This is a genomic window from Nostoc sp. JL33 (genome assembly GCF_017114985.1).
Lineage (GTDB): Bacteria > Cyanobacteriota > Cyanobacteriia > Cyanobacteriales > Nostocaceae > Nostoc.
Genome location: NZ_JABXKP010000070.1, coordinates 1 through 57,671 on the forward strand (window position 1 = coordinate 1; position 57,671 = coordinate 57,671).

A 57,671-nucleotide genomic window follows, 5' to 3' on the forward strand; every position below is an offset into this window, starting at 1 on the left:
GTATCCTTATTTTTTGGAAATTTAGTTTCGCACCGGGAACTAGTCTAAACTCCAGTAAAATTAATACTGATTCTAGAGGATTATCGAGCCGCGATCGCGCATGATGACTAGAATGAATTACTTGAACTTTTTGTATCAGTTGACGATAGTTGCTGACACTAGCTTCTTGACTACCTTTTAAACGTTGATTATCAGGAATATCATACAAATTTGCTAGTTGTTCTCCTTCCCAACTAGCGTAAGGTAAATCTTCAGTAGCATCTTCAACAATACCGTAGTTCATAAGACTACTGACTGAGGGACGGTTGTGACAAAATTCTAAAATTTGGCAGCTAGGAACGTAACGAATCAAAAATTTATCTCCAAGATATTGACTTTCTGCTATTGGTAAAGCACCAAAAGGAATTAGATGTAATGCTAGATGAGGAATAAGAATCAATTCATCAATATTTTTCAGATGTTGTGCAATTAAACCATTTAACTTTAAGACTTCAGCTAGTTCTGCTATTAAAAAAATAAATTGCTCTTTCCAAGTATCTTTGTGATGAACATATTGCCCTAACCAGTGAGTTAAAATCGATGATTGTAAAGTTTCAAATCCCAATTCCGTACAAGTGTGCAAAGTAATTTGATTCTGCCGGATGATAAAGATATGGGTGTCATTCGAGGTAGTATAAAAGCTCAGAATAGCTGTTGTAGGTACTTTAATTAGCTGCTGTATCGATGACAAATTCATGGGACTTACTTGAATTTGACCAGCCAGAACAGGATCTAGACGGCGCATTTGTTCCCAAATTTGCTGTTTTTCAGCTTCCAAATCTGCAATAGTTTCGTTATAAGCTTCGAGAGCAGCGCGATTCTGTGGGCTTTTACCGAGGTTATTATCATCCAATTTACTACTATTATAAGCGTGTCTTGGTTCATTATCAATTTGCCGTTGTATAGCTTCAAAATCATGTAAATACTGTTGAATTTCAGCAGGAATTTCACCATCTGAGTAAAGGTCATTACTTGCCATTAAATCTACGAGTCGTTTTGAGCGAGAACGTTCGACATATTCAACAGCTTTATTCAGTTGTTTATTATCTCATTTAGCCGGATGCTTACACCCATGACGATATCTAAAAGTTGTCGAGGGATCTTTTGACAAAATTCAACTAAATGCTATTAGTAAGTTTTATTTATAAACTCAAAAGTATTTTTGAGGTGTGGAGGAAACAGACTGTTCCCACGGGAATTATTGCAAGTAAAACAAGCCAAACGTAAGTTCGAGAGACTATTACATCCACCCAGGCTCTTAGGAACTAAGTGTTCAATGGTTCTTTCCGAATTGGTCATTTGCTTGCTACACCAGCAACAGCAGTTACCATACATTTGTAATAATTGGTGTCTCTTGCTACGCCTAGAGGCTGGAGACATATTAGCCATAATTTAACTGCCTGAGTATCAAGGTTTGAAGGTGTTCACTTGTTTAACAGGCCAGTACTAAAAAATGACGCAGAGTTTTTGATTGCGTTGCAAAAATGCAAAAAGCAGATGCGGAGAATTAGCGATGTCCAAAGATAATCCGCTACGTGTCTACGCATTGATAGAGTATATTCTACTTCGTTGGAGGAATCTGTTCAAAAGTTTCTGGAGTCATTGCAATACGGTTCGGTAAAGCCCGTGAAACCCAACGTTTTAAGCGCTAACAGCACTGTTTTGGTAAATCCAGCAGTAAAATATTAAGTTTTGTGACAGTAGCCGAAATTCTTTTTAGCCAAACTGAATCAACAATTGTACACATCCAGTAGGAAATGGAAACAGTCATGAACCCTGAAACATTACAACAGTTACAAGACGAGATTCAACAGAAACTGCTTGAAAGCGTTAATAACGCTGGCTTATACACAGTACTTGAGAAGTACGGAGTATTAGAAGATAGAGCTTTGATAGTTCAGTGGCAGTGCAATCTTAACCTAAATAAAATCAAATCTGGTGATGCAGTTGATCAACAGCAACCTAATGAATTATTGCAAGCAAACTCAGAAGGCACAGGAGAGGGAATTGTGCTAATGCAAAATTCATGGTGTGTCCCTTGCCCTTCAAATGGCAACCCTCTTGGCTGTAACTGCTAAATAATTTAGTCTTCGGACTGTATTTATAAACAAGAGGGGTAAAGTGTATCCCTTGCCCTTCAACTGGCAACCCTTTCGGCTGTAACTGCTAAATAATTTAGTCTTCGGACTGTAAAAGACCATTTATTAAAGTAAATCTAAGGAAACTAACTTGGGTGCGCTGGTTCACCGGTTGCTACAACTCTTTTGACTACAGCAACGCACTGGCTCCCCAAGAGGAATTTTATTTTTACTTTATAAATGACCTCTAAAGAGTTTATTCTAGTGAGTATAAAAATGCTGAACTTTGCATTTACTAGTTAGGCTACAGAGATAATCTCAAGTATCACTATACCTAACTAGCAAGGAGCAGTATTTAAATATACTTTTATTTTTTGGGTGCAAGTTTGTCATGTCTCGATACCGAAGCAGTTGGTACTGGGAGTTAGGGATAGTGAGTACTTTAGCAATTGCTGGAGTGCTCACTTTCTTTGAGAGTTTTGCCTTAGCCCAAATACAAAAGGATGGCACACTTGGATCTGAAAGCTCAATCATTACACCAAAGCTAATCAATGGTCAGCCTATAGACCAGATAGATGGTGGGGCAGTTCGTGGTACAAACTTGTTCCACAGCTTTGAACAGTTTTCCGTTCCTGCGGGAAGCACAGCCTACTTTAACAATCCAATAGATATTCAAAACATCATCAGTCGGGTGAGTGGCAATTCTATTTCTAATATAGATGGCATTCTGAAAGCTAACGGCACAGCCAACCTGTTTCTGATTAATCCTAACGGGATTGTTTTTGGGCGCAATGCTTCTTTAAATATCGGCGGTTCATTTGTGGCTACTACGGCGAATAGCTTGAACTTTGCTGATGGTACAAAGTTTAGTGCTACATCTGGTCAAACTACACCCCTGCTGACAGTAAGTGTTCCCATTGGTTTACAATTCGGAACAACTGCGGCTCCCATCCGCAATCAATCCCAAGCAAAACCAGATGGCGCAGTTAATATCTTTGGAGAAGGGGTTGGTCTACAGGTGCAGCAAGGCAAAACCTTGGCACTTATAGGCGGTGATATCACGCTAGATGGGGGAAATATCACAGCAAAGGATGGAAGCGTTGAGTTAGGAAGCGTCGGTGGTAATAGTTTGGTCAGTTTAAGTCCAACGAACCAAGGTTGGGCATTTGGATATGAAGGTGTTCAAAATTTCCAGAACATCGAATTAATTAAATCGAACCAAATTTCATCCACCATCGATACTCATGGAGACAGTGGCGGGAATATCCAGATGCAAGGCAGGAATGTGCGGATAGCTGGCAGCTTCCTAATGCTAGTTTATCCCTTGCAAGATCAGTCAGGGGGGAATGTGACACTGAACGCCTCAGACTCTGTAGTAGTTGAGCAAAATGCACAACTGTTTACTCAGAGTTTCTCCACCGGAGGCTCTGGAAACATAAATGTCACTACTAAAAAGTTTGTCGTCAGAGGTGGAGCACAATTGCAGGGGCAATTGACCATAAACGCCTCAGATTCCGTGGAACTAATCGGCGGCACCTCCGTTCGTCAGCAAGATGGTAGTGATTTAATATCCAGTGGATTATTTAGTGCAACTTATGGCGATAAAAACGCTGGCAGCATCACAATTAACACTAGAAACTTGCGTATCCAAGGAGGGGCAAAAATATCAACAACCTCTGAGAGCATATATGGTTATTTTTCTAACGAACTTATACCAGCTACAGGAAAAGCAGGAAATTTGATGGTGAACGCCTCTGAGTCTGTAGAACTAATAGGAACCTCACCAAATGGTTCTAGGATCAGTGGCTTGTTTTCTGGAACTGAAGGGCCTGGAGATGGCGGCAATTTGACGCTAACCACAGAGCGATTGATCATCCAGAATGGGGCTGCAATATCTGTGAGCAGCCAAGCTCGAAAAAATGTAATCTCTGACGGAGATCCAAATAAGTTAGGACAAGCAGGCGAAATAAATATAACTGCTCGCTCTATACTTCTGGACAACAAAGGAAAACTCACAGCTGAAAACGAGTCAGGTCGAGGCGGGAATATTACGCTACAGGCGCGGGATTTATTAGTGATGCGCCGTGAAAGTCAAATAACCACTAACGCAGGTACAACAAGGCTTAGTGGAAATGGCGGTAATATCACCATTAAAGCACCTAATGGCTTCCTCGTCGCTCCTCCCTTGGAAAATAGCGATATCACTGCCAATGCCTTCTCTGGCTCTGGTGGTAAAATCACAATCACCGCTAAGAACATCTTTGGGTTTGTGCCCCACACTCGTGCAGAGGTAGAGAGACTTGATGCAAAGGAAATCAACCCGAATAACCTGCCAACAAATGACATCACCGCATTTTCTCAGCAAAACCCTTTATTAAGTGGCACTGTACAAATCAACTCACCAGATGTTGACCCCAGTAAAGGATTAGTGCAATTACCCATAAATCTGGTTGATGCTTCGCAGCAAATTGTTGCTAGTTGTAATACTGGTGGAAAAATAGCCAGGAGTTCATTTATTGCTACTGGGCGTGGAGGACTAGCACCCGATCCCACAGAGCCATTGATAGCTGATGATGCGGTGCTAGCAGATTGGATTACACTGGAGCCAGAGAGTAAGAATCGTGCTAGCGGTATTCAAAAAAGAGTGGTTGTTCACAAGCAGCGAAACACAGAAGAAAACTCACACAAAGTTAATTTTGTCAATGAACCTACTGAAATTGTGGAAGCCCAAGGATGGGTAATGGATGCCAATGGGAACGTGGTTTTGGTTGCTCAAGTACCTACTGCGTCGCCCCATAACTCCTCACTCGTCGCTACATCTTGCGCTGCTAATTAGAATTTGAGATATGGTGCTTTTAACATGGCTGGTGTTAAACCCCCCATCCCTAAAACCTCAGTGAGAGCATTGCTTTCTCGCCCTGCAATAAATTGCGGGCTAATAGCTAAAGTACGTTGAAACGCACTAAAATTAAAGGAATTAAGATGGATTGGGGCTGATGGGTTATACCATTTCTTTGTGAGGCTGCGCCAAATTTTCTTTCTTTCTTTGTGTCCTGTTTCCCAGCATGGGGCGTAAGAGGTCTGAGCTTTTACCTTCATTGCGGAGCTTTTCAGTTGATGATTATTTAATATTTTATCGCCCAATTGAAACTAGAATTGAAGTTCTGCGAGTGGTTAGTGGCTATCGTGATTTAGATGCGCTTTTTGATCAGCCAGACAATGAGTAAATGTCATATTGATGACCTACAAACCCAAACTTTATCCCCAGTGAGGGGAAAGAGGAGAGCAGGGGAAGCAGGGCGAGAATAATTCTTCACTCCGCATTCCCTATTCCCTAACTCGTTTCCTGAATTTGCAAACGAATAGTGTGTTCAGTCGCACCACTAAGTTGCAACTCCATGATTTCACCACCCAGAGGTTCCAAGCATGTGAGGAGCGATCGCAAGTTGGGTGTACTTGCGCCAGTATCCACATATAATCGATCTGCTAAATTACCGATCCGTTTCCAAGTCATGTACAATTTAGCGATCGTTTGTTCAATCTGCGATGCTTGATTTACCAAGTCAGCAGCAATGCTCAAACAGCCGACTCTTTGCGCTTCTTCTAAGGCTGTTTCAATATCAACATCTTCCTTCGTCAGCGCCTGAACTTGAGCCGCCCCTTTGAGATATTTGGCCAAGTTACGCGCTTCGGTAGTTACCTGTTTGAGGGTATCCACATCAGGGTTAGCAGCAATTTCTTTTTGGATAAACTTTTGGTGCGATTCTGGCAGTTTTTCCATTTCCTTCACCAGTGGGGCGATGTAGCGTGGGGGAAGAGTGTTATCTGCTGCTTTTTCCTTGACTGCTTCCGGTAATAAATCTGAGGACATGGCTGTCCATTCATCGCTGAGTTGACGCACTTCCCGCCTGGTGATGCGATCGCCTTTTTGTGCAGCTTCACTCACCATCTGTTGGACTTGGGGCGATGCTTTGGAGGTTTCAACAAAAGCCCGTTTGCTGAAGTTGTTCACAGTTGCGGGGTCAAGTTTACCGTCTTCGATGAGAGTATCGGCACTATTGGCCAGTTGAATCCAGGCATAAGCTTGACTTTTGCTGATTTCCCGCTCTTTTAGCCATCGCAGAAAGCCAGTACCGCGTCCGTCACCACCGACTTTCTCTCTGTCGCGGATCGCCCGTAAAATTCGCCCCCGCCAGATTTCAGTTTGCAAATCAAAGCGATCGCATACCTGCCAAGCTATTTCTAGCTGCTGTTGAAAATCTGACTCTAGAATCTGTTCATCTTCTGGATCGGGCAGTTCAAAGCTGATATCTGCCGGCTGTAGTAAAGCAGCAGCAAGGTTGTTGATGGAGTCGGTGTCTTGCACGATTGATGACTAACTAGTGGATGCGATCGGCTTATTATGCCACAATCTGTAGACTCTTACTTAAGAGGGAGTACGGTATTTTGAGTTACAACAAATATAGTAGGAAGGCTTGACACTCCCCGGCGTAAACGCACGGGGATTCTTCTATCTACAAAACAGCTTGCTCTGACAGGATTGCTCCAATTAGAGTAGAGGTCGATTCTCCAGAAGCGTTACTTGCGTCTAGCGCAAAGGTTCCGGTATGCCCTACCGTACCCAAGCCACAAGTTAGGAAGCAATTAGCATAAAAATACAATTATATTGCCGTCCTGGAAGGACGGGGTTTTAGACCCATCTTTTCGGTAAACCATCTTTGTAAAGTCTTTAATTTATCAGAGACAATAAAAATAAAACGATGAATCAGGTAGACTACCTCCGCATAAGCTTAATCGATCGCTGCAATTTTCGTTGTCAGTACTGTATGCCAGAGGGAGTAGAACTAGACTATATTCTCAAGCAACAGCTGTTAACTGATGAGGAACTACTCACCTTAATTCAAGAAGTATTTATTCCAGTAGGCTTTAATCGGTTTCGTTTAACTGGGGGTGAACCATTATTGCGTCCGCGTGTGGTGGATTTGGTAAGCGCGATCGCAACTCTCCCCCAAACTCAAGACCTCTCAATGACTACCAACGCTTTTTTGCTGGCTCCGATGGCACAAAACCTCTACAATGCTGGTCTGCGACGAATTAATATTAGTCTGGACTCTCTTGATCCCGACATTTTTGATCAAATCATCGGTAATCAGGGGCGTTCTCGTTGGCAACAAGTTTGGCAGGGGATTCAAGCTGCCCATCAGGTCGGATTCGACCCCCTGAAGCTGAATGTGGTGGTGATTCCTGGTGTTAACGACCACGAAGTTCTAGATTTAGCCGCCCTGACAATTGACAAACAGTGGCACGTTCGATTTATTGAATTTATGCCCATTGGTAATGTGCATTTGTTTGGCGATCGCGGTTGGGTATCTTCAGCCGATTTACGAGGACAAATTCGCGATCGCTGGGGCTTGACAGAATCCCAAGTTCGTGGTGCTGGCCCTGCTGATGTCTTTCAAATTCCCGGTGCGAAGGGGACACTAGGATTTATTAGTCAGATGTCGGAATGTTTTTGCGATCGTTGTAACCGGATGCGCCTGAGTGCCGATGGCTGGCTGCGTCCATGTTTATTAAATGAAACTGGTCAAATAGATTTAAAAACTGCTTTGCGTTCTGGTGTCAGCACCGCTCAATTACAAGAGCAGGTGAGTAGTTTACTCGCAAATAAGCCAGAAATTAACTTTAAAGGGCGTGATTCTGGCATTTTAGGTGCATATACTCGCACAATGTCGCAAATCGGCGGATAGTCATTGGTCATACTCAATCAAAGGCTGAAAATCTCTTCCTGTATGGGGTATCAAATTATAGATTTGCTCACTATGCCTGCGGTGGTCACTGAGCTTTGCCGTTCGCGCAGCGTCTCGTAGAGAAGTGCGGACTACGCCTACGCTAGGATTGATTCAAAATTGGTGAAAAAGGTTCTTGCTAAAAATCTCCAATTTGCTGCAAAACTACAAAATACTTGGCCAGGATAGAGTCAGTAGCATGATTAAATTACTTGACCAAAACAAAAGCAGCAGCCATAAGACACTACTAATTATCCTGAAGTTCCCTCGCTCGACGAAATCAGTACTTTTGATGAATTGCTGCTCGTGCCAAAGTTGCCAAACTCGAAATGCAGTGTAAAGTGTACCAATAATTACCACTAGACTTGGCAACCAAATACTGACTATTTGTTCAGTGACAATTTGGATAATCAGAACTAGCAAGTATAAGCCAAATATTTTGCGAATTTCAGGATACTTAAACCAAATAACAAACGTAATTGTAGGAACAATAAGCCCAATAGCGATCGCTAACAAGATCCAGACTCGAATAAATCTCAGTCCAGCATCGCTATAGTTAATCATTTGACTAATTGGTAATATTCCAATTGAGGTTAGCCAACCCACAAGTATTACTACTAGAGTTGCCAGTACCATAAAGAGGAATGTCGTTTTCCAAGTCATTAATTGTTTGTTCCACTAAGCAATTGAGCTTCAAAGTTCAACGAACGTCGGTTAGAATTTGACTTTAGACAAAAGAGGTAATAGCTTTTATTAAATCTCTGCCTACTGATGGTGTTATCGAGCCATTATCCCAAGATATTGTAGTGCCATTGAGTCAGCAAAGATTAAAAATAAAGAAATAATTTGAGCGAACGCTTTAAATTGAATCATTTTTAGCATTAAAGGTAAGTGTCCTACTTCTTTTCTGTACCAACAATCGTAGTCAGCCCATTGGAGCTTAATTACTGGACTTTTTAATCATAGCTAGGCTGTGTTTTGTTGATTTGTGCAAGCGGCGCAATCTGTTTGTCATAAAACTCAGGAGATGATTGAAAATGACAATTAATTATGGAATATTATTGCAACCAGGTGAAGATGATAGTTATTCAGTAGCAGGCGATGTAACCACCTTTAAAGTTACGAGCGAACAAACAGATGGCAAATATGCACTGTTTGAAGTAGTACTTGCACCCCAATTAGGGCCGCCGCCACATATTCATAGTAGAGAAGATGAAGCATTCTATATTCAAGAGGGTTCGATTGAGTTTTATCTTGATGAACAAACAGTTGTAGCAACTTCTGGAACATTCTTGCATTCTCCCAAAGGCCAACTCCATAGTTTTAAAAATATTGGTTCTGTACCAGCCAAAATGCTGATTTGGGCTACTCCAGGTGGACTAGAAAAGTTTTTTGCACAAGTCGGAACTAAAGTAGAAAATTCGTCAGTTCCACCGTTACCCATAACTCAAGATGTCATTGACCGGATATTAGCAACTGCTCCTGAATATGGAATTACAATTGTTCTTCCTGAAGCTGATAATTCTCCATAAAATTGTGGCTTTGATTCAATACCGAAAATAATTGGATATTTGGCAGGGCAAGAAGTAAAAATTCTTCATCTCAATTAAAAAGTGTGAGCAGAGGTTTCGTTTCTTCTGCTCACACTTTGGGACTTGCCCTTTGCAAATAACTAAGGACAAATGACTATTACGCTTGTCGTGAGTAGTATTCCACCACAAGTAATTCGTTAACTTGTAGTGCCACCCATTCCCGCTCAATAACGCTGTTGACTCTACCAACCAACTTATTTTTGTCAAACTCCAAATGACTGGGGAGGTTGGCCAAACCGGGATATTGCAAGTTAGCTTCCACCAACTTCCGGGATTGTGCCCGATCCCTGACCGCAATTACTTCTCCAGGACGGCATTGGTAGCTGGCAATATTCACCACACGACCGTTAACAGTTACGTGACCGTGATTTACCAGTTGACGAGCCGATGGAATAGTCGGGGCTATACCCAAGCGGAAAACGGTATTATCCAACCGCATTTCTAGCAATTGCAGCAGCACTTGTCCGGTAGAACCAGTAACACGTCTGGCTTTCCGCACATAGCGGAGCAATTGCTTTTCAGTCAAACCGTAGTTGAAGCGGAGCTTTTGCTTTTCCTCTAGACGGATAGCATACTCAGAGCGCTTCTTGCGGTTCTGACCATGCATACCAGGTGGGTAAGCGCGTCTGGCGCTTTTACGAGTCAATCCTGGTAAGTCGCCCAAGCGACGGACAATTCTGAGGCGTGGCCCTCTATATCGGGACATGAGTTTCCTTAATCTAATCCTGTTTAAACTTTACCCAAACATTCCATTTTGACATTCCACTGATTAAAAATCAGGGGATTCTTGGTTTTTTTGAGGCTGCTTGCCTTGGTATGACGTATCCTACCAATGTAGAGGCATCAATTGCGCCAGTTGCTTGAAGTCGGTACCGACGCACTGGCTTCCAAGCCTGAATTCCGACCTGTCACGCCGTACTCCTGCCAATAGGTTTTTTGTGTTTATTTAGTTTCGTAGGCTACTCAATCATCAGATTGGTTTACGCAGTATTCTTACTCTGAAATACTTTTTACGTTGCCTACTTATCTTTCAAACAGTTATATTAGCACAATTTTCGACATAACATAAATAATTATGTCTATACTTTACTACCGCCGAAATTCTTTGATTGCAGAGGACTTTAAAATAATATTTGAGTTAGCATAACCTTGGGTGTTTGGAGAATCGCAATATTAATGAGCAAAAAAGTGGTTAGCAAAGGTAAGAACAAACAAGGCAGTTCCACCTCCAGGATTTTAATAGTACCAGTTTTGGCTATAGCTGGATGGTTGACAACAATCTTGCCTAATGTGGCTGTTGCTGCCTCTTACAGGAATGATTATAGTGTCTGTGCGGGTCGCCTTTTGAGCGTGGGTGTAACGGCAGAAGCTGCATCACAAGGTTGTGCAAAGGCACTGCGTCCAAGAGATTTGGCTGCTTGCGTGGTTAACATTGAGAAGCAGACACAAATTGCCGCGACAGATGCGCTTCCTTATTGTGGGAGAGCTAGGCGTCCTGAGGAGTTAGCTACCTGTGTAGTCGGCGTCAGTTCTAGTACTCAGGAAGCAGTTAATCCAGCAGCTTTAGATTACTGTGGTCGTAGTTTGTTGCCCGTGCGCTTTGGTCAGTGTGTGGTTGGCTTCCGTAGTAGTAAAATCGACCTTCCCCCCACCCAGATATTGGAAACTTGTATCGATGCTAGTGACAGCGTTATCGGCGCTTCATCTTCGTCTACACCGCAGAATATAATTCCTGCGGGATCAAGTCCAAGTTTTGAGACTACCCCAGTTCCAACGCAGCAGCTTGTTCCAACGCAGCCGCTTGTTCCAACGCAGCCGCTTGTTCCAACGCAGCCGCTTGTTCCCGCGCAACCCGGCACTAATTAAATTCCAGTGCTTTGTAATTGACTGAAAATACAGGATAGAGTTGGCTATTAGCCAACTCTATTCAAGCACTACCAAAAAATAAATCATTCGTCAAAATATTAAGAATTTTAAATACAATAACGATGTTTATTTTTATCGCTAGTTTAGCTAGATATATTTATCTGGCTACAAAACCATCACTTAACATTGAGCCGAAAGGTTTACCTACCCTGACTCCAGCCATTTTTTAATTCGTTGAACTCACGTTAATACCCAAGCTACTGTAGACTATTCATATAAAACTTCGCATAATTGCCCTTTGCTTGCAAATTATGTAAACTAAATACTCACAATACAAAAGTCACAAGCAGTTTTGTGACTTTTGTACTACTAGTACAGTTTTATAGTGTAAATAGACCAGGCATACCTCTACTCTTTAGCAAGGGACAAAACCAGTGAAAAGCTTACTTTTTAAGCTTTTTGAATTTTTAATTTTGCGTAGCGGTACTAGTACAGCTTGGCAAAAATCCAGCTACCATCTCAATTAACTAGACAATTGATAAAGCTTTTTGTTAAAGGTAGCAAACTTCCGCCACAGTGTACTAGTCTTCTTTTTCGCCAAAAGCCGTCTGTAAAACTACTGCAATACCTCCGTCTTGGTGATATTTATCTGCCCAGGCACGGATGACTTCATCTAATTCTTCCATAGCCTGCTCCATTTTTTCTGGGAGGATATCAAGTTCTTCCAGCAAGCGCATGGCATTTCGTCGCCGTTCTGCCCAATTTTTCATCATGCGGAAATACTGAGCCGTATCTTCCACCATGATGTAAGTGCGTTCTTGATCGTCTGCTGGGGCATAAAAAGGACGGGTAAGAGCGTAGAAGGGCATTCCCCAAGGAGAATCAACGCGTGTTACCGTGCCTGAGTAGAGTAGACGGCGCTTGATATGCTCACCCAAAGCTTCACTCAATGGCATTTGGTGTTCGGGTGGCAAATCTTCTTGCGATCGCCTGTGCAAAAACTCAATCAAATCCAGAAACTCAAAAGAGCTAACTAACTGGGCATCAGGTAGATTACTTGGCAGTTTCTGCTCAATTTGTCTTTTTTCTTCGCTTGTCAGACTACTACCAGGAACGCGCGATCGCCCCGGTTGCCAAGGATACTTTTCTAGCCAGACATAAGGCAATTGAATCAGATAACGCGGTTCCTGAGAACCCAGCATCTTTAACAGTTTGCCTTCTGTTAGCGCCTGTCTGACTTCTTCTACAATAATTTTTACGCGTTTTGGCTCTAGGTGGTGCAAATGCCCTGTCATCCGCAGGTTTTGTCCCTGCTCCAAATAGGTCATGTAAATTGCACACTTTGCTGCTGTTGCGGCTGCGTCTAAAAATGCCCCATGCCTGTGCCCACTCGTCCGCATGGCACTAAAAGCCAGATAAAGCATGATCTGATCCATCGCACTGGGGTCAAGACGTTTGATCAGATCTATGTCGTTACTCATATTACAGACAATTGAATAGCACGTTTACAAAATTTTTAATCGAGTGAGAATAGGTAGTATACACCTGGCCTAAGGCAATATCTTCACGTTCAGACTATATTAGTATGCGATAACTATGAGATATGTGGTAGCCCAAACTACCATTCTCATATTTTTTCTGGTACACAAGCAGATTCGGTGGTTATTACTATAACTGTCTCTGCATCTGTCCGGAAAATTACAGACATTACCAAGTCAATCTTGACGGCGGTTTACATCCCAAAAATCAACTGTGTTGCAATTAATCTACAAAGCCTTTCAGTTATCTGGGGTTTTTCTCATCTTTCAAGAGCAACAACGTCAAGCTGCTTACACCTAATTATGGCACTATGCCCACTCGGAGTAAAAACTAGTTTGCGCGGTTCATTTGCGATATCTGTTACTCGAAAAAGATGGTTGTTTCCAGCTTTGGCAAATTATTTGTAGCACACAGGTGACTAGAAATAATTGGGAGTGGTCTAAAAAGAAATCGCTTACCAGGTGTAGCCACATTCAGAGGTTGAGCCACACGGCTCGTTGTGAACTCTCATCCCGTTCACGACCTCCAGTGATGTCTCAGCAGTATCAGCCGTTGGCTTGAGGGAAGATAGGAGACATCAAGTAGAGCAATTAATTCCAATTTCAAAATACCTGCTGTTTTTTCAAATCTCGTTATTTATCATATCATTATTTTTGAAATTGGGCATAAGCTTAATGTATTTTAAAGTTGATTAACCATGCGTATTTAAATACTTTCTATTCTGGTTAAATCAAGGTTTGATGATATTTCCAAGTCTCCTTCTAAATCCAAGTCTTATTTATCCTTTTGTATTGATCATTGGACACAGAAACCCGCGATTCAGTCTGAATTAATCGCATAGCCATCAGGCTTTGTTGATCGTGCCAATAACCTCAAGATTGGTTACTAGCCATAGATATAATAAAACACATTGGATTCCATCTGATGATTATTTCGAGATTTTTTGTCAATGAATTTATATTTTTTTCATGAAAGAATTTTGTAGTTTCATGATTAAACTAATTCATTGGCTACTTTCAAGTATGTTTTTACCTCGCTGTTTTAGATATTTGAAGGACTTAAATTGCCTAGATAGTTTGTTGGTATAAAAGGAGAAGAATCCGCAGTAGGCTAAGATATAAGCTTCTTTCTCTGGGCATTTGGCCGATCGCAGGCCAATTTGACTAGTAGAGAACGACAAAAATAAACATACCATCTCACTAAACACAAAAGCATGGAAATGAGGAATTTTGAATTCCGCCTTACTTGCAGGAGTTTTAGTAGGATAAAGGTATTAGCTCTTTGACAGGCGATCGCTCCATATATTCATGTAGCTAGAATAGTCTCCCACGCTGAAAAAACGGGTTACTCTAAACATTTGTGCTACTTGTTCATCTCCTAGTTCCAAAATGTGCTGCAATGGTCTTAACTCCTTGCCAATCTCCTCTGTGAGCAATAACTCGTCCTCAATTGCTTGAATTTGTATTACTCATACTGCTTATATATACGTGTTTTCCCTACCTGTATCAGGCTAAATCCATAAAAATATATTACAAGTCAAGTTATATACTCGTAGGGGCACAGTAATGCTCATAGGTGTCATACTTAAGCCCAAGCGAATGGAATTCGCGGCTACACAGGCAAAGTCCGCCTCCGCGGACTAAGAAAAAATTGAGGGTTGAAACCCACGGAGGTGGGTTTTGCTTGTGTAGATGCGGTTTCTAACCGCCCTTCCACTTAAGTTGACTATGTGTTGCATCGCATCCATAGACGTGTAACGGCTTCAAGCAGGGTAGGAGAACTGCTATACATATAGAAATTTAGTATCTAAATATATGGAATACCTGCGATCGCATTAGTTTGGAGAAGCTACAAGTGGGCGTCAGGATTGATCCCCAGAGTGATGGGAGGTAAAGTGGCTCCCATCACACCTAAACTGGTTGAACTCGCCATTTAATTGGTGGGATTAGAGGGTTTAACCTGATTTCGCATTGTTTCAAAGCTGAAAGCAGCCGCACCAAAGGTTACTAACAACACTCCCAGAATTTGCACAATAGCCAAGTTTTCTTGAATGATAAACCCAGCGAAAATCACGGTTAAAACTGGGATAGTACCACCGATCAGCGCCGATCGTGAGGCACCTAGTTTACTAATACCAACATTGTTGAGCAAATATCCGGCAAGAGTCAGCACACCCAAAATAAATGCGCTTAAAACCAGTTCCAGCATTTTAGAGGGGTCAACTGCCAAGTTCCAGCTGCTTGGTAAAGGTAGCATCAAACAGATAAAACTCAACACCAACATGGTAGCGAAGTTAATTAAAGTAAAAGTCACGGGATGCAGTTTGCTAGCACAAACCCGTGTCAGAATTATGTAGGCAGCAAAAGCCACACCCGAAAGAATGGCGGTACTGCTTCCCATTGAAGTATTACCCATACCGATGCTGCCAGAACCCCCTAAAACTAACAATTCACCACAGCAAATAGCGGCGATCGCACTGATGCGGAATATCGTAGGGCGATCCCGAAACAGAAACCACGATAATAGACCAGTAACCATCGGATAGACAAAGAACAGTGCGATCGCCATTCCAGTTGTGACTTGAGCGATCGCAATGTATATGAGCACCTGAGACAAAAACAAAAAGCCCCCACTCACAATCGACAACAGCAAAATCTGCTTGCTAGCTGCATTCGCAGGTGTGGGATTTCCTCGGACTGAATTAGTCAAGTTTTCTAAGTCTTGCCACAAAGCTGGATGCAGTATAGGAGACAACAGTACCATCAGTGGTACTACTACCATAAACCGGAGAGTCAAAATTAATAGAGTATTGCCCAAAGTCGGCGGCAGCAAGCGCTCTACTTCTAATACTCCAAAAATCTGGGAACCTTCGTGGAAAATTATCTTGATGGCTACGTTGTAAAGCGACGATACGACTGCCGCTAAGACAATCAACAATAAACCGATTTGGCTCGGCGATAAGCCAGATGAATTACGCGATCGCGATTGTGGGGATTTTGCTTCCGGCTGCGGCTCTAGCGGAGGGGTCGATGAGGATTTAGCTTTGCTCTGCGATACGTTCCTGCGGAGGAGAGAAATTGATTCAGCAGCGTTTCTCTTTAAAGAAGGTGGCATTGCTCCCGGCTGTGGGACAGATGCAGGCGGAGGCTCTGATGTCGTTTCGTTTTCCGCTAAGTCCTTATTGAGGACAGAAATTGGTTCGGTGGCATTGTCCTTTGGTGGCGGAACTACAGCAGGCGGCGGCTGTGATCTTGTTTCCCTTTGCGACAAGTCCTTGCTGGGGACAGAAATTGGGTTCGCGGCGTTTTCTCTAACAATCGGCGGCTGTGATGTCGTTTCCCTTTGCGACAAGTCCTTGCTGGGGACAGAAATTGGGTTCGCGCCGTTTTCTCTAACAACCGGCGGCTGTGATCTTGTTTCCCTTTGGGACAAGTCTTTGCTAGGGACAGAAATTAGGTTCGCGGCGTTTTCTTTAACAACCGGCGGCTGTGATGTCGTTTCCCTTGGTGAAAATTTATTAGCGATCGGGGAAATTGGCTCAGAAGAATTTCTTACTACTTCCCCAGACTGTGGCGGTGATGTCTCAAAAGAACTGTTTTTTTCTGGCTCCGTAAACTGCAAAACAGTAGGTGTACTTGCTGTTGCTGGTTTGCGTGAAGCTGCTTCTATAGTTTTTTCTAGTTCTCCATGCAGGCGATTAACAAACTCCGCCAAAATCGTTTCCCCTTGTTGCTGCTGGCTGTACATCCGTGACAACTGTTGGGAAAGATTACTTTGATAATTCTTCAGTTCCTGTTGCAGCGAGTTAAAGGTAACAGTAACGGTGTCATCCAGGCTGTCAAACATGTGTTCGACTTTTTCATTGATTTCACCTACTACATTGCTGCTGACTTCAGCAGACTTCAGCGCAGCTTGTTCGTAGGATTCGCCCTCTATGGTTTGGTTAGCTAAAGTTGCCAGAGAGGATTGCAGTTGTGAAGATATATGCTTTGCCAGAACTTCTGCCAGTTGACGAATTAACACTTGCTGCTCAGTGATTTGGCGCACTTGTTGTAAATGCTCTTTTTCCTCTACCAAGCTTTGAATGTCATCAGATAACCGATTTTTTTCTGACTGAAGGCGTTTTACGTCTTCCTGCAACCCTCTGAGGACATTCTGCTGAAGATTTTCTAAGTCTTCAACTACAGCCCAAAGAGCATTTTCTGCTGCTCTGGATAGCTCGCCCCTGACTCGCGGGTTTTCTGGTTGCTTCTCGAATCGCCCCATTAGCTTCTAACCTCTAACACGTTGACGATAAAGCTGCTTCCGATACACTTTATTGGCGCTCATCCTAATTTCCTGTATTTTGTCAGATAAATTAAAAATTTTAACAGCACTTCCGCATTTCAACGTAATTCTGTCATACTAGACACAGGTTGGTAAAGCATCAAATTTGCTCCACCGCTCAAAAGAGCGTGTTCTCTTCAGCATTGACAAGTATTTGGACAGTTTAATTTAGATTAACTATTTGCCAATAAGATTTTTATTTTTCATAAAATCTCACTCCAAATAAATATTTATTGTTTTCCTGACAATAGTAATTATTTAAAGATTTGCAGATGCTGGGTGTAGGCGCATTCGCAAAGCGTCTCCTTGGCGCAGCCTCTCGTAGAGAAGAGTTGCGATTTGTCCCCAGACATCGCCACAAAATTGTCTGACTTGCGAAACTAGCTGTAAATTCCTGCCAAATGTAACTTGCGTGACAGTTTATATATCTAAATAGAGATTAAAGTATCTTTCTGTGGAAATTCCAAGTTACGCTATCCCCTGCACACATTCTAATGAATCAGCAGCAATTCTGCAAAAACACGCTTTTTTGGCGTTGTTGCAGTCTAGGTTTTACTTTTGAGTAGATGCACTACAGGAAAAACTTAGGAAAATATTAATAATTCTTAGAAGAATAAAATCCGGGCGATGCTAAAGAGGGCAGCGCTAAGGACAGCACTCACGGGGATTGTAATTAGCCATGCGGCGGCAATGCCTTTTAGTGTTTTGAACTTGATCGAGTTGATGTTTTGCACTAGTCCAATACCAACTACACCGCCGACGAGAGCGTGGGAGGTGGAGACTGGTAAACCTAGCCGGGAAGCGATGAGGATGGTGGTAGCCGTAGCAAGTTCGGCACAAAATCCACTGCTAGGTTGCAAGGCAATAATATTTTCGCCAATAGTGGCGATAACTTTTTTACCCCAGACAGCTAAACCACCAACAATACCAGCACCACCAAGGATTAAAATCCAAATGGGGATAGTGATCCCATCTGTAGGTACGCTACCAGTGCGATTGATGTAAACGATCGCAGCTAAAGGAGCGATCGCATTTCCCACATCATTAGAACCATGAGCAAAGGCGACAAAGCAAGCACTTAGTAGTTGGAATCGACCGAATAATCTTTCTACGGGATTAGGGAATGGGGAGTGGGGAGTGGGGAGTGGGGAAGGTGGGGCCCCCTCTGGGGATAAGGGGTAATGGGGATTGAGAAGTAGTTCTCCCTCATCTCGCCTCTGTCCTAACTGTCGCCAACTAATTATTGTGAGTCCAACTGCTGCTACTGCACCGATTAACAGTGGAATGTCGTAAGCAGGGATGTTGAAACCAAGCTCAATTACAAAATTGGTTAGCGGTTGAGTCAGTGATGGTAATACAATCACGCCAAATACACCTAGCAGTAGAGTACTCAACCAGGGAATCCATTCTTGTAACTGCACTACTTGATTTGGTTGATCCAAAATCCAGTGCTTGATTTGACTGTAGAATAAAGCAGCGATCGCACCACTAATTAACGGCGTTAAAATCCAGCCAATGGTGATTAATTTAATTGATGACCAATCAATTGCATCTACTCCCAAAGCTACCCAACTAAATCCAGCGATCGCACCAACAACCGCATGAGAAGATGAGACTGGTAAACCGCGTGATGTGGCAATTTGCAACCACACACCACAAGAAATTAGTACTGTTACCATCCCAACAACGAATATTTGGGGTGTAGCTGCGAATAAAGCCGGATTAGCAATTTTCGTCGCTAAAGTTTCCGTTACCTCATGTCCAAACAATACAGCACCCGTAAACTCTAATACCCCAGCAATAATTAGTGCCTGTTTGAGGGTAACAGCTTTGGAACCTACAGAGGTTCCCATTGCGTTAGCAACATCGTTTGCTCCGAGATTCCAGGCGACGTAGAAAGCTAGTAGAGCGACTGCAACTAGGGTAATAAGCATTTTGTTTGGGCTAGCAGGAAGATGAGAGAGATGAGGGAGTAGGGGGAGAAAAATTGCTTCCTCATCCCCCTCATCTCCCTTTATGGATAAATTAAGATTTTATAAGTATCCGGTGTGGGTGCGATCGCAACTTCGACAGCTGCTGATAAATCTTTTAATGGATAGCGATCGCTAATTAACGCTTTCACGTCTATCCTCTGATTAAATACAATATCAGCTGATAGATTCTGAAGCCGATAAGATGAGCTATAACTGCCTATCAAGTCAATTTCTCGACGGTAGAGGATATTGGGATTAATGGGAATTTCCAACTCATCGGGGAATTCCGCGAAAAACAAGATTTTGCCACCTTTGCGAGTACTATCAAGTGCTTGAAAGAAAGCTTTCTCACTAGGAACAGCCAGCAGGGTAACATCAACACCCAATCCACCAGTTAGGGCATGAATTTTTGCTAGTAAATCGGGATCACGAGCATCAAAAGCCGCCTCTGCACCGACACTCAAGGCTTTTTCAATTCTAGAGGGTAGTAAATCGGTAGCGATCGCTTTTGCTCCAAAATACTTCACCAACATAATGAACATTAACCCAATTGGCCCAGCACCAGTAACTAACACAGTTTGTCCTGGAGCAATTTGAGCTTTTTTCACAGCTTTCAAGCAGCAGTTAGTTGGTTCTACAAAACTCGCTTCTTCAAAACTGATATTATCAGGGATGGGAATTAGCCCACCATTTTCCACAATATGTCCCGGAACCTTGACATAATCAGCAAAACCGCCGCCACTGGCGTTAAAACCTGCGGTTGTGGAGATGTTTTTGTAGACATCGCACATGGAGAAATTATCATTTAGGCAGTAGGCGCAACGCATACAGGGGATGTGGTGCATCACCGCTACTCGTTGTCCAACTTGCCAACCTTTAACATCATTGCCTAATGCTGCGATCGTGCCGGCAGTTTCATGTCCAAAAATGCGCGGCGGTTCATACAGTGGATAACGAATTTTTTTAATATCTGACTGACACAACCCCACAACCTGCACCTGTACCAGCACTTCATCTGGTTCTAGGATTGGAACTGGGATATCTTCGTAAGACAGTTGATTAACGCCTCTAAATACCTGTGCTTTCACGTTGGTTTTCCCCGATCGATGTTATTAGATGTAACATTTAGTGGTTCAGGTTAGGTTATGAAAGTGCGGATTTTTTCAGAAAATTTTGGTATCTGGTTACTCAGCTTATCTAGTAATTCGACAACAGTCCGAGGATTTCTTTTATAGTTTTGAGATTGTTTCAGCAATATCTGAACCATTGTTTTAGGATATTGTTCAAATAGATCACAAAGGAAATCATCTGGTGACTGTGCTCTTACATTCCAATAGTTTAAATCTTGATCCTGAAAGTCTTTAATATTTCTGGTAACAATAATCTCCGCTTTAGCAACTACAGCAGCAGCAATAACATGACGATCTTTAGGATGATTTGTCATTAATTCTTCCAGCTGTATAGGTACTTCAATCATCGCTTCGGGAAAAGCTGCTTTCATGACCGTTTCTAAATTTCTCGCTCCCTCATTTGACATGTATCCTTTATTGATCAGATTTCCTATTGCTTCATCTAAGATTTTTTGTGACCAATAATGTACATACAAACCAGCCTCAACTGTAGAAAGTAAGCTGTCTCGTAGGTACATTGGAAACAAAACACAAGCATCTAAGATTACATTAGGCATAATAATTTGAGTATTTTAATTATTCTTCATAATCATAAAGTCCAGCTTCTTGACTCATTTCTATTAGTTCCTGTAACAATTGTCTACGTTTAGTATCCCTTTGCTGTTTATATTTGATTAAATCCTCAAATTTCACGCGTCTATGAGTTCCTACCATAATGTAAGGAAGCTCACCCTGCTCTAATAATTTAATCAGATAGGGACGTGATACATTCAACAAATCAGCCGCTTGTTGTGTTGTCAGTTCGGGATTATGTGTAACTATGGATACATTTTTACCTGATGCCATTGCCTGCACTACTTGGCGTAATACACGAAATACAGAATCAGGAATAGTCATTTCTTCGCCGTTTGCTGCGACTAATTTCAGTTGACTATTTTCCTGATTGAGTATTTGTTCAAGTTGCTTAATGGCTTCAGCTTCAGCTTCTGTAATAATACTGGAATCAGTAGGCATTTGGTTAGATAGGAAGGTATTCATCAAGAGGGTTAGCTTGGTATTTTATTTTGATTGTATTACACAAACGCAATAAACGAAAATTGGATATAAAATGAAAAAGAGGGGGAAGAGAACCCCATACTTATCCGTAACGCTATATTATTTTTGAATATTTTCTGAAGATTTTCTCCGAGACGCTAGCAATGACTATTCGCCATGCCACTGAAACTGACTTGCCTGCAATTGTGGCAATTTATAATGCTGCAATTCCTAGCCGCATAGCAACTGCTGATTTAGAGGCAGTATCTGTGGAAAGTCGTCTTCCTTGGTTTAAGGCGCGATCGCCTTCACAACGCCCACTTTGGGTAATCGAAGTAGAGGGAGTAATTGCTGGATGGCTGAGTTTCCAATCCTTTTATGGGCGGCCCGCCTATAGTAAGACTGCCGAAATTAGTATTTACATAGCCCCTGGCTTCCATCGATGTGGTTTGGGACGACAACTATTAGCACAAGCAATTAGTGAAAGTCCTAGTTTGGGTTTAAAGACTCTACTATGCTTTATTTTTGCCCACAATCAACCCAGTTTAAAACTTTTTGAAACATTTGGTTTTCAACACTGGGGACATTTACCTAAAGTTGGTGAAATTGACAGCGTTGAACGGGACTTAGTAATCATGGGACTCAAAATTACTAAACCTGTTGTTTAATTTTATGGCAATAATATTAACAACGCTGCAACTGTGTTAACAACACAACAATTTCATCAATTGCCTGGCGCACAACTATTGCAGGTTGTTCCGATTGATTCACGATAATACTAAAAACCAACGGCTCATATTTAGGCGCATTTAGATATCCAGATAGAGAAACTACACCAGTTAACGTACCTGTTTTTGCTTGGACAATGCCCTCAGCAGGTGTATCTTGAAAGCGACCTTTCAAGGTTCCACTTTTACCAGCCACAGGTAAAGATGCGCGATATATATATGCTGTTGGTGTTCTTGCTATTCCTCGCAAAGTTTGTACAAAAGCTTCTGGTGTCACTAAGTCACGACGTGATAAACCCGAACCATCCACTAAAATATAATTTGCTGGATCAACTCCCAATTGAGTTAAACTCGCTTTCACAACTTCCAAACCGACATCAGCGCTAGTCTGATTTTTCACTCTGGTTTTTTTCACAGCTAATGCTCTCAGAAGTGCTTCAGCATAAAGATTATTACTATTCTGAAGAGTTTCCATTAATAATTCAGATAAAGGTGGCGACTCTACAAATGCTATTTCCTGTTGATTAACACCACCACTTATTACTAATGTTTGTCCCAAGCTAATTTTTTCTGTTGCCAAAGCAGTACGGAAGCGTCGTAAGAAGTAATAATCAGGGTCAACTACAGGTAAATCTATTAAAGACGGTTCAGAATTCGTTGTCAGTTGTCCTTGAATTCGTAATACTGTTCCTGATAATTCGCGGGTAACGTTAACGTAGGTTGGTTGATTTTGGGCAACGGTTACAGACTGATTAATTATCCGCCACTGTTTCGCCTCGCCAGCATCAATCCACACCACTTGTAAAGATTTACCTACAGCCTGCGGTACAAGTTTTAAGCTAAAAATATTTTGATTTAGAATAAAGCTGCTGACTGGTGCGCCATAGTCTGACTGCACATCTTCCAATTGCCAGGTTGGGTTAACAATATCCCCTTGAATATAACTATCATCAGCTATCAAGCGCTGAATTTGAGTAATACCTTTCTGTTTTAGCTGCTGTGCTAATGTTTGCAGTTGAGTATCACTTAAACTGGGATCTCCCCTACCAACAACACGTAAAACACCATTGCCATTCTGATAAATTGAGGTGCGAATCCGAAAATTAGCACCCAACTGCTGCAATGCAGCTGCTGTTGTCAGCAACTTGAGGTTAGACGCAGGAGTAAAATATTTCTGAGCATCCCGACTGTAAAGAGTTTGCCCCCTTAACAAGGGTTGTACCAAAATTCCCCAGCGCCCCCGACTAAATAAGGGACGATTGATTACAGCATCTACAGCTGTTCCCAGTTGGGTAGAGCAAATTGATTTTGTGGTAGTTGTTGGTGCAACTGGGGTTTGTGCTTTAGCTGCTGGCTGGGTAACACCAATTTGAGTACCCAGAAACACCAGCATCAAGCTAAGAGAAATTTTCCTGCTCATCACATAGTGCGTAAAACTACTTGATGATAATACCTTGGTGTGGCATTTTTTTAACGTCAGTTCGACAGGAGGAAATTAACGCTTTGCTTTTGTTTTTCCTTTTTGTTCTACCTCCTCTTCTTCCTCTTCCTCATCTTCCCCGTCTTCCTCTTCCTCTTCTTCCTCTTCTTCCTCTTCCTCTTCTTCCTCTTCTGCCCCGAATACTTCGTCTATGAGTTCTTGTGCTCGCTTGTCTGAAATTTTCAAGGCTTCCTGAAGCTCAGAGATATAATCCTGTTCTGCTTCCGGTACTTCCTCATCAATCCCTACCACTAAGATAGCGGTGGTGTATGCAGCTTCGCGATAACTTTTATTCGGTAAGGATTCGATCGCTTGCTTCATTAAAACTTCAGCTTCTTCTTCTTCTAGTAAGCTGAGGACTTTTTGGGTCAACTCTTCATAGTCTTCATCAGAGAAATCTTCAAATTGGGAAACCGCACCCAGCATTTCACTCAAACCGTATTGTTCTTCTATGGTTATACCATCACCATCAGCAGCTGCGGAAAAGAGTCCTATAACTGCGATCGCAACTTCTGGTTCTAGAGCAACTGAACTAGCGCTACGGCCTTTGGGCAACTTGCGTTTAGACATAATTATCCTCTAAAAGTTACGTGATATTTCAGGAAGTCATACCTTGCGGTTTTTAATGCTTCCTCAATATAGGATTCCCAAAATAATGCGGAAATATACATTGGGATGAATATTTGTTCATAAAAAATACGCAGAGAATATATTCGTCTGCGTATCAAAACGGTTAAGTTGCCTTAAGCGATCGAGGTTTTTAGTACTTTGACCTCACTCCAAACCTCTCTCCTAAAAGGAGAGAGGCTTTGAGGCTTACTCCCCTTCCCTTGCAGCTGTATTAGACTCAATCAAATACAAACTGCTATAATCCCGTCTTTACAAGAGTTCTATCATTTCTCTACTTACTTCTTATCTCTAGGATAATATTGGCGCTTAGTTATCAGCAAACCTATGCTAATAAAAAATAATGTAGCGAAGAAACTCAACAATAAAGATGTGTAAAAGGCATGGGGTGGGTTCTTGGGAGATATCAGAGATATCTTGATTTTGTCGATGTGTTGGACGATTACACCAGAGATAATCGCACCACCGCCAAAGCCTATACCTAATATTTGGATTGTGTGTTCTAGGGAGCGATGTCTAAGACGGGCTACACCTACGCGTTCGGCTTGTTCTATTTCGACTATGCCGCGAATTGAGCCTACAGCCGTCCAAATAATTATGCTCATCCACCCTAATAAATTTCACTACGATGACCAACTTTAGTAATGATGATTAACTGACTCTCTATATCAAATTCATAGATGACTCGATAATCTCCTACTCTTAACTTATAAAACCCCGACCATTCTCCCGTCAGAGGCAAAAAAGTGATCTGCTCAAAATTGATACTTAACCATTCAATCTTATTAAGAATCCGTAGTCGCACCACCTGAGCCAGATTATCTAAATCAGTTATAGACTCTGGTTCAAAACTCACAGAATAACTCATTTAATGCTCTATCCCATACCTTTTGTACACCTCTGATGCTGGAATAGTAGGTCTTCCTTCTAGCCGTTTTTGCCGTATTTCTAATAAACTTTGCTTGAACAACTCTTTAACTTTGTTTCCCTGATCAGGATCACCGAAGTATTCATCTAGAATTTCATCTACTGTGTTACGGATCAAGTTTTGTAACTGTTCTGTCGTCATGTCTTTTATTTGCATAGTTTCTCCGAGCAATGAAATATACACACAATTATACCAATTGGGAAATAATTAAGAATCTACTTTAGAGGATGTTTGGTAAGCAGCCAATCTAATAGGAAAATTGCTAAGGTTGCACTCCTACATACATTATGGTAATTTAGAAAAACCGTGAGTATCATTTAAAAAAACATGACTACTAACTCTATTATCCTTACTTCAGAAGAAATCGCCGAATATCGTGATAAGTTTGCAGGGTTAGATGAGGCTCTCTATGCAATCTTGCTGGTTATAGTAGTCACTTAGATATTTATTACTCCAATCAATTAAGGCATTAAAGTCTTCTGGTTGTGATTCCCAAAATGTTAATTCTTGCCCGTTAGGTTTGATAACAAAAGTGAGAATTCTATCTGTAGGGATGTACCATTCTATAATCGCAGTGCGTTTCTCTAAAGTTTTTTGGAACTGGTTAAATTGAAAGCCAGAACCAACAGGTAGATAGCTGTCTTGTAATACTTGGCGTTGCTGTCGCAATTGCTGGAGATGTTGGGCTAAGTCTGTTGGATTTTCGGCTTTGCCATTTTGGAGTTGATACTGACTACTGGCTATTTCGTCTCGAAGTTTTTCTAGTTGAGTGACAACTTCTGGAGGGAAAATAGTTTTGCTATCACGGTTGAGGATAAGTTCAACTAAGTTACGGGTTTTGCTGCGTTCAACGTATTCAATAGCTGCGATAATGTTGCCCAATTCTAGGCAAACTTCCACCATGCGTCTATAAAGCTGATTCCATTCTTCTGCTTGTTTGCGTTTGGCTTCTTCGCCAGAAACAATCTCTCCCCGCAAAGCTTCGATTGTTGCAATTGCAGAGACAAACGTATTGTAAGCTAAATTAAATTGCTTTTCTTGTTTATATAAAATGCCGAGATTTAACAAAGTTTCTGCTTGGTTTTGGGGAAAGGCGCTGCGGGTGTATATTTCGAGTGCAGCAGTATAAGCAGCGATCGCTAGTTCAATATTCTCGGCTCGTTCTCCTAATATTCTGTCACTGTAAGCAACCCCCAGATTATTTTGCGTAACTGCCCAATCTACAGGAAAAGCGCTGCGGGTTCTAACTTCCAATGCCGCAGAGTAAGCAGCGATCGCTAATTCAAGATTCTCGGCTTTTGTTCCTAATATTCTGTCACCGTAAGCAAGCCCTAGATTATTTTGCGTACCTGCCCATTTTTCAGGAAAAGCGCTGCGGGTGAAAACTTCGAGTGCAGCAGAAAAAGCAGCGATCGCCAACTCCAGATTCTCGGCACGTTGTCCAATTATTCTGTTACGGTAAGCATTCCCCAGATTATTTTGCGTCATTGCCCATTGTTGGGGAAAGGCATTGCAAGTTCTGACTTCTAGTGCGGCACTAAAAGCAGCGCTCGCCAACTCCAGATTCTCGGCACGTTGTCCAATTATTCTGTCAGGGTAAGCATTCCCCAAATTATTTTGCGTTATTGCCCATTGTTGGGGAAAGGCGTTGCGGGTATAAACTTCGAGTGCGGCAGTATAAGCAGCGATCGCTAATTCAATATTATTGGCTCGTTCTCCGAATATTCTGTTAACGTAAGCATTCCCCAGATTATTTTGCGTCATTGCCCACTTTTCAGGAAAGGCGCTGCGGGTGTAAACAGTTAGGGCAATTTCATAGCCAGCGATCGCAATTTCCATGTTGCTGGCTTTGCTACCCAAAGTAAAATCGCTAATCGAACTACTTAATATAACTATAATTGCGGCGATGTATGCTGCATCTGGTTCCACTTCTGTTAGGCTATTTGTTGCCCAACGACGCAATAATTCAGCAAAAATATCATTAAGTTTATCGGTATTTGCTGCCAGTAATGGGTAAATTACTTCAGCATCGCCGTTGCTTTCTGCTGTTGCTTGCAGTATTTCTTGTATAAATCGCCAGTAAGTGTCTATATCTTCTTGAGTGATGGGGGTAGTTTCTGGGGTAGTGAGATATGTTGCTAAGTTTCTCAACCACTCGGCAGTATTTTCCTCTCCCTGCTGTGCAAAATGCTCTGCTACTGCTGCTACAACCTGCACAAAGTTAGCATCTAGCAATTCTGTATTTGCTGCTAATATCTCTGGTTCTTCCCCGCTAGGACAACTTAGCAGGGTTTGAATTAGCTGATTATAAGCTTGTAAACGCTGTTCGTTCATGAGCAGGTGTGAGTTAGACGCATCTTGATTTTCCAATTTCCCCCCAATCTATCGGGGGGATTAAGGGGGGTAATTGGACTTGTGTGTACACCCTAGCTTATAAAGGGGAGGGAATTAGATGTTCTAGTTTCCCCTTTCTAATGTTATTTTGGCGATCGCATTTGTTGATTTAGCGATCGCATTTGTTGATTTAGCGATCGCATTTGTTGATTTAGCGATCGCATTTGTTGATTTAGCGATCGCATTTGTTGATTTGGCGATCGCATTTGTTGATTCGGCGATCGCATTTGTTGATTCGGCGATCGCATTTGTTGATTCGGCGTTCGCATTTGTTGATTGCACTTATTCTCAAACAACAAATCGATATGAAAAATGAGTAAAAATACAGACAAACTCGTAATTATTTCGTTGAACTTTTAATTAAATAAATCCACAAAACTACCCATCTCAGGCAAAAGGATACTCCACTATGTTGAAAAAGGGATTATTAAAAAAAAGGATATCTCATGTCTTTAAAAACTCGTGGTTCTGCTGCTGTTGACAAAGCCCAACTTCGTCTCGCTTTGCTTAAATCTGTTGATGAAAATCTGGATTTAGGACATGGATTAACCATTGAAGTCTACAACCACCTGATCAACGCTACCCGTGCGACGGTAGAAGCTCATAACACGCTTGTGTCCAATCTTGAAGAATCGCGTAAGACAGTAACCCAGATGGATAAAGCCCTCTCCGAAATGTCTGAACGAATGCTAAGTGGAGTTGCAACTATCTACGGCAGAAACAGTATAGAGTATTCCAAGGCTGGCGGTTCTAATGGAAAAAGAAATAAACAATCTAGTTCAAAAGTTGCTCCAATTGTAGCGGTTCTTGCCACTCAACCCGCGATATCCTTTATTTAACAAAGTTTAGGGGTTTAATTCCCCTGCCTCTACAGGCAGAACGTTTTGGGTCGGGGTCTAAATCCCCGTCACAAAACTTAATTATGAATTATGAATTATGAATTATGAATTATTTAAGCCACTCCATATGCCGTGTACGGACGTTTGGTGGCTGTAAACCCTACACCTGGCAATGTAATCTTGTACCGTATCTAAGTGGGAACCGCTATAAGCGACACCTACGCAAGAGGAAAGGGAGCAGAAGTAGGGGAATTCCTGCATCTTTCTCCCCTTCTCTGCTCCCCTACCTCTCTAGTCTGAATTATCAAAAAGCGTTACAACTTAGTCCCACACTCAGCGCAAAAATTGTGAGTAGGAGCATTTTTGGCATTGCAGTGGCTACAATACACTGGCTCTGCTGCGGCTTTCGGTGGTTGCTTCTGCAAGCCGACCATTTGAGCATTGCTCTTGCCAGGGACTACCATTGGATAGCAGTTTTCGTCTCTGGTGACGTGGACATTCACGATCACTGGGCCGTTATGTGCTAGCATTTCGGCGATCGCATCTTTTAATTGACTGCGATCGCTGATTACCATGCCTTTAATCCCATAGGCTTTTGCCAATAACTCTATGTCTGGCATCCCTACTTCCATGTTGGAGCATGAGTAACGCTCACCATAGAAGGCTTGCTGCCACTGGCGCACCATCCCTTGCCAGCCGTTATTGATAATTATCGTCTTGACATTTATCCCATATTGTGCCAGCGTGCCAAGTTCCTGTAAACACATTTGGAAACTGGCATCACCGCTAATACAGATGACTTCTTCATCAGGAAACGCTACTTTAGCGCCCATTGCCGCAGGTAAGCCAAAACCCATCGTTCCCAAACCAGCGCTAGAAATCCAGCGCCTTGGGCCATTCTTCAGGAATTGTGCTGCCCACATTTGATGCTGTCCGACATCTGTGGTGTAGAAAGCGTGGGGTGCTTGGCGACTGACTTCTACAATCACTTCTTGGGGTGAAATGCTGTCGGGATGGTGCGGCACTACTAGAGGATACTCTTCGCGCCAACGGTTAACTAAATTTAACCATTCTTGGTTTTGATTCGGTGTAGCCTTTACCCCTGTTTCTTTGCATCGACGCAACAAGTCTACTAACACATTCCGCACATCGCCGACGATGGGCACTTCCGGAACGCGGTTTTTGCCGACTTCTGCCGGATCGATGTCGATGTGAATTACTTTGGCGCGGGAGGCGAATTCGTCTAACTTACCTGTAACGCGATCGTCAAATCTAGCGCCAACGCAAATCAGCAAGTCGCAATCGCTAACGGCAAAGTTAGCGTAAGCAGTGCCGTGCATCCCCAACATTCCCAAAGCTAGGGGATGATGTTCGTCAAATGCACCGATCCCCATTAAGGTTGTGGTGACAGGGATATCGAATAATTCAGCTAGTTCTTTGACTTCTTCATGGGCATTAGCTGCGATCGCGCCACCACCGACATACAATAGCGGACGGCGACTTTCAGTAATCAACTGGATCGCTGCATTAATCTGCCGGGGATTTCCCTTGACTGTGGGACGATAACCGCGCAATTTTACTGAACCTGGTTTCACAGGCACATAGTCAAATTCTTCTAAAGCTACATCCTTGGGGACATCAATCAAAACTGGCCCTGGACGCCCAGTGCTAGCGATGTGGAAGGCTTCGGCGACAATTCGCGCCATATCTTTGGGGTCACGCACTACATAGGAGTGCTTCACGATTGGTAGGGTAATCCCGTAAATATCAGTTTCCTGAAACGCATCTGTACCAATCGATGGACGTGCTACTTGTCCTGTAACCACAACCATCGGGATTGAATCCATGTAGGCTGTGGCGATGCCTGTCACCAAGTTAGTTGCTCCTGGCCCAGAAGTGCCAAAGCATACTCCTACTTTCCCTGTGGCACGGGCGTAACCATCAGCGGCGTGGGCTGCACCTTGCTCGTGTCTCACGAGAATGTGCTTCATCGGCCCAGTTGCTTGCACCTTATATAGGTCGTCGTAAATTGGGAGAATTGCCCCACCAGGATAACCAAAAATATAATCAACGCCGTGGCGATGAAGGCTGTCAAGCAGAGCAAAACCGCCAGATGCGCGTTTGGGCACGACTGGTGGGCTAGAAATACGAGACTGTTTGTGATTATCGGTTTGTGGGAGACTAATTGGGGAAAGCAATTCTCCTGCGGAGACACTTTGTGAACGCACGGTCAAACCTCAGACTATAGCTAAAATTAATGCAGAATGCTGTAGTTAATACTTCATTTTAATTGAAAAGTTGAATCAAAATCTTATAAATTTTTATATTAAATATAAAGCTAGACTATTAGCCTATATTAATTAAATTACGTCTTGCAAGACATTGCGGGTATTTTTCCAAGCCCAAACACCGACAACTGCAACCACAAGGCTCATTCCTACGAGTATAATTCGCAAGCCCAGAGCATCAGTTAATGGCCCAGTAATCGCCAGAGGTAAGGCCAGAGCGATGTTGACGGCATGATTTTGAAAGCCAAATACTTTACCGTGCATGGTAGGTGGTGTTTGCTGTTGAATTAAAGTTTGCATGGGCACACCAATTAAAGCAGCACCTATACCCAAAAATGCACAGAGTCCTAGCGCCAGCAACAAGTTGTGCGTAAAAGTGAACACCCCTAAAACTAGTGCAATCATCAAAAATCCAACTAGAGGTAGGGGCTTGTGATGAAATTTCTCACCCCAGTGACCTAAAATCGCCGCACCAAATACCATACCCACGCCTGCTGCTGCCAAGAAAAAGCCAAACTGTTTTTCTTTTAGACCAAACTCCGCGGCTAATCGAATCGTCAGCACTGTTAAGGCTGCAAACACACAATATAAAGTTGTCAGTTGCAGCATGGCGTTCAAGATCAAAGGATTTTTCTTGAGATAGCGTAGGCTCTCGGTGAATTCAGCCCAAGGGTTATTTGATGCCCGATTTTCCTTCGGTCGTTTGGGTTCTTTAAACTTAATTGGCTGCATGATCGCAGCCGATAATATATATAATCCACCAACCACAAGCTCTTGACCGTATTCTTCTCCCATCAAGCTTTTCGCCAAACTCAAAATCGGCTCTCCTATAGCAAAGCCAACAATTAAAGCTCCCATCATCGTGCTAGTAAACAGCGCATTCGCTGCCAACAAATTCTCTCGCTTTACCAACAAGGGAATCGCTGCTTGTTCGGCTGGTGCAAAAAACTGCGTCACCGTGGAAATAGCAAAAGTCAGGATTAACAAAATCAGGAAGTGTCGTGGTAACAAGGGAAGACACAGCGTTAATATTCCCCGCACAATATCTGAGCCGACCATAATCAGTTTTTTTGGCAAGCGGTCAACAAAGATACCACCGGCAGAACCGAACAAAATTGCTGGTATTGTAAACGACAGCATCAAGGTTGAGTACATTGAGTTTTGTGCCAACCCAGGAAGCGGTGGGTAGTTCTCCAAAAGAGCAATCAGCAAAACGAAGAAAACCTTATCTGCTAACTGGGACAGCAGTTGCCCAATCCACAGGAGCATAAAACCACGGTTTTTTAGCAGTGCGCCAAACCCGTTATTAACGTCAGCAGGTTCAGTTGGAAACATTAGATACTTTGGGTAGATGGGGCATTGGGCATGGGGCATTGGGCATGGGGCATGGGGCAGACGGGAGAATAACTCCTAACTCCTAACTCCTAACTCCTGTTTACTTACTCCATTGTCCGGATTAATTGCGTCATAGTGCTTTAACAGCATAAGCAAAAACTCATCTGCTTTCAGACGACCTTTGGGTGGAAAAATACCAATAGACGAATCTACCCAGCAGCCTTGTATAGTTTGGGGAGATTTCCACATGGATAAATGCTCAACTGCTGGCTGTGCATAAAAGTTATTTTGCCCACTACCTAGCAAACAAGAACTCCAATGGGTGAAATAATCATGGCTCATCCGATGAATAGGAAAATTACCCTGTAGTGGTACTCCCCATCCATCTATAGCAATAAACGCTTTCACACGACCACCCAAGAGTTGCCACAAATGCGCCGCCCCTATTGCTCCGACTACGCCAGCACTAAAGCTAATGAATATAATTGGTGATTTTAGCTGATTGCCCAAGCTAACGCGCAAAAACTGCAAGATGTGAAATGCTGATAAAACCAAAAAATCTTTACCCGGAAAAATCAGTATATTTGCTGAGTTAGAGGCGATCGCACTATCATAAACTAAATCTAACAATTTCGATCTAAAGCTTTCAGTTAAGTCTGGGTCATGGATTCCAGGGCAAATAATGATATTCATCCGTCTATCGTATTAGCAGGTTTCACAATTATTCATAACTTAAACCTACTACAACGGTCTATGACCTGTTCAGCCTATATACAGTAATAACCGCACTCTGTCTTTTGATGTATTATTTTGATTTCTCCACCTATCGTATCCCCCTGGATGGGATAATATGTTACTAGTAGGGAAAATGTGCAAGCTATTCCCTAATTTTATATCTCTGCACTCTGGTTATATTGAGGAAATCATTGTGGTTGCCACGCCGGAAAAAGTACAACACACTCACGAGCAATTATCAGGTAAAGACCGTGTAGCCGTACTGCTTATGGGCTACGGCGAAGTCGAAAGCTACGAAGATTTCGCCAACTATAACGAACAGGCTTTAAATCTACTTACAGCAAAGTTCGCACCGGTGCCAACCTGGATTTATCCCCCCCTGGCAAAGCTTTTGGCGCTATTTGACCGCCATGAGTGGGGACACACACACCACGATTTTATCTCCCCACACAATGCCATCTTTGAACAGCAACGGGCTGGGATTGAGAAGAATTTACAAGAAAAATGGGGTGAAAATGTTCAAGTTTTCAAGGCTTTCAACTTCTGCGCCCCTTTCCTACCCAATCAAGTCTTGGCAGAAATCAAAAACCAAGGCTTCGATAAACTGCTAATTTACCCACTGCTGGTTGTTGATTCTATCTTTACTAGTGGTATTGCGATCGAGCAAGTTAACAATGCTCTGGTTGAGTTGACTGATGGTGAGGAACACTGGGTTAAAGGACAGCGTTACATTCCTTCTTTCTTCAACGAACCAGCCTACATCGATTTAATGGCTCATCTGGTTGAGGAGAAAATTGCTGAGTTAGCCGCAGCTTATCTACCCTCTCAAATCGGCATTGTCTTAATGAATCACGGCTGTCCACATAAGGCCAAGGGCTTTACTTCTGGGATTGCCGAAAGTGAAGCGATGTATGATTTGGTTCGGGATAAGTTGATTAATCGTTATCCCTTAATCTCAGTGGGTTGGCTCAATCACGATACACCTTTAATTGATTGGACACAGCCAAATGCAGAGCAAGCGGCAAATAACCTGATTCAATTGGGTGCGAAAGTAGTGATATTTATGCCAATTGGCTTTGCGACAGAAAATCACGAAACTTTATTGGATGTACACCATATCATCCATAGTTTAGAAAAACAGCATCCTGGTACGAACTATGTGCAAATGGCTTGCGTCAACGACCATCCGCAATTTTTAGCGATGGTGGCTCAATGGGCTGATGCTCATATTGCACAGTTGTTGTCAGACCAAACTTTGGCAGTTAATCCCCAACTAGCAGGTGATCACCATCACCACCATCACCACCATTAAGGGACTGACAAATTAAAAAACATCCAATAATTTCTTGTGGGGTGGGTGTCTCAGCATTTGTATCAAGTTAAGCCAAAACCCTTTTAAAATCTCGTTTCCAGCCTCTGGCTCGAAATGTATATCATTGCGGCTCTGCCGCAAGTCTTGAGGCAGAGCCTCTCGGAATGCATTCCCAGTCGGAGACTGGGAACGAGACAAAAAAACATCCAATAATTTCTTGTGGGGTGGGTGTCTCACCCGCCCGTAAGCTAAGGCGGGCTTTCCGGCCCGCCCCACAAGATTGGATAGTTTATTTGTTGGAAATTCCTAAGTTTAATAGGATGAGCAAAGCTTTGCCCAAACTACAACTAATTTACGCCCCGCAGCTTGCGAGTATTATCAACTAAACTCTGAGCAAATTCATCAAATCTCTGAGAAAGTTTCTCATCTACTAGCTTGCCTTCAGGACTGAAAGCACCCCAAGCTTGTCCGATCGCAATTTGTTCTGGAATCACCCAACCATGTACCCAACGGATAATTAGCCGTAGGTCATTTAAAGCGTTGCTATTAGACTGACCACCTAAGACGCTAATCAATCCTGTCACTTTACCAGACAGTTGATCAAAACTCATCAAATCTAAGGTATTTTTCAGAACTCCACTAACGCTACCATGATACTCAGGTGTCGCTAAAATTAATCCATCGGCGCGACTGACTATATCTTGCAATCGCTGAACATCTGGATACTCTGGATACTCCTTTGCGCCAGTGCAAAAGGGTAGATGCAACTGCCGTAAATCGAGAATTTCTACCTCTGCACCCACAGCTTCAACCCTTTGCGCCGCTACTTGTAAAGCGACGTGGGTATAGGAGTTAGGTCTTAAACTACCACCAATGCCAACAATTCTTACCATAAATAATTAACCCACAAACTATTAACTAGCTACTATCATCAGATTTTTTTGAAAAGCGGAGTCATTATGACTATGTTTATCTTAGCGATTTGTGTCGGAATATGTCAAATTAATATCTCCGGTCGGGAGGCAGAAAAATTATCCAGGTTGCTCAACTTCATCTAATAGCCGGAAGAAACTTGGGAATGGTTTTGTGTGGAAGTTAGACTAGATAAGAAAAGTGTAATTTCCAGTTATTACAATTTTTCCTAGAAGAATAGGCATAAACCATAACTCAACTTGTGCCAGCAGACAAAGGGTAACTATTATGACAAATTTGGGAAAAAAAGCTTTGATAAAAGGGCAGTCCTCAAAGCGCGTTGCTTGGGTTGGTGCAATCGCTGCTAGTTTGATTATGTTGCCAGGAATTTTCGGGAGTACTCCCGTCTTGGCACAAAAAGTAGAGAGTACCCCTCTAAATTATGGCGACTTGCTCAAGAAAGCGAAGGCGGGAGAAATCCAAAAAGTAGAGCTTGACGAAACCGAACAGCTAGCAAGGGTTTATCTCAAGGGGCAAAAGGATGATACACCACCGCAACAGGTGAGACTTCTGGCACAAAACACAGAGTTGATTAACATACTCAAAGATAAGAATGTTGATTTTGGCCAAGTTTCCTCTGCTAACAGTCGGGCTGCTGTTGGGCTGTTGATCAATCTCATGTGGATTTTGCCCCTGGTGGCTGTAATGATATTGTTCCTGCGTCGGTCTACTAATGCTTCTAGCCAAGCGATGAATTTCGGCAAATCGAAAGCTCGCTTCCAAATGGAGGCAAAAACTGGAGTGAAATTTGAAGATGTTGCTGGGGTTGAAGAAGCTAAAGAAGAACTTGAAGAAGTTGTTACTTTCCTCAAACAGCCAGAAAGATTTACTGCTGTAGGCGCACGTATTCCCAAAGGAGTGCTGTTAATTGGCCCCCCTGGTACTGGTAAAACTTTACTAGCAAAAGCGATCGCTGGTGAAGCAGGTGTACCATTCTTCAGTATTTCCGGTTCGGAATTCGTGGAAATGTTCGTCGGTGTGGGTGCATCTCGCGTGCGCGACCTTTTCAAGAAAGCCAAAGATAATGCTCCTTGTCTAATATTTATCGATGAAATTGACGCAGTAGGTAGACAACGGGGCGCTGGTATCGGTGGCGGTAACGACGAGCGCGAACAAACCCTCAACCAACTGCTCACGGAAATGGATGGTTTTGAAGGTAACACAGGCATCATTATTATTGCTGCCACTAACCGCCCAGATGTTTTAGATACAGCGTTACTCAGACCGGGACGCTTTGACAGACAAGTGATGGTCGATCCACCGGATCTCAAAGGGCGACTGGAAATTTTGCAAGTCCACGCCCGGAATAAAAAAATTGATCCTAGCGTATCATTAGAAGCGATCGCTCGCCGCACTCCTGGTTTTACTGGCGCAGACTTAGCCAACTTACTCAACGAAGCCGCCATTCTCACCGCTCGGAGGCGCAAAGAAGCTGTCACCATTTTAGAAGTTGATGCTGCTATAGATCGAGTTGTTGCAGGTATGGAAGGTACCGCCTTAGTAGACAGCAAGAGCAAGCGCTTGATTGCCTATCATGAAGTTGGACATGCTTTAGTGGGCACATTGCTCAAAGACCATGACCCTGTGCAGAAAGTTACACTCATCCCACGGGGACAAGCGCTAGGATTAACTTGGTTTACTCCTAACGAAGAACAAGGGTTAATTTCCCGTTCCCAACTCAAAGCCAGGATTACTGCAACTTTGGGTGGTCGCGCCGCCGAAGAAATCGTTTTTGGTAAGCCAGAAGTGACCACAGGTGCAGGCAATGACCTACAACACGTAACAGGGATGGCGCGGCAGATGGTGACACGTTTCGGGATGTCAGAATTAGGCCCATTATCCTTGGAAAATCAGAGTTCAGAGGTATTTTTGGGACGTGACTGGATGAATAAATCAGACTATTCTGAAGAAATTGCTGCCAAGATTGATGCACAAGTACGCGAAATTGTCAACAATTGTTATATCAAGTCCAAAGAACTGTTGGAACTCAACCGCATCGTTTTGGAGCGTTTAGTAGATTTGTTAATAGAACAGGAGACAATTGAAGGCGATTTATTCCGCAAAATTGTTGCTGACAATGCTCAGGTAGCCGATGCAAAATTGGCTGTACCTCATTAGCGTATTGCCTTGTTGTACTGCCCAGAAATAAATTAACAATTACTTAAAAACCCGGTTTTTTTATCAAAACCGGGTTTTTTACCTTTCTATTTAAGATTAAGCGATCGCAAATACCTACCAAACCTATAGAAAGCGGAGTCTGATGCAGCAATACAGTTCAGCTAAGGTTGCTTGACATCACTTTGTAGTGCGATGCCTGCGGCGGGCGTAGCCATCGCAAACCGTCTCCATAAGAATCGCTTGGCGCGGACAGCATCAATTTTTGCTAATTACTGCTGTAAGTCAACTTGGTAGAGAAACAGGAAGTGCGATCGCGACCAAAGACGATGAGTGCGATCGCCTAATTTTACTTTGAAGCCGACACTTTTTTTAATCGCCAAATGGGTCAAAAAGCTAACAATACAAAAATACTATTAAAAATACATGACTTGGAAGATATACAGATATATACCATGCTATTCATCCAAAGCAAGCTAGTATTTATCCAGACAGTTTGCACTCAACAGAATGAAGAACAAAAAGCGTTTATTGATGCAACAAAGAGCTTAAATAAGTTTAACAGCAAATCAACTTAAGCTGTCGCGCGTATAACTTGCACTTTTTATGGTCTGGAACCCTTGTTGCAACGAGAACACTCTGGAAAATTAAAGACCCGACAACTTAACCCCATTAAAAAATCTATTTAAGACTCTGTTGGAGTGGCAAACAAACGCTACTAGTTTTGAGTTTAAAGTTGAGGCTAAAATCATAGTAGTTGAGCCAGTTGGAACGGCGATCGCTTTGGAAGGGCATCATTTACCTCTAAACACAGTTCAGCAATTGCCAAAGCTTTTTGGTACAGTATTCTAGAAAATCCATATCACGAGAATAGGCGATCGCTCGGCTGCTTTTTTGGATTAAATGGTCGCAGGTTACAATAATAAATAACTAAATAACTACAACTCTCTTGCCAACAACAGTGTATGAAGTTCAATGTAATACTTGATCGTGATGAAGATGGGGTTTGGATTGTCGAGTGCCCCAGTATACCTGGTTGTGTTAGTCAAGGTCAGACAAGAGAAGAAGCCCTGGAAAATATCAAGGACGCGATCGCAGCTTGTCTTCAAGTTCGTGCAGAACTTGGTTTACCGCTCACTGTGGAGACTCATCAAGTAGAGGTTACAGCATAATCATGGCATCTGCCCTTCCGGTTCTCAGTGGGCGTGAAGTTGTCCGTGTGTTTGAATCGTTCGGTTGGGAATTTGCACGTCAAAGTGCTAGTCATATCATCCTGGTTAAGAAAGGCGAAACAGTAACCTTATCTGTTCCAGATCATCGTGAAGTGGCCAAAGGAACATTGCGTAGTCTCATCCGTACTGCTGGACTTACAGTTAATGAATTCATTACCGCTATCTAATCGCGTGGTAAGCAATTTCCCAAGCTTTTTGGTACAGTATTCTAGAAAATCCAGATCACGAGAATAGGCGATCGCTGATTGCAATTGCCAGTTTATTGCTCAAAATCTAGAACGCAGTTGCTATGATCAAACGCCTCCTTGTGGTAGAGTCTCCCGGAAAAGTCAAAAAGCTCAGTCAAATTCTGGGTGCAGATTGGAAAGTTCTCGCCAGTTGTGGCCATATCCGAGAACTCAGCAATGAAGGAGACGATTCCTTGGGCTTCGTCATGGACGGCAATAATGTCCGATGCAATTACGTGCCGCGTGACCAACGAGCGAAGGAAACAATTCAAAAACTCAAGTCTGCGGTGAAGCAGGTTGATGAAGTTGTCTTAGCAACTGACCCAGACCGGGAAGGCGAAACGATCGCTTGGCATCTCAAAGAAACACTGGGTTTAAGGGAACCGAAACGAGTAATTTATACTGAGATTACAGCATCGGCGGTGCAGAGTGCGATCGCTAATCCCAGAAAGCTAGACCAAAACTTAATCGGTGCTGGGTTGTGCAGAGATTGTCTAGATAAGTTGGTTGGTTACAAGGGTAGTCCGTTAGTTTGGGCATTGAATAACGGCGCTAAGAGTGTTGGCAGAGTCCAAAGCGCCACGTTGCACCTGATTTGTCAGCGAGAAAACGAAATTCTGGCTTTTGTCCCCCAAGATTATTGGAGTGTCTGGGTAGATTATGCGGAAGGATTTCGAGCTTTTTACAAAGGGACGGTCGATTCTGCAAAAGATGCAGCAGACCAAGAAACTGAAACTCACGATGACGCGAAGGTAGGTAATAGTACAGAAACACCGGAGTCTAAGCGTGTTCTTTCGGAAGCAGAGGCTACACGTTTAGTTGAAGAAGCACAGCGACATCCTCATCAGGTGATTCATTTTGAAGGAAAAATCGTTAACCGCCAGCCACCGCCACCATTTACAACTTCCAGCCTTCAGCAAGCAGCCGGTTCAAAGCTGAGGTTTGCTCCCGACAAAACCATGCTTGTTGCCCAAAAGCTTTATGAGGCAGGGCTGATTACATATATGCGAACAGACTCAGTTATGCTGAGTCCAGAATTTTGTGCCAGCGCCCGTAAATGGTTGGAGCAAAATGATCCGCAGAATGTACCGTCGCAAGTCGCCAAGCATCGCAGTAGCAAGTCGGCTCAAGAAGCACATGAGGCGATTCGTCCAACGGATGTCTTTCGTCCCTCAGTTCAATTGCGCTCTGAACTTCCTGATGATCAGTTTAATCTATATGTGATGATCTGGAAACGCTCAATTGCTTCTCAGTGTCGGGCTGCTCAATTGCGTAAAACTCTGGTGATTACTCAGTCTGGTTCCCTACTGTGGTCAGCTAGAGGGCAAGTGATTGAATTCTACGGTTATGCCCGGTACTGGAATAATCTCAGCAAGGATAGTATTTTACCTTCATTACAGCAGGGACAGGCATTAAAACTGGAGAATGCTGGACATGAGCAGAAGCAGACGCAGCCACCACCCCGTTATAGTGAACCAAAATTGGTGCAACTGATGGAACGTAAAGGAATTGGTCGCCCAAGTACTTATGCTCCTACTGTTGCTACCTTAAAAAAACGAAATTATGTCGAGTTGAAAAAAGACCATCTGCAACCGACAGCGTTAGGGTTAGAAGTTGATGCGTTTTTGCTCAAAGCACTGCCGGATTTATTAGAGGCAGAATTCACAGCGAAAATGGAAGATGCCCTTGATGCAATTTCTGAAGGAAAAAACTCTTGGCAGTATTATTTAACTAGTTGGAATCAGAATTATTTTGTACCAGCACTCTCCAAAGCTAAAACTGTAGTTGCGAGTTCCTCAACAGGTAAAGCTAATGTGATAAGCGAGCGCAAATATGAAACTTCCAAAACGCGATGTCCTGAATGCAGCAATTTTCTTGCTAAAATTCCGAGTACTAAAGTTAAAAAGAAATATTTCCTCAAATGCACAAAAGGCTGTGAAAATGTCGTGCTATTTTGGAGCGACTTTAACAAGACTTGGCAGCCACCACAAACTAAAGCAGTCCAAGCTGAAAATCAACAAAAGCCTCCGATGAAGGTTACGGCATATCCCTGCCCGGTATGTAAGAAACCTCTAGAGGAGTACAGTTACATCAAAGAGGGGCAGAGTAAGAAAATGTTGCGATGTTCTGACCCGCGATCGCGTAAAGATACCAAACATAAAGATGTGGCTTATTTCAGTACGCAAAAAGGGTGGTGGAGTCCTAAGTTTGGAAATTTGAATTGTTAGACTCCACTGCTGATATTTTTACTTAATGCCAAATCCAGAGCAAACACATCTAAATTTTGGACGAAAAGGTGTCAGGGGACTTGGCTGTTTTGATTTTGGATTTATGCACCGTAATGCGATCGCTCAAAGCCCCTCTTCATCTCAATTAAGGGCAAGGAGTGGAGCTTCAGCATCGGGGTACGTCCGATCATTTGTGTATTAGAGGTGATTGTAAATATCTGGGATTTCGAGGGGTTCAGACTTGTTCGACATCCGAACGTAAAATTCTAGTTTCTTTTCTTTAGTCCTCTGTAGCCAAGCTTTTCTTACAGATTTTTTCACATCAATCGCGCAGATATCTTTACCATCAATTTTTTCAAACCGAATTTTGATCTGCTGAGTAAAATTCTTGCCAATATGATTACAAACTGAATCAATAACTGTTCGCTCTAGCTTGTCAATATTTCCATTTTTTAATAAAGATAAATCCTTTTCTAATCCGAAAATATTACCATTATCCTCAACTCCAATAATTAAAGTTCCACCTTCAGAGTTGAGAAATGCAACAATTGTCTTAAGAGTGGTAAATCTTAAGTCTTTATTCTCACGATTGAGCTTAACATCCCACTGAAAGGTACTCTTATATTCCAAGCGATCGCTTTCGGGCAGTTGTATCAACTCAGAGATTGGACGCAGATCACCAATTTTTCGGATCGTTGTTAAAAAGCGGCGTAGTTGTCGTTCTTCAATCTGTTGCTTCAAGGCTTCTTCTGTATCTGCTGCATCAATCACCGTTTTGTTGATCACAGCAATATATTGACCAAAATAGTTTTGTTCCAGTGTTTCCAAATTCTCGGTAATCCACTGCTCATTTTGAACATTACCCCAACGATTGAAATAAGCGATCGCATCTTGAATAGATTCATGCAGGACATCATAAACATTCCCTGGCATATTTTTGGAAATGTAGTCCCATACTCCCCGTTTAAATGCAGTACGGCAATCACCAACTGTATCATTCGCCGTCAGAATGATGACTACAGAAGAAAGGTTTCGTGCTTTTACCTCACTCACAATAGCAAAGCCACTGTCGTCCTGTTCCATTCGCATATCTGAAATAATCACATCGAAGGGAACTTGCAATTTTTCCTGCGCTTGGGTAGCACTTGTCGCGGTTTCGATCTCCTGATACCCATAGTCTTGCAGCCACTCCAGCAATTCACTCAAATAACGAGGATTGTCCTCCACCACCAACAAATGAACGTTTTCCGTTTGCATCTTGCCTACTATGCCTCTTCTTTGGTGTAGGGAATATAAATTTCAAACCTGGCTCCGTTATGTCCGGTTTCTCGGATATATCCGTTGATCTTGCTCAGGGTTTTACGGATAATGAATAACCCTAACCCACTACCCTTTCCTTCCTGAGAGGTGGTTTTTAGAGGTTGAAAAATCCAGTCCTTTCTATCTTCGGGAATTCCTTTACCATTATCGGCAAATTCGATGAACAAATATTCCTGCTCACCAGGAATCGTTCTTCCCCAGATTCCCGATGGATTCATGACATTCTGGGAAGCTATGCGAATTGTTAGATTCTGCTGATCAGAATTGTGTTTTAAGGAATTCTCTACCAGTTCATTCAGGGCACTCTTAATTTTTTCTTCATCGCCATTGAATTCAGAATCGCCGTTTTGAATGTCTAGAACAATCTGAGCCTGGTGAATTCGAGGAGTTATTTCCCACTTTTGAAACAGCTTTTTCACCTTAAAGCGATGATTCTTGATGGTAATGCCTTCGTTAATCGCTTTCAAATCGCTCAGGGCAGTCTGGGTTAGTTCTAGCTGCGTCAGCAACTTCTCAAACTGGGTATAGTGAACATCATGGGGTTGCAATTTCCTCATTGCCCGCCGAGTTTTGGACTCAATGATGGCAAGCTGATTATTGACAAAATCCGAGATGTCATGGGCTGTTTTAGAAATCACCGCCAGAATATTTCTATAGTGATCGTGAGGGATAGTTTCAATTTCAGACTTTTGTGCTGCCCGTCGTCTGTCTACCTCTTCAAATACATCCTCAATATCCTGAATAATGCCACTTAACAGAGGATCTTCTTGTTCGGAGTGACGCAAAATCCGATATGCAATTCCCTTGAGGATGCTAATCTCATTGGCGATTTTGTGATACATCGCCCGGTTGAGTACTTCAGTGTCGCTTAACCCACTCTGAGTATCAGTTTTAACCATATCAAAGTAATCTTCCTCACTCAAATTGAGAGTTAACATCTCAAACGCCTGGGCATAGCTCGGCGAGTTTTCTGCAATTTGCTGTAACAACTCAACCGCTCTTTCGCTATGGGGATTACTTGCAAGGATGCTTCTGGCAGTATAAAGTAAAGTTCTATCCTTGTCATCCGAATTAGCTATTGCTGCCTCGAAATATTCGTTACCTTTCTCTGGTTGTTTAATGCGATAGTGTAGCCTACCTAAGTGTAATCGAATTACATTAGCTTGATGTAGAGTGAGAGTCTCCATTTTGATAGCTAGTAATTGGTCTATTGCCTGTTCATACTTATCTAGTCTTTCTAATGCAAGGGCGTATTTAAAATAAATATAACTGTTTAGCGGATTATAATTTTGCGACTTAACATGTCGCCATTGCTCAAACAACTGCAAAGCTTTATCGTACCGATCAGTTGCATTCAAAGCAATTGCATACCTGCTAAGTGTTATCGGATTCTGAGGTTCAATTTGTAGCGATCGCTCAAAGAATTGAAAAGCTGTCTCATACTGACCAGTTGCAGTCAGAGCGTTTGCATACCTGCTTAGTGTTATCGTATCTTGAGGTTCAATTTGCAGCGATCGCTCAAAGAATTGAAAAGCCTTCTCATACTGACCAGTTGCAGTCAGAGCGTTGGCATACCTGCTTAGTGTTATCGGATTATTAGGTTCAATCTGTAGCAATCGCTCAAAAAGATGAAAAGCCTGTTTATACTGACCAGTTGAATTCAAAGCATTGGCATAACTACTCAGTGTCATATAATTCTGAGGTTCAATTTGTAGCGATCGCTCAAAGAATTGAAAAGCCTTCTCATACTCACCAGTTGCAGTCAGAGCGTTGGCATACCTGCTTAGTGTTATCGGATTATTAGGTTCAATCTGTAGCAATCGCTCAAAAAGATGAAAAGCCTGTTTATACTGACCAGTTGAATTCAAAGCATTGGCATAACTACTCAGTGTCATATAATTCTGAGGTTCAATTTGTAGCGATCGCTCAAAGAATTGAAAAGCCTTCTCATACTCACCAGTTGCAGTCAGAGCGTTGGCATACCTGCTTAGTGTTATCGGATTATTAGGTTCAATTTGTAGCGATCGCTTAAACAATTGAAAAGCTGTCTCATACTGACCAGTTAAATTCAAAGCATTAGCATAACTATTCAAAGCGCTTGCATAACTAGCTAATGTTATCGAATTCTGAGATTCAATCTGTAGCGCTCGCTCAAATAATTGAAAAGCTGTCTCATATTGACCATTTGAAGCCAAAGCATTTGCATAACTATTGAGTGCTATCGGATTATTCGGTTCAATCTGTAGCGCTCGCTCAAACAACTGAAAAGCTGTCTCATTTTGACCATCTGAAGCCAAAGCGTTTGCATAACTATTGAGTGTTATCGGATTATTCGGTTCAATCTGTAGCGATCGCTCAAATAATTGAAAAGCTGTCTCATATTGACCATTTGAAGCCAAAGCGTTTGCATAACTATTGAGTGTTATCGGATTATTCGGTTCAATTTTTAGTGATCTTTCAAAAAGCTGAAAAGCTCTCTCATGTTTACCAGTTGAAGCCAAAGCGTTTGCATAACTATTGAGTGTTATCTGATCATTCGGTTCAATCTGTAGCGCTCGCTCAAACAACTGAAAAGCTGTCTCATTTTGACCATCTGAAGCCAAAGCGTTTGCATAACTATTGAGTGTTATCCGATCATTCGGTTCAATCTGTAGCGCTCGCTCAAAAAGCTGAAAAGCTCTCTCATGTTTACCAGTTGAAGCCAAAGCCTTTGCATAACTATTGAGTGTTATATAATTTTGAGGTTCAATTTTTAGCGATCGCTCAAAGAACTGAAAAGCTTTATCATGCTGACCAGTTGAAGCCAAAGCCTTTGCATAACCATTGAGTGTTATATAATTTTGAGGATCAATCTCTATTAATTTGTGATATGTATCAATTAACTGAGTAGTTTTTCCTAATTTATTTAAAACCGTAATATAACAAGACAATAGTTTAACGTTTCCCGGAGCAATTACTAGGGCTTTTTCAAAAATTTTAATAGCTTGTTCAAAATCTTTGATTTTTGTTAAGGCTTTACCGTATTGTCTGAGTACTTCAACATTATCTGGGTCAATTTGTAAGGATTGTTGAAAAACACTAATTGCCAACTTATACTCACTTGCCTGAATAAGTTCTTCTGCCTGTTTGGTTAAAGTCTCGAGGCGATCGCTACTCATCATTTCTTGTCTCAGGTAGCAGTAGGTACAATTCAATGATAGTGCCACTCAAAAGGAATGATCGCTGGAGGAGAGCAGGCGATCGCCGATCTATGTAAAATTAATTTTGTTTAGGTATTTATCAACACATCTGATTTACCTTAGCCGCAAGTTCAGCAAGGTTCATCTGCTCGTAGTGTTCAAAGGGTTGATGAATCCAGGGGTTGTCAGGCAGATAATCAACATAATAATTGGGTGCTATAACTGAACAGGCTTTATACCAAAGAACGGCGGTGCGAATTTCCTCAATGGGAAAATCAATATTTTGCTTGAGCCAAGGTATAGTCTGTTGCAGTGTGATCCCAGAATCTACTAAGTCATCCACTAGAAGAATGCGCGAACCTAACTTTTCGGCGGTCATTGTCAAGTGGCGCGAGAAAATTAAATTACTTCTTTCTTGCTTACCAGCGCCACTGTAAGATGAGGTTGCTAAAATTGCCAGTGGTTGCTGGTATATACGGGAGAGAATATCTCCAACTCGTAGTCCTCCTCTAGCAAGACAGATAATCTGGTTAAATTCCCAACTGGATTGATAAATCTGAATAGCCAGTTGTTCAATTTTTTGGTGATAATCTGACCAAGAAACATAAATATCTGGCATAAGTCTAACGGGAGTGGTAGATAGCTAGTATCGAAAGCGATGCGATCGCAAACTTTATATTTTAGTATGAGCGCAAGTTATTATGAACGATTCTGCTGCTGATGGCGATGCCCAACGAGATCCTCAGAGTCAAAAACTCGACTTTAAAACAAAACTCGCTTACGGTGCTGGGGATTTAGGCCCAGCAATTACTGCAAATATCTCCGTTTTTTATCTGCTGTTTTTCTTTACCAATATCGCTGGTATCCCTGCGGGTTTAGCTGGCAGTATTTTGATGATTAGCAAAATCTGGGATGGGATAAATGATCCGGTTATCGGGTTCCTGAGTGATAAAACGAAATCTCGTCGCTGGGGTCGTCGTCTTCCTTGGATGTTTTATGGAGCAATCCCCTTTGGAATTTTCTTCTTTTTGCAGTGGATTGTACCGCAATTTAGGGCAAATCAGAGTGATAATATTTGGCCGCTATTCTGGTATTACGTAGCGATTGGGGTACTATCTCAGTCCTTTTTCACGGTTGTGAATTTGCCTTATACGGCGATGACTCCAGAACTAACTCAAGATTACGACGAACGCACCGGACTTAACAGCTTTCGCTTTACATTTTCCATTGGTGGTAGCATTCTGTCGTTGATTTTAGCGCAAATTGTTTTTTCCCAAATTGCCGATCGCCAACAACGATATCTCGTTTTAGCAGCAATTTGTACGGTAATTTCGATTTTGGCATTATATTGGTGCGTTTTTGGAGTCCGCGATCGCATCCTGGCTTTTGAGTCCAAACGCATCCAGTCCGAAGAACCTGCATCTCTCCCCTTCTTGGAACAGCTAAAAATTGTCTTTAGCAACCGACCTTTTCTATTTGTTATTGGTATATATCTTTTTTCTTGGCTAGGTGTGCAAATTACAGCCAGCATTATTCCATATTTTGTAGTCAATTGTATGGGTCTTACAGAATCAGATGTGCCCACACTGTTGATTGCAGTCCAAGGAACTGCCCTGCTGATGCTATTTGTCTGGGGGGCGCTGAGTAAAAAAATCGGGAAAAAACTTGTTTATTTTATGGGAATGAGTTTATGGATCATAGCTGCTGCCGGACTATTTTTCTTACAACCTGGTCAAATAGCTTTGATGTATGTGATGGCTGTGATGGCGGGTGTTGGTGTATCCACAGCTTATCTAATTCCCTGGTCGATGATTCCAGATGTGATTGAATTAGATGAACTCCAAACCGGACAACGCAGAGAAGGCATTTTTTATGGCTTCATGGTTTTGCTACAAAAATTTGGTTTAGCTTTCGGGCTGTTTTTGGTAGGAAATGCTTTGCAAGTATCGGGTTTCAAAGCATCTGTAGCCGGAAGTCCACCACCCATCCAACCGGAATCGGCACTGTTTGCTATTCGCGTTGCTGTTGGCCCCATACCTACAGTTTGTTTGATTCTGGGCTTAGTTTTAACGTATTTTTACCCGATTACCCGCGAGATGCACGCAGAGATCATGCTAAAACTCAAAGAACGGCAAGAGAAGCGGGAGAATTAACAAAGCTACTCGAATTACCTAAAACAAAAACCTCAAAGAGTCCTGACTTTAATCCCTCTCCGTGGGTTCGGAGAGGGAAAGGTTTTGCGTAGCAGAAACCAGGGTGAGGTTTCTTTGGGCTATTCGATAAACTAATGCCCAATGTCTTGTATTTGCGATCGCAAACTGACTTAAGCGATCGTTAAGATCGTTTCCTTCTCAGTTGTACTATGGGGAACTCACGTTAGGTCTAATTCCGATTCCAATACTCTGTGCACAATCTCGGTAACTTCCGTTGCCATCCTAGCATCAAGTTCCACCACTTCTTGGTTGGGATCTCTTGGTTGAAGCGCCTTTCCTCCTCGTAAAGCCATAGTAAATGTGAATAGTTTAGCTGGCTTTCCGTCAGTTTTTGGACGCTTATCTACAAAATGCACGAGTGCAACATAAACAGCTTCAGTTCTCTCTCTGGTAAAAGTATTACCATTACCGAGTTTTGAAATAACATCCTCACATTAACAATCAAGCAAGTGCTTGTAACATTTTTATAACCATTTGTAACATCTACCAACCACATCACGCCAATACCCATCAAAATCGCCACATCCGTCTATGTAGATGGGGTTTTGATTAAGTAAGTCGGCACGATAAATCCTATCTCCAAACTGGGATGTGGCATTGATACTACAAAAATCAAGGCTCTTAAGAAAGTGTTTAGTCTTTAATCTTATCCACCAATTACAGGAATCACTGACACGATTTTCTCAGCTTCATTTACCCTAATCTGCGCCAACCCAAACTGTTCAATTACGGCTGCATTCGTCGTCAAATGCCTACTTACCTCAGCTATCCGGTAATGACTTTCCTGTGAGGCTAAAGCACCTGGCAATAATAACTGATCTGCTAAATGTTCATCTACTGCTGCGCCGGTTTTATGAAACTCAAGTAGTTGCTGACAAGCAATCTCTGCAACTGTCTCCGCAGACAACCGCAAACGCCCGAATCCACCAAAGCCAGTCAAGCTGTTCTGATACTCAGCAGTTAAAAAAATACCCGCACCCGGTGCTATACCTCTTTCTCGCAAAGCGTGTACAGCAACTTTCAAATGGGCTTCCCGTAACAAATTCTCGGCACGATTCGCCATCCGTTGGGGAATATGCGAAGGCAATTCCGTCACGACTGCTAGCCCTCGCACCTGTTGTAACTCTCCCCGTTCTAGCAAGTTGATGCCGTTGAGTTTACCACCGCCACTCACTTGCAACTGTACCTCTCCGCCACCTTGGGGAAACCACCCCCAAGCGCCTAACTTGACTTGGGCTTCTACACCCATGCGTTGCAGTATCGGCAAATAAACTTGCTCAATGTACGTCACTGTCGGGCTAAAGTTCACATGAGTTCCACCCTTTAGTGTTACTTGGGAATTGCCAGATGCTAGTGCCAAAGGTAAGAGAATTGTCTGTAAAACTAGAGCGATCGCACCCGCAGAACCACCAAGTTGTGCTTTACTAACATCAAAGGTATAAGTTCCAGCTTGCACAGCACTACCTGGGATGAATTCCAGCAGCATTGAACCCAAAGCATCACCCCGTAGTTGGGCATTACAAATTCTCGCCGCAGCCCGAACTGCTGTTAAATGTTGTGCTGCTAATCCTGGCTTTTTGCGTCCAGCGCGAATGCCTGAAATTAGTATGGGTTCGCCAGTGATGGCCGCTAGACTTAAGGAAGTGCGAAGAACTTGTCCGCCTCCCTCTCCGTAGGAACCGTCAATTTCAATCATGGGTGATTTTGGGATGTTGGATTTTGGGTTATCCCCACGGCTTTTGAAATCAAACCACAAATTATAGACGGCTAGTAGCTAGCTTTTTGAACGCAAGTTACACAAATATACAGAAAAAGTTCTGATATGTGTTTCTGTAGTTTGATGACATACTCCTACACTGATTGCAAGCAATCAGCGTGTAGGCATCTGGGCGACTCCCCGTATACCGAGCTTAATATATCTGGTGCTATCTGGTAGTTGGATTTGACATACCAGTAAACTCACGAGGATTCTAATTCATGGTTCACAGAAATCCGCTTGCTTTTCTCAAGTTTCCCATCAATAGTATTGGCGGTCTTCTCCCCATGCTTTCCCTCAACCGGAGGCAGATTATTCTTGCCCAGAAGTACTGTTTTGCCACTCGCTCCCTAAGATTGTCATTCCCGAATTGAGGATATTAATCGCGGCATTTGTATCCCGACAAATTTCTATCCCGCAGTTAGAACATGAATGAGTTCGGGGAAGAAGTGACTTTTTCACATTAGACCCAAATTTTCGGTAAAAATTGCTCTGCTTAAGATTTTCATAGTTTTTACTTAACATACTTTTAGTAAATTGAAGATGAGTAATCAATAGGACTTACGCAATCAAAGCTTGAAACCTCGCACGCTACGCGAACCCCCCTTAAAAAAGGTGGGAACTTGAAAGCCCCCAATTTATCGGGGGTTGGGGGATCTATAAATGCGTAAGTCCTTATCAAGTTAAAAATATGACGGTATGCTTAGGGAGGAAATGTGAGAAAATTTTATTCACTTAAAAAAAGTAGAGGTTTTGAGCTAGATAAAATATTTCGATGGTCAAGGCATAAATGGCTGGTGCGCTTAACTGTTGTTTTACTTGTGGCTTGTTTGTTAACTATAAGTCTGCATTCTTTAGCAGTTCAACCAGGAGTAAGCAAATCACAACCCAAAGTAATTTTGATTTCTCTAGATGGAGCTACTCCAGATTTTGTCGAACAGTATCTCAAGAGTGGTGTTCTGAGTCCAAAGCAAGGATTAGGACTGATTAAAAACAAGGGAGTTTATGCAGAGCGGAACATAACCTGTAGCGCATCTCTGACAGCTGCTTGCCATATTGCAATCAGTACGGGTTCTACCGCTGCACGCAATGATATTAATGCCAACACATTTCACCTAGTAGCCAGCCCATTCACTTCTAACATAAGTGGTTTTGCGGCTGCGATCGGCGGATATTCGACTACTGGCCCTGCTGCAAATTTGTCCCCAACTGCTGAACCACTGTGGATTAGACTCCAACAAAATGGGAAGAAAGTTGTGACTGCAACTTTTCCCGGAGCAGATGGAGTTGATGTTCCAGTACCAGGTTTAACTAACAGCCCAATTATTCAACCCGCTAGTAAGAGAACCGTATCTTATACAGTCCCTTTTGGAGCTTTTGCTGGTGCAGGTGCTAAAGGTTTCAGTTTGACGACAGCTAACTTCAGCTTGGCATCCTTTCTTACTGTCAGTCAACTCAAAACAGTAGGAAAAGTTTCTTACAGCCCAATTGTGCAAGCAAGTCTTGGTGATCAATTTCTTGTTGGTGGTGTTAACTATGATATCCAAGTTGCTGCACTTGACACCAGCAATAATCATCAAAAGGACTATGACACCCTAGTATTTTTTGATTCTAATATTGGGATTCAACATCAATCTTTCAATTTACCTTCAACTGGGCCAGCATACGTAAGAGCGCGGGATAAAAAATCCAGCTTATTTTATTTAGAAGGTAGTGACAACAAAGCTGGAACTGCTTTTTATGTCAGTAATCTGGCTCCTGATTTGAGTAGTCTGAGGATTGCGCGTTACAGTGCTAACGCTATTCCTAATAATCCCGCAGTCCAAACTACAGTTGATGACATTAATAATAACGTTGGTTTCTGGTGGCCTCAGTCTGATTACCGGATTATAGAACGATTGAGTCCGGGATTTAACACTTTCCCCGACACGGAACTAGAAGCTATCTATGAAGACCAAGTTCGAGGTTTTGTAGATTATCAGACGCGGATTGCTTTGAGAGCAATCAAGCAAAATCCCAATGCTTCACTGGTGATGGTTTATATTGAGCAGCCAGACGGCTCTGAACACCAGTTTCTCTTAACTGATTTACGTCAAGCAACTAATCCGAGCAATCCCAATACAATTGGTGCAGCGCAAGACAAAGCAAAAGTCGCCCGATATAAGTCTTATGTACAGGCTGCTTATCGGGCAGCTAATGATGCTGTAGAGCGGATCATTAATGCAGTAGGTACGGATAGTCACGGGAAACCAAACAGTAACATTATTGTAGTATCGGATCATGGTTTTTCTACCTTTCACACCACGGTTAACCTGAATAACTTCCTCAAAAGTAAAGGTTTTGACTCAAATAAAGTCCGAAGTGTAACATCGGGGCCAGCAGCTAACATTTATATTAATCTTCAGGGACGGGAACCCAACGGCATCGTCAGTCGCTCTGAATATGTCACTATCCAAAAACAAATTGTCGCCGCTCTCAAGGAATTGGTAGACACGAATTACAACTATGTATCGTCAAAACGGCAAGCCATTTTTGATAAGATTTATACTCGTCCGTTGCCAGCGAATTTAAACGAGCCGAAATTTGGACTGAATACTAGCGAATTTGTTGGTCAAGATAGTGGTGATGTCTTCGCGATTATGAGCGATGGTTATAACTTTGACGGAATTCAAAGTCCTGTGGTGACTCGTTTGGGGGATGCCAACAATTTAGTGTTTTCAGTACCTAATTTCTACGGAGCGCATGGCTATGACCCGAATATATCCAAACTGAGTGCCATTTTCTACGCGGCTGGCCCCGATATCAGTCGTCGTGGCAGTATCGGCACAATCCACAATATTGATGTGGCTCCAACTATCAATAATTTACTAGGCGTTCCTTCTGCTTCAACGGTTCAGGGACAGGTTATCAACCTCAATTCGAGCGCTGCCCTCAGTCTCAGTCGATGACGCATGAACCACGCAGTAGAATGATTACCGAAATAGTGTCCAGTGCCCAATTAGAGTGCTGAGTAAAGAAGTACCTCGGCTAAGAGTTAAATATACCGCCCACAAGGGGAGCCACTGCGTTGCGGGGAGTGGAAAGATTCATTAGTACTACTTCTTACTTAGGACTCAGAACTCAGTACTCCAATGCCTCCTTATTTCAATCCTCTAGATTTATCTATGGGGTTACTCAGCACTCTCTGTTTATTCCCATAAAAATGCAGAGATTAGTACAATTTTATAAGGGAAAAGCTGAAAACCCTTGAAGATGTGTCCGACTCAGTCGGACACATCTGTGCTTTAGACAAGGGATGAAAGCTCATAGCAGGATTTCTCCTGCACTCAAGCCTTTTGTTGCTCAATATAACGCTTGACTGTTTCTGTGCAAACATTTCCTGCCGTACTTACAAAGTAACTTGGAGTCCAAAGAGTTGGTATTTTTAATAGCTCTGGAAACTGCTTTCTTAGTATGGAAGATGCACGACCTTTTATTAGCCTAATAATTTTACTAGGATCGTCACTAGGTTTAGCGTTGACAAATAAATGTACGTGATCTGGCATAATTTCTAAGACAATAATCCGCCATCTATTCTCTACACAAACCTCAAATATAATTTCTTGCAGCTTCTCTGCAATCGCACCGACTAGAACCTTCTTCCGTCTTTTTGGAATAAAGACAAAGTGATAATTTAGTAACGAAACAGCATTACTTTCATGCCGATATTCGTGACTGCAAAACTTACCCATAATATTGCTCATACCTCTTGACTCTCGTCTATAGCCATTGTACTATAAACACAGGTCGTAGACAAACTATAAAAAATCAATGCTAGTTTTAGAGTACAAAGTTAAGGGGAAACAATTTCAATATCAAGCAATTGACGATGCTATTCGTACAACTCAATTTATTCGCAATAAAGCGATTAGATACTGGATGGATGCAGAACGTGAGTTAAGAATTGACAAGTTTGCACTTAACAAGTATTCTACTGAATTACGCTCATATTTTAAGTTTGTTGCCGATCTAAATTCAATGGCTGTACAATCAGCCGCAGAACGTGGATGGTTTGCTATATCTCGTTTCTACGACAACTGTAAGTCCAAAAAATCGGGCAAGAAAGGATATCCTCGCTTTCAAAAAGATTGTCGTAGCACTGAATACAAAACGTCAGGCTGGAAGCTGCATTCCACTTTGCGCCGCATTACCTTTACTGATAAAAAGGGTATCGGACAACTTAAGCTGCTAGGTAAGTGGGACATCCACCAATACAATATTAAAGATATAAAGCGAGTCCGATTGATTCGTCGTGCTGATGGATATTACGCTCAGTTCTGCATTGGAATTGATGTAGTAGATGTTCAGCCCAAAACAGGCGAAGAAATCGGTTTAGATGTTGGAATTGAGAGCTTCTACTCTGACTCTAATGGGCATCACGAACCTAATCCTAAGTTTTTAAGAAAGGCTGAAAAATCAATCAAGCATTCTCAAAGACGTATTTACAAAAAGGTAAAAGGTTCGTCGGGTAGACGCAACGCTCGTAAAGTCTATGCCAAAAAACACTTAAGAGTAAGTAGGCAAAGGATAGAACACGCCAAGAGACTGGCGCGGAACTTAAACAAGTCTAACGACTTAGTATCCTACGAAGATTTAAGAGTTTCAAATATGGTAAAAAACCATTGTTTAGCAAAATCAATTAGTGATGCTAGTTGGTATTTGTTCAGACAATGGATAGAATATTTCGCGGTTAAATTTGGCAAATTAGCGATTGCTGTACCACCTCATTATACCTCACAAAAGTGTAGTTACTGTGGCATCATTGTCAAAAAATCTCTATCAACTCGTACTCATAAATGTATTTGTGGATGCAACTTACATAGAGATGTTAACGCCGCGCAAAATATTCTGAACCTTGCTAGACTTGCTAGGATGGGACACATCCAAAGTAACGCTAATGGACTAGCAACCTCTACTCTTTCTGGCGCAAGCCTGATAGAGCAAGTAGCTAGGTAGATATTAGAATCCCCGTGCATTTATGCCGGGGAGTGTCAAAACATCCAGGTGATATTACTAATATTTGATTTATCATAATGGGCTTATCTTAGTTGTTTAAACCGAATATCTAGGTTGGTTGTTTGAATCCTTCACCGAATAGCCCGTCGTAGACATAGCTAAAAACCATACCCAGAATATTTAGCCGAAAATAGGCAGAATCGTAGGGGTAACAAGGCTAACAAACCTAATTTCCTTAAAGAAACCGGGTTTAGAGTACCTGTAATATGGGAGACTTGGCAATATTCCCTATAAATCAGATTCAATATGAGTAACACAATTTCGGACATCACAGTTAAGGCCATCAACGGTGAGGATAAGCAATTAAACGATTACATCGGGAAGGTACTCTTAATTGTGAATATGGCTTCCTACTGGTTAGTCATTAGTCATTAAGTAAGTGGGCGTGAATAATTAAAGGTTTGTAGTCAGTTAGCACGGTCTTCTCCCTACAGCCCTTCTCAAGACAGGAGAAGCTATTGCGCGTTCGGGCATCCTACGGCAGGCGCTAGCCACGCGCGTGAGGGAGTGCTTGGGAGCCACTGCGGGGACAGGGGTTTCCCAAAGTGGAGCAAGTGGCGCCAGACGCCAAGGGCGATAGCGTCACAAAGAGCAAGTCTTCTCCCCTTGGGAGAACGGTAAGGGGTGAAGCCCTTACTACGAAGCAATTTAATTAATTTTACATTGCGTAACATGGTTTAATTTATTCTTGCCCACTCACTTAGGTAAAAATCTCTGTACTATTGACTATTGACTGTTAGCTCTGGACTGTTAAATTTATTTACGTCCAGTCCCTTAATTGAGAATATAGTCTCGATGAGTAGTTTAATTTATTTGTGTCTAATTTGTCATGAACGTTGCAATCATTGGTTGTGGTTATGTTGGTTATAAAGTTGCTCAATATTGGAAGCAAAAGATGGGTTTTGTTGTCAGTGCAACCACAACTTCCCCTGAGCGTATCCCGGCACTAGAATCAGTATCCCAAAGAGTTGTAGTTACCCGTGGGAATGACCTAGATAGTCTAAAATCAGTTTTGCAGAATCAAGATGTTGTACTTTTGAGTGTTGGTGCAAAAGGTGGGGAAGTTTATGAAGAAACTTATCTACAAACTGCCCAAAGTTTAGTTTCATCCTTGCAGCAGATTAAGAGTGTGAAACAATTAATATACACAGGCAGTTATGCAGTGTATGGTGACAGAAATGGTGTATGGGTAGATGAAGAAACACCGCTTGCACCCGCTAATTTAAATGCACAAATTCTCCGAAAAACAGAGGATGTGTTGCTATCAGCATCTAGCGAAAATCTCCGTGTTTGTATCTTCCGCTTAGGAGGGATTTATGGGGCTGGCAGGGAACTGTTGAAAATATTTAGCAGATATTCTGGTGCAACCCGTCCTGGCAATGGCGAGGATATCACAAATTGGATTCATTTGGATGATATTGTTGGTGCGATAGAGTTTGCCCGTCACCGTCGTTTGCAAGGGATTTACAATCTGGTAGATGATGCACATCTCACTAGCCGAGACTTGCTAGAGTGCCTATTTGAAAAACATAATTTACCCAAAGTTAAATGGGATACTTCTATCAAGAGTACCCGCCCATATAATGCTTGGGTGTCGAATGAAAAGCTTAAAGAGGCTGGATACCAGTTAATTCATCCACAGATGATTTTTTAGCAAGTATTAAAAACTAGAAATTATGCAACCATTTGCTGTAGCTAAGTGGGGAGTGGGGAGTGGGGAGTGGGGAGTGGGGAGTGGGGAGTGGGGAGTGGGGAGTTAAAAATTTTTCCCCTGCTCCTGTCCCTTATCTTCTAGCTTTTTGCGCCTTGGGTATCGAGAGAAAGCGATCGCACCGAGGCTGTAATTCCTTCTTCTTGCCAAGCAGCTAACATCGCCGCCTCTACAGCCTCTGAGTGTAATTTATCCGCCAAAGCTAACAGTGTCGGACCGGCACCACTAATCACCATACCATAAGCACCAGCACTAACAGCTGCGATGTTGACAGCATCATAACCAGGGATTAAACCTTTGCGATAAGGCTGATGCAATCTATCTTGCAAAGCTGTCTTTAACCATTGTCCGTTACCAGTTTCCAGTCCACGCAACAATAATCCCAAATGTGCGGTATTGAAAATCGCATCCGCGCGACTAACCTGAGTTGGAAGAACGCCCCGCGCTTGGTGGGTGGAAAGTTCAAAATCAGGAATAGCCACAACTGGTACAACATCTTCATGCCAGGGAACATCACAAATTTCCCAAGCTGCACCACTGGTAGCAGCAAGACGACATCCTCCCAACAAAGCTGGAACTACATTATCAGGATGTCCTTCCATTGCGATCGCTAACTCCATCACCTGCGCCTGAGAAAGAGGCGCATCCTCAAGTTGATTAGCAGCAACCAACCCACCTACAATTGCTGTCGCCGAACTACCCAAACCCCTCGCCAACGGGACACCTAACTTAATCTCTATTTTCACAGTCGGCGGCGTCTGCTGTATATGTTGATAGAACTTGACAAAGGCTTGGTAGAGGAGATTGCTTTCATCAGTTTGGACTCGTTCAGCTTCCGTACCAGTGACATGAATTATTAGCCCACCCTCTTCTAGACGAGTGAACTTGAACTCGTTGTACAGTTTTAATGCTGCACCGATGCAATCAAAACCAGGCCCCAAATTCGCAGTTGTGGCGGGAACAGTAACAGTGATAGCAGAAACAACAGACATTGGCAAAACTCACTAATCATCAACAAGCATCCCATGTAAAGGGTTGATTTGATCATGAATTATGTAATTGTCTGTAAGTCGAAAATTATTTTTCATACTGTAATCAGCAACGCCGTAATTACGAATTACGTTAGCGACGCGCTTTCTCGTGTCCACGTAGAAAGAGCGTCCGACAAGCTACGCTTTTAGCGTCTGTCTGCGACACGCTATTCGCGTTCGTAGAGAGCGTCATTATCAATTACGAATTACTTTGACTTACCCTCAATCTGCATCCAGTTTATCCAATAGTCTTTTTCCATGAATCACTGCTGCAATAGTTAAAGTTTCATCCTGAATTCGATAGATGATTCGATAGCTATATACAAACTTTTCCCTAATAGTATCATTGCCAAACTCTGGTACTATTCGACCTGAAAAAGGAAAGTTGCTCAAGTGACGAGTTACATCGATTATCCTCTGAACTACTGCCGCAGCATAAGCAGTCGAGTCACGAGATATGTATGTGGCAATATCTTCTACATCTTCTAGTGCTTTAGGAGACCAAACTACTTGATAAGCCATTTGCTCAAACGTTCTTCAACTTCCTCTTGTGCGATCGCTCCTTCTGTGTCGGCTACTTCTAATCCACGACTAACTTTCTC

At 42.4% G+C, this 57,671-nt stretch carries 53 protein-coding genes (1 of these 53 running past the window's edge); 19 read left to right on the forward strand and 34 right to left on the reverse strand.

The features are described 5' to 3' along the window. Positions 1 to 1,018 (reverse strand): CHAT domain-containing protein (locus HWQ23_RS19630; protein ID WP_292831493.1); only part of this gene is annotated, 1,018 nt, incomplete at its 3' end. 149 nt (positions 1,019 to 1,167) lie between these two features. Then, complete coding sequence (locus HWQ23_RS33470; RefSeq protein ID WP_365742032.1) at positions 1,168 to 1,428, reverse strand: HNH endonuclease; 261 nt, start codon at positions 1,426 to 1,428, stop codon at positions 1,168 to 1,170. 380 nt (positions 1,429 to 1,808) lie between these two features. Here HWQ23_RS33470 and HWQ23_RS19635 point away from each other — a divergent pair, with 380 nt between their 5' ends. Together HWQ23_RS19635 and HWQ23_RS19640 are read left to right on the forward strand one after the other, a co-directional pair. Then, positions 1,809 to 2,117 carry a hypothetical protein gene (locus HWQ23_RS19635; RefSeq protein WP_292831496.1) on the forward strand — a complete coding sequence of 103 codons (309 nt, stop codon included), beginning with the start codon at positions 1,809 to 1,811 and terminating at the stop codon, positions 2,115 to 2,117. 391 nt (positions 2,118 to 2,508) lie between these two features. Beyond that, on the forward strand, positions 2,509 to 4,953 hold the full coding sequence (locus HWQ23_RS19640) for a two-partner secretion domain-containing protein (RefSeq protein WP_292831499.1): 2,445 nt from the start codon (positions 2,509 to 2,511) through the stop codon (positions 4,951 to 4,953). Here HWQ23_RS19640 and HWQ23_RS19645 read toward each other — a convergent pair. After that, positions 4,950 to 5,216, reverse strand: coding sequence for a hypothetical protein (locus HWQ23_RS19645; RefSeq protein ID WP_292831767.1), 267 nt, complete (start codon positions 5,214 to 5,216; stop codon positions 4,950 to 4,952). The genes HWQ23_RS19640 and HWQ23_RS19645 overlap by 4 nt on opposite strands. Here HWQ23_RS19645 and HWQ23_RS19650 point away from each other — a divergent pair. Continuing rightward, a complete protein-coding gene (locus HWQ23_RS19650) occupies positions 5,183 to 5,344 on the forward strand; it encodes a type II toxin-antitoxin system RelE/ParE family toxin (RefSeq protein WP_292831502.1) in 162 nt (53 codons plus the stop codon). The genes HWQ23_RS19645 and HWQ23_RS19650 overlap by 34 nt on opposite strands. Positions 5,345 to 5,451: 107 nt before the next feature. Here the strand turns inward: HWQ23_RS19650 and HWQ23_RS19655 are convergent, their stop codons facing one another. Further along, positions 5,452 to 6,483, reverse strand: a complete 1,032-nt coding sequence (locus HWQ23_RS19655; RefSeq protein ID WP_292831505.1) for a hypothetical protein — start codon at positions 6,481 to 6,483, stop codon at positions 5,452 to 5,454. 394 nt (positions 6,484 to 6,877) lie between these two features. Between HWQ23_RS19655 and moaA the strand changes: the two genes are divergently transcribed. Continuing rightward, positions 6,878 to 7,864, forward strand: a complete 987-nt coding sequence (moaA, locus tag HWQ23_RS19660) for a GTP 3',8-cyclase MoaA (protein WP_292831508.1) — start codon at positions 6,878 to 6,880, stop codon at positions 7,862 to 7,864. Between the two features lie 204 nt (positions 7,865 to 8,068). Here moaA and HWQ23_RS19665 read toward each other — a convergent pair whose 3' ends face one another. Continuing rightward, a complete protein-coding gene (locus HWQ23_RS19665) occupies positions 8,069 to 8,566 on the reverse strand; it encodes a hypothetical protein (RefSeq protein WP_292831511.1) in 498 nt (165 codons plus the stop codon). A 374-nt stretch (positions 8,567 to 8,940) separates the two neighbouring features. Here HWQ23_RS19665 and HWQ23_RS19670 point away from each other — a divergent pair, with 374 nt between their 5' ends. Further along, on the forward strand, positions 8,941 to 9,435 hold the full coding sequence (locus HWQ23_RS19670) for a quercetin 2,3-dioxygenase (RefSeq protein WP_292831514.1): 495 nt from the start codon (positions 8,941 to 8,943) through the stop codon (positions 9,433 to 9,435). 157 nt (positions 9,436 to 9,592) lie between these two features. On the opposite strand, the gene rpsD is transcribed toward HWQ23_RS19670, so the two are convergent. After that, positions 9,593 to 10,201 carry a 30S ribosomal protein S4 gene (rpsD, locus tag HWQ23_RS19675; RefSeq protein WP_292831517.1) on the reverse strand — a complete coding sequence of 203 codons (609 nt, stop codon included), beginning with the start codon at positions 10,199 to 10,201 and terminating at the stop codon, positions 9,593 to 9,595. A 470-nt stretch (positions 10,202 to 10,671) separates the two neighbouring features. Here rpsD and HWQ23_RS19680 point away from each other — a divergent pair, with 470 nt between their 5' ends. Beyond that, entirely contained in the window at positions 10,672 to 11,361 is a 690-nt protein-coding gene (locus HWQ23_RS19680) for a hypothetical protein (RefSeq protein ID WP_292831520.1), read from the forward strand. A 581-nt stretch (positions 11,362 to 11,942) separates the two neighbouring features. Here the strand turns inward: HWQ23_RS19680 and hetR are convergent. The 7 genes from hetR to HWQ23_RS19715 form a co-directional block, all read right to left on the reverse strand. Continuing rightward, on the reverse strand, positions 11,943 to 12,842 hold the full coding sequence (gene hetR / locus HWQ23_RS19685; RefSeq protein WP_292831523.1) for a heterocyst differentiation master regulator HetR: 900 nt from the start codon (positions 12,840 to 12,842) through the stop codon (positions 11,943 to 11,945). A gap of 1,331 nt (positions 12,843 to 14,173) precedes the next feature. Next, positions 14,174 to 14,335, reverse strand: coding sequence for a hypothetical protein (locus tag HWQ23_RS19690; protein WP_292831526.1), 162 nt, complete (start codon positions 14,333 to 14,335; stop codon positions 14,174 to 14,176). A gap of 497 nt (positions 14,336 to 14,832) precedes the next feature. Further along, positions 14,833 to 17,166, reverse strand: a complete 2,334-nt coding sequence (locus HWQ23_RS19695; protein ID WP_292831529.1) for an EamA family transporter — start codon at positions 17,164 to 17,166, stop codon at positions 14,833 to 14,835. 665 nt (positions 17,167 to 17,831) lie between these two features. After that, entirely contained in the window at positions 17,832 to 19,160 is a 1,329-nt protein-coding gene (locus tag HWQ23_RS19700; RefSeq protein WP_292831532.1) for an inorganic phosphate transporter, read from the reverse strand. Between the two features lie 80 nt (positions 19,161 to 19,240). Then, complete coding sequence (locus HWQ23_RS19705; RefSeq protein ID WP_292831535.1) at positions 19,241 to 20,287, reverse strand: zinc-dependent dehydrogenase; 1,047 nt, start codon at positions 20,285 to 20,287, stop codon at positions 19,241 to 19,243. A gap of 50 nt (positions 20,288 to 20,337) precedes the next feature. Then, positions 20,338 to 20,886 (reverse strand): VapC50 family PIN domain-containing toxin, encoded by a 549-nt coding sequence (locus HWQ23_RS19710; protein WP_292831538.1) that lies wholly within the window; start codon positions 20,884 to 20,886, stop codon positions 20,338 to 20,340. A 19-nt stretch (positions 20,887 to 20,905) separates the two neighbouring features. Next, positions 20,906 to 21,343, reverse strand: coding sequence for a helix-turn-helix domain-containing protein (locus HWQ23_RS19715; protein ID WP_292831541.1), 438 nt, complete (start codon positions 21,341 to 21,343; stop codon positions 20,906 to 20,908). Positions 21,344 to 21,528: 185 nt separating this feature from the next. On the opposite strand from HWQ23_RS19715, the gene HWQ23_RS19720 reads away from it, so the two are divergent. After that, complete coding sequence (locus HWQ23_RS19720; RefSeq protein ID WP_292831544.1) at positions 21,529 to 22,032, forward strand: GNAT family N-acetyltransferase; 504 nt, start codon at positions 21,529 to 21,531, stop codon at positions 22,030 to 22,032. Positions 22,033 to 22,048: 16 nt separating this feature from the next. Here HWQ23_RS19720 and dacB read toward each other — a convergent pair whose 3' ends face one another. From dacB to HWQ23_RS19755, 7 genes are all read right to left on the reverse strand, one after another. Next, positions 22,049 to 23,512, reverse strand: a complete 1,464-nt coding sequence (gene dacB, locus HWQ23_RS19725) for a D-alanyl-D-alanine carboxypeptidase/D-alanyl-D-alanine endopeptidase (RefSeq protein ID WP_292831547.1) — start codon at positions 23,510 to 23,512, stop codon at positions 22,049 to 22,051. A 75-nt stretch (positions 23,513 to 23,587) separates the two neighbouring features. Next, positions 23,588 to 24,142 (reverse strand): tellurite resistance TerB family protein, encoded by a 555-nt coding sequence (locus HWQ23_RS19730; protein WP_292831550.1) that lies wholly within the window; start codon positions 24,140 to 24,142, stop codon positions 23,588 to 23,590. Positions 24,143 to 24,477: 335 nt separating this feature from the next. Next, positions 24,478 to 24,804, reverse strand: coding sequence for a hypothetical protein (locus HWQ23_RS19735; RefSeq protein ID WP_292831553.1), 327 nt, complete (start codon positions 24,802 to 24,804; stop codon positions 24,478 to 24,480). Positions 24,805 to 24,809: 5 nt separating this feature from the next. Beyond that, the gene (locus tag HWQ23_RS19740) at positions 24,810 to 25,067 is read right to left on the reverse strand and encodes a type II toxin-antitoxin system RelE family toxin (RefSeq protein WP_292831556.1); all 258 of its coding nucleotides are present in this window, start codon (positions 25,065 to 25,067) and stop codon (positions 24,810 to 24,812) included. Beyond that, positions 25,068 to 25,283, reverse strand: coding sequence for a hypothetical protein (locus HWQ23_RS19745; RefSeq protein ID WP_292831559.1), 216 nt, complete (start codon positions 25,281 to 25,283; stop codon positions 25,068 to 25,070). A 237-nt stretch (positions 25,284 to 25,520) separates the two neighbouring features. After that, positions 25,521 to 27,461: a tetratricopeptide repeat protein gene (locus HWQ23_RS19750; RefSeq protein ID WP_292831562.1), complete on the reverse strand. Its 1,941-nt coding sequence runs from the start codon at positions 27,459 to 27,461 to the stop codon at positions 25,521 to 25,523. Positions 27,462 to 27,584: 123 nt separating this feature from the next. Beyond that, positions 27,585 to 27,803 carry a hypothetical protein gene (locus HWQ23_RS19755; RefSeq protein ID WP_292831564.1) on the reverse strand — a complete coding sequence of 73 codons (219 nt, stop codon included), beginning with the start codon at positions 27,801 to 27,803 and terminating at the stop codon, positions 27,585 to 27,587. A 164-nt stretch (positions 27,804 to 27,967) separates the two neighbouring features. Here HWQ23_RS19755 and HWQ23_RS19760 point away from each other — a divergent pair, with 164 nt between their 5' ends. Continuing rightward, complete coding sequence (locus tag HWQ23_RS19760) at positions 27,968 to 28,360, forward strand: hypothetical protein (protein WP_292831567.1); 393 nt, start codon at positions 27,968 to 27,970, stop codon at positions 28,358 to 28,360. Positions 28,361 to 28,674: 314 nt separating this feature from the next. Here the strand turns inward: HWQ23_RS19760 and ilvB are convergent, their stop codons facing one another. The 3 genes from ilvB to HWQ23_RS19775 all read right to left on the reverse strand — a co-directional run bounded on the left by ilvB (position 28,675) and on the right by HWQ23_RS19775 (position 32,676). Next, positions 28,675 to 30,588, reverse strand: a complete 1,914-nt coding sequence (gene ilvB / locus HWQ23_RS19765; protein WP_292831570.1) for a biosynthetic-type acetolactate synthase large subunit — start codon at positions 30,586 to 30,588, stop codon at positions 28,675 to 28,677. 132 nt (positions 30,589 to 30,720) lie between these two features. After that, positions 30,721 to 31,983 (reverse strand): MFS transporter, encoded by a 1,263-nt coding sequence (locus HWQ23_RS19770; RefSeq protein ID WP_292831573.1) that lies wholly within the window; start codon positions 31,981 to 31,983, stop codon positions 30,721 to 30,723. A gap of 75 nt (positions 31,984 to 32,058) precedes the next feature. Continuing rightward, positions 32,059 to 32,676 carry a hypothetical protein gene (locus HWQ23_RS19775; protein ID WP_292831575.1) on the reverse strand — a complete coding sequence of 206 codons (618 nt, stop codon included), beginning with the start codon at positions 32,674 to 32,676 and terminating at the stop codon, positions 32,059 to 32,061. A 235-nt stretch (positions 32,677 to 32,911) separates the two neighbouring features. On the opposite strand from HWQ23_RS19775, the gene HWQ23_RS19780 reads away from it, so the two are divergent. Further along, entirely contained in the window at positions 32,912 to 34,030 is a 1,119-nt protein-coding gene (locus HWQ23_RS19780) for a ferrochelatase (RefSeq protein ID WP_292831754.1), read from the forward strand. A 347-nt stretch (positions 34,031 to 34,377) separates the two neighbouring features. Here the strand turns inward: HWQ23_RS19780 and HWQ23_RS19785 are convergent, their stop codons facing one another. Then, positions 34,378 to 34,923, reverse strand: a complete 546-nt coding sequence (locus HWQ23_RS19785) for an NADPH-dependent FMN reductase (protein ID WP_292831577.1) — start codon at positions 34,921 to 34,923, stop codon at positions 34,378 to 34,380. Between the two features lie 307 nt (positions 34,924 to 35,230). On the opposite strand from HWQ23_RS19785, the gene ftsH reads away from it, so the two are divergent. The 5 genes from ftsH to topA all read left to right on the forward strand — a co-directional run bounded on the left by ftsH (position 35,231) and on the right by topA (position 40,804). Continuing rightward, positions 35,231 to 37,120: an ATP-dependent zinc metalloprotease FtsH gene (gene ftsH, locus HWQ23_RS19790; RefSeq protein WP_292831580.1), complete on the forward strand. Its 1,890-nt coding sequence runs from the start codon at positions 35,231 to 35,233 to the stop codon at positions 37,118 to 37,120. Positions 37,121 to 37,813: 693 nt separating this feature from the next. Continuing rightward, complete coding sequence (locus HWQ23_RS19795; protein ID WP_292831583.1) at positions 37,814 to 37,969, forward strand: hypothetical protein; 156 nt, start codon at positions 37,814 to 37,816, stop codon at positions 37,967 to 37,969. Positions 37,970 to 38,082: 113 nt separating this feature from the next. Next, entirely contained in the window at positions 38,083 to 38,289 is a 207-nt protein-coding gene (locus HWQ23_RS19800; RefSeq protein WP_292831586.1) for a type II toxin-antitoxin system HicB family antitoxin, read from the forward strand. A gap of 2 nt (positions 38,290 to 38,291) precedes the next feature. Beyond that, entirely contained in the window at positions 38,292 to 38,516 is a 225-nt protein-coding gene (locus HWQ23_RS19805; RefSeq protein ID WP_292831589.1) for a type II toxin-antitoxin system HicA family toxin, read from the forward strand. A 122-nt stretch (positions 38,517 to 38,638) separates the two neighbouring features. Then, positions 38,639 to 40,804, forward strand: a complete 2,166-nt coding sequence (gene topA / locus HWQ23_RS19810) for a type I DNA topoisomerase (protein ID WP_292831592.1) — start codon at positions 38,639 to 38,641, stop codon at positions 40,802 to 40,804. A 198-nt stretch (positions 40,805 to 41,002) separates the two neighbouring features. Here the strand turns inward: topA and HWQ23_RS19815 are convergent, their stop codons facing one another. The 3 genes from HWQ23_RS19815 to HWQ23_RS19825 form a co-directional block, all read right to left on the reverse strand. Continuing rightward, complete coding sequence (locus HWQ23_RS19815) at positions 41,003 to 42,061, reverse strand: RNA-binding domain-containing protein (protein ID WP_292831594.1); 1,059 nt, start codon at positions 42,059 to 42,061, stop codon at positions 41,003 to 41,005. 8 nt (positions 42,062 to 42,069) lie between these two features. Continuing rightward, the gene (locus HWQ23_RS19820; RefSeq protein ID WP_292831597.1) at positions 42,070 to 45,318 is read right to left on the reverse strand and encodes a tetratricopeptide repeat protein; all 3,249 of its coding nucleotides are present in this window, start codon (positions 45,316 to 45,318) and stop codon (positions 42,070 to 42,072) included. Positions 45,319 to 45,403: 85 nt separating this feature from the next. Continuing rightward, complete coding sequence (locus tag HWQ23_RS19825; protein WP_292831600.1) at positions 45,404 to 45,922, reverse strand: phosphoribosyltransferase; 519 nt, start codon at positions 45,920 to 45,922, stop codon at positions 45,404 to 45,406. A gap of 82 nt (positions 45,923 to 46,004) precedes the next feature. On the opposite strand from HWQ23_RS19825, the gene HWQ23_RS19830 reads away from it, so the two are divergent. After that, positions 46,005 to 47,456: an MFS transporter gene (locus HWQ23_RS19830; RefSeq protein WP_292831603.1), complete on the forward strand. Its 1,452-nt coding sequence runs from the start codon at positions 46,005 to 46,007 to the stop codon at positions 47,454 to 47,456. Between the two features lie 218 nt (positions 47,457 to 47,674). On the opposite strand, the gene HWQ23_RS19835 is transcribed toward HWQ23_RS19830, so the two are convergent. The 3 genes from HWQ23_RS19835 to HWQ23_RS19845 form a co-directional block, all read right to left on the reverse strand. Then, a complete protein-coding gene (locus HWQ23_RS19835; RefSeq protein ID WP_292831605.1) occupies positions 47,675 to 47,809 on the reverse strand; it encodes a hypothetical protein in 135 nt (44 codons plus the stop codon). Between the two features lie 353 nt (positions 47,810 to 48,162). After that, entirely contained in the window at positions 48,163 to 49,212 is a 1,050-nt protein-coding gene (gene rtcA / locus HWQ23_RS19840) for an RNA 3'-terminal phosphate cyclase (RefSeq protein WP_292831608.1), read from the reverse strand. A 372-nt stretch (positions 49,213 to 49,584) separates the two neighbouring features. Beyond that, complete coding sequence (locus tag HWQ23_RS19845) at positions 49,585 to 49,797, reverse strand: zinc ribbon domain-containing protein (protein ID WP_292831611.1); 213 nt, start codon at positions 49,795 to 49,797, stop codon at positions 49,585 to 49,587. Between the two features lie 191 nt (positions 49,798 to 49,988). Here HWQ23_RS19845 and HWQ23_RS19850 point away from each other — a divergent pair, with 191 nt between their 5' ends. Beyond that, the gene (locus HWQ23_RS19850; RefSeq protein ID WP_292831614.1) at positions 49,989 to 52,220 is read left to right on the forward strand and encodes an alkaline phosphatase family protein; all 2,232 of its coding nucleotides are present in this window, start codon (positions 49,989 to 49,991) and stop codon (positions 52,218 to 52,220) included. Between the two features lie 378 nt (positions 52,221 to 52,598). Here HWQ23_RS19850 and tnpA read toward each other — a convergent pair whose 3' ends face one another. After that, positions 52,599 to 53,003 carry an IS200/IS605 family transposase gene (gene tnpA / locus HWQ23_RS19855; protein ID WP_292831617.1) on the reverse strand — a complete coding sequence of 135 codons (405 nt, stop codon included), beginning with the start codon at positions 53,001 to 53,003 and terminating at the stop codon, positions 52,599 to 52,601. A gap of 79 nt (positions 53,004 to 53,082) precedes the next feature. Between tnpA and HWQ23_RS19860 the strand changes: the two genes are divergently transcribed. The 3 genes from HWQ23_RS19860 (at position 53,083) to HWQ23_RS19870 (ending at position 55,981) form a co-directional block, all read left to right on the forward strand. Further along, on the forward strand, positions 53,083 to 54,267 hold the full coding sequence (locus HWQ23_RS19860) for an RNA-guided endonuclease InsQ/TnpB family protein (RefSeq protein ID WP_292831620.1): 1,185 nt from the start codon (positions 53,083 to 53,085) through the stop codon (positions 54,265 to 54,267). A 306-nt stretch (positions 54,268 to 54,573) separates the two neighbouring features. Further along, on the forward strand, positions 54,574 to 54,702 hold the full coding sequence (locus tag HWQ23_RS19865; RefSeq protein WP_292831623.1) for a hypothetical protein: 129 nt from the start codon (positions 54,574 to 54,576) through the stop codon (positions 54,700 to 54,702). Between the two features lie 454 nt (positions 54,703 to 55,156). Next, positions 55,157 to 55,981, forward strand: coding sequence for an SDR family oxidoreductase (locus HWQ23_RS19870; protein ID WP_292831626.1), 825 nt, complete (start codon positions 55,157 to 55,159; stop codon positions 55,979 to 55,981). 137 nt (positions 55,982 to 56,118) lie between these two features. On the opposite strand, the gene thrB is transcribed toward HWQ23_RS19870, so the two are convergent. From thrB to HWQ23_RS19885, 3 genes are all read right to left on the reverse strand, one after another. Beyond that, positions 56,119 to 57,030, reverse strand: a complete 912-nt coding sequence (gene thrB, locus HWQ23_RS19875; RefSeq protein WP_292831629.1) for a homoserine kinase — start codon at positions 57,028 to 57,030, stop codon at positions 56,119 to 56,121. Positions 57,031 to 57,291: 261 nt separating this feature from the next. Beyond that, a complete protein-coding gene (locus HWQ23_RS19880) occupies positions 57,292 to 57,591 on the reverse strand; it encodes a type II toxin-antitoxin system RelE/ParE family toxin (protein WP_292831632.1) in 300 nt (99 codons plus the stop codon). Continuing rightward, positions 57,576 to 57,671: the 3' portion of a hypothetical protein gene (locus tag HWQ23_RS19885; RefSeq protein ID WP_292831634.1), read on the reverse strand. The gene runs 93 nt beyond the window's last position; the window shows 96 of its 189 coding nt (coding positions 94-189); its start codon lies off the right edge, out of view; its stop codon occupies positions 57,576 to 57,578. The genes HWQ23_RS19880 and HWQ23_RS19885 overlap by 16 nt, the downstream gene beginning before the upstream one ends.

Excerpts from the sequence above, each read along its gene's own strand:
- HWQ23_RS33470 (WP_365742032.1), bottom strand. The coding sequence starts at position 1,428 with ATGGCTAATATGTCTCCAGCCTCTAGGCGTAGCAAGAGACACCAATTA.
- HWQ23_RS19635 (WP_292831496.1), top strand. The coding sequence starts at position 1,809 with ATGAACCCTGAAACATTACAACAGTTACAAGACGAGATTCAACAGAAA.
- HWQ23_RS19640 (WP_292831499.1), top strand. The coding sequence starts at position 2,509 with ATGTCTCGATACCGAAGCAGTTGGTACTGGGAGTTAGGGATAGTGAGT.
- HWQ23_RS19650 (WP_292831502.1), top strand. The coding sequence starts at position 5,183 with ATGGGGCGTAAGAGGTCTGAGCTTTTACCTTCATTGCGGAGCTTTTCA.
- HWQ23_RS19645 (WP_292831767.1), bottom strand. The coding sequence starts at position 5,216 with ATGAAGGTAAAAGCTCAGACCTCTTACGCCCCATGCTGGGAAACAGGA.
- moaA (WP_292831508.1), top strand. The coding sequence starts at position 6,878 with ATGAATCAGGTAGACTACCTCCGCATAAGCTTAATCGATCGCTGCAAT.
- HWQ23_RS19665 (WP_292831511.1), bottom strand. The coding sequence starts at position 8,566 with ATGACTTGGAAAACGACATTCCTCTTTATGGTACTGGCAACTCTAGTA.
- HWQ23_RS19670 (WP_292831514.1), top strand. The coding sequence starts at position 8,941 with ATGACAATTAATTATGGAATATTATTGCAACCAGGTGAAGATGATAGT.
- rpsD (WP_292831517.1), bottom strand. The coding sequence starts at position 10,201 with ATGTCCCGATATAGAGGGCCACGCCTCAGAATTGTCCGTCGCTTGGGC.
- HWQ23_RS19680 (WP_292831520.1), top strand. The coding sequence starts at position 10,672 with ATGAGCAAAAAAGTGGTTAGCAAAGGTAAGAACAAACAAGGCAGTTCC.
- hetR (WP_292831523.1), bottom strand. The coding sequence starts at position 12,842 with ATGAGTAACGACATAGATCTGATCAAACGTCTTGACCCCAGTGCGATG.
- HWQ23_RS19695 (WP_292831529.1), bottom strand. The coding sequence starts at position 17,166 with ATGGGGCGATTCGAGAAGCAACCAGAAAACCCGCGAGTCAGGGGCGAG.
- HWQ23_RS19700 (WP_292831532.1), bottom strand. The coding sequence starts at position 19,160 with ATGCTTATTACCCTAGTTGCAGTCGCTCTACTAGCTTTCTACGTCGCC.
- HWQ23_RS19710 (WP_292831538.1), bottom strand. The coding sequence starts at position 20,886 with ATGCCTAATGTAATCTTAGATGCTTGTGTTTTGTTTCCAATGTACCTA.
- HWQ23_RS19715 (WP_292831541.1), bottom strand. The coding sequence starts at position 21,343 with ATGCCTACTGATTCCAGTATTATTACAGAAGCTGAAGCTGAAGCCATT.
- HWQ23_RS19720 (WP_292831544.1), top strand. The coding sequence starts at position 21,529 with ATGACTATTCGCCATGCCACTGAAACTGACTTGCCTGCAATTGTGGCA.
- dacB (WP_292831547.1), bottom strand. The coding sequence starts at position 23,512 with ATGAGCAGGAAAATTTCTCTTAGCTTGATGCTGGTGTTTCTGGGTACT.
- HWQ23_RS19730 (WP_292831550.1), bottom strand. The coding sequence starts at position 24,142 with ATGTCTAAACGCAAGTTGCCCAAAGGCCGTAGCGCTAGTTCAGTTGCT.
- HWQ23_RS19735 (WP_292831553.1), bottom strand. The coding sequence starts at position 24,804 with ATGAGCATAATTATTTGGACGGCTGTAGGCTCAATTCGCGGCATAGTC.
- HWQ23_RS19740 (WP_292831556.1), bottom strand. The coding sequence starts at position 25,067 with ATGAGTTATTCTGTGAGTTTTGAACCAGAGTCTATAACTGATTTAGAT.
- HWQ23_RS19745 (WP_292831559.1), bottom strand. The coding sequence starts at position 25,283 with ATGCAAATAAAAGACATGACGACAGAACAGTTACAAAACTTGATCCGT.
- HWQ23_RS19750 (WP_292831562.1), bottom strand. The coding sequence starts at position 27,461 with ATGAACGAACAGCGTTTACAAGCTTATAATCAGCTAATTCAAACCCTG.
- HWQ23_RS19760 (WP_292831567.1), top strand. The coding sequence starts at position 27,968 with ATGTCTTTAAAAACTCGTGGTTCTGCTGCTGTTGACAAAGCCCAACTT.
- HWQ23_RS19770 (WP_292831573.1), bottom strand. The coding sequence starts at position 31,983 with ATGTTTCCAACTGAACCTGCTGACGTTAATAACGGGTTTGGCGCACTG.
- HWQ23_RS19775 (WP_292831575.1), bottom strand. The coding sequence starts at position 32,676 with ATGAATATCATTATTTGCCCTGGAATCCATGACCCAGACTTAACTGAA.
- HWQ23_RS19785 (WP_292831577.1), bottom strand. The coding sequence starts at position 34,923 with ATGGTAAGAATTGTTGGCATTGGTGGTAGTTTAAGACCTAACTCCTAT.
- ftsH (WP_292831580.1), top strand. The coding sequence starts at position 35,231 with ATGACAAATTTGGGAAAAAAAGCTTTGATAAAAGGGCAGTCCTCAAAG.
- HWQ23_RS19800 (WP_292831586.1), top strand. The coding sequence starts at position 38,083 with ATGAAGTTCAATGTAATACTTGATCGTGATGAAGATGGGGTTTGGATT.
- HWQ23_RS19805 (WP_292831589.1), top strand. The coding sequence starts at position 38,292 with ATGGCATCTGCCCTTCCGGTTCTCAGTGGGCGTGAAGTTGTCCGTGTG.
- topA (WP_292831592.1), top strand. The coding sequence starts at position 38,639 with ATGATCAAACGCCTCCTTGTGGTAGAGTCTCCCGGAAAAGTCAAAAAG.
- HWQ23_RS19815 (WP_292831594.1), bottom strand. The coding sequence starts at position 42,061 with ATGCAAACGGAAAACGTTCATTTGTTGGTGGTGGAGGACAATCCTCGT.
- HWQ23_RS19825 (WP_292831600.1), bottom strand. The coding sequence starts at position 45,922 with ATGCCAGATATTTATGTTTCTTGGTCAGATTATCACCAAAAAATTGAA.
- HWQ23_RS19830 (WP_292831603.1), top strand. The coding sequence starts at position 46,005 with ATGAACGATTCTGCTGCTGATGGCGATGCCCAACGAGATCCTCAGAGT.
- HWQ23_RS19835 (WP_292831605.1), bottom strand. The coding sequence starts at position 47,809 with ATGGCTTTACGAGGAGGAAAGGCGCTTCAACCAAGAGATCCCAACCAA.
- rtcA (WP_292831608.1), bottom strand. The coding sequence starts at position 49,212 with ATGATTGAAATTGACGGTTCCTACGGAGAGGGAGGCGGACAAGTTCTT.
- HWQ23_RS19845 (WP_292831611.1), bottom strand. The coding sequence starts at position 49,797 with ATGTTAAGTAAAAACTATGAAAATCTTAAGCAGAGCAATTTTTACCGA.
- tnpA (WP_292831617.1), bottom strand. The coding sequence starts at position 53,003 with ATGGGTAAGTTTTGCAGTCACGAATATCGGCATGAAAGTAATGCTGTT.
- HWQ23_RS19860 (WP_292831620.1), top strand. The coding sequence starts at position 53,083 with ATGCTAGTTTTAGAGTACAAAGTTAAGGGGAAACAATTTCAATATCAA.
- HWQ23_RS19865 (WP_292831623.1), top strand. The coding sequence starts at position 54,574 with ATGAGTAACACAATTTCGGACATCACAGTTAAGGCCATCAACGGTGAG.
- HWQ23_RS19870 (WP_292831626.1), top strand. The coding sequence starts at position 55,157 with ATGAACGTTGCAATCATTGGTTGTGGTTATGTTGGTTATAAAGTTGCT.
- thrB (WP_292831629.1), bottom strand. The coding sequence starts at position 57,030 with ATGTCTGTTGTTTCTGCTATCACTGTTACTGTTCCCGCCACAACTGCG.
- HWQ23_RS19880 (WP_292831632.1), bottom strand. The coding sequence starts at position 57,591 with ATGGCTTATCAAGTAGTTTGGTCTCCTAAAGCACTAGAAGATGTAGAA.